Source organism: Paenibacillus sp. D9, assembly GCF_001188365.1.
Classification (GTDB): domain Bacteria; phylum Bacillota; class Bacilli; order Paenibacillales; family Paenibacillaceae; genus Paenibacillus_O; species Paenibacillus_O humicus.
This window is the reverse complement of record NZ_JZEJ01000001.1, coordinates 5,227,331-5,272,309: the sequence shown is the minus strand read 5'-3', so window position 1 is coordinate 5,272,309 and position 44,979 is coordinate 5,227,331. Positions and strand designations below refer to the sequence as shown.

The 44,979-nt window shown below is 56.7% G+C and carries 42 protein-coding genes, 16 tRNA genes and 1 rRNA gene (1 of these 59 running past the window's edge); 8 read left to right on the top strand and 51 right to left on the bottom strand.

Going from position 1 to position 44,979, the window contains the following annotated elements:
• Together VE23_RS26155 and lipA are read right to left on the bottom strand one after the other, a co-directional pair.
• Window positions 1–575: YutD family protein (locus VE23_RS26155; RefSeq protein ID WP_157054102.1), on the bottom strand; the 575-nt coding region annotated here is incomplete at its 3' end.
• A 34-nt stretch (window positions 576–609) separates the two neighbouring features.
• On the bottom strand, window positions 610–1,506 hold the full coding sequence (gene lipA, locus VE23_RS23595; RefSeq protein ID WP_048745058.1) for a lipoyl synthase: 897 nt from the start codon (window positions 1,504–1,506) through the stop codon (window positions 610–612).
• Window positions 1,507–1,669: 163 nt separating this feature from the next.
• Between lipA and VE23_RS23590 the strand changes: the two genes are divergently transcribed.
• Window positions 1,670–2,692 carry a M23 family metallopeptidase gene (locus VE23_RS23590; RefSeq protein ID WP_373864550.1) on the top strand — a complete coding sequence of 341 codons (1,023 nt, stop codon included), beginning with the start codon at window positions 1,670–1,672 and terminating at the stop codon, window positions 2,690–2,692.
• Between the two features lie 131 nt (window positions 2,693–2,823).
• Here the strand turns inward: VE23_RS23590 and yunB are convergent, their stop codons facing one another.
• The 3 genes from yunB to VE23_RS23575 form a co-directional block, all read right to left on the bottom strand.
• Window positions 2,824–3,750, bottom strand: a complete 927-nt coding sequence (yunB, locus tag VE23_RS23585; protein WP_157054039.1) for a sporulation protein YunB — start codon at window positions 3,748–3,750, stop codon at window positions 2,824–2,826.
• Between the two features lie 194 nt (window positions 3,751–3,944).
• A complete protein-coding gene (locus tag VE23_RS23580; protein WP_048745060.1) occupies window positions 3,945–4,310 on the bottom strand; it encodes a hypothetical protein in 366 nt (121 codons plus the stop codon).
• A gap of 80 nt (window positions 4,311–4,390) precedes the next feature.
• Window positions 4,391–4,825, bottom strand: a complete 435-nt coding sequence (locus VE23_RS23575) for an RrF2 family transcriptional regulator (RefSeq protein ID WP_048745061.1) — start codon at window positions 4,823–4,825, stop codon at window positions 4,391–4,393.
• Between the two features lie 447 nt (window positions 4,826–5,272).
• Between VE23_RS23575 and VE23_RS26150 the strand changes: the two genes are divergently transcribed.
• On the top strand, window positions 5,273–7,096 hold the full coding sequence (locus VE23_RS26150) for a galactose-binding domain-containing protein (RefSeq protein ID WP_049869332.1): 1,824 nt from the start codon (window positions 5,273–5,275) through the stop codon (window positions 7,094–7,096).
• Window positions 7,097–7,291: 195 nt separating this feature from the next.
• Window positions 7,292–8,143: an SDR family oxidoreductase gene (locus tag VE23_RS23565; protein ID WP_049869331.1), complete on the top strand. Its 852-nt coding sequence runs from the start codon at window positions 7,292–7,294 to the stop codon at window positions 8,141–8,143.
• A gap of 81 nt (window positions 8,144–8,224) precedes the next feature.
• Here VE23_RS23565 and VE23_RS23560 read toward each other — a convergent pair whose 3' ends face one another.
• The 16 genes from VE23_RS23560 to VE23_RS23480 form a co-directional block, all read right to left on the bottom strand.
• A complete protein-coding gene (locus VE23_RS23560; protein WP_049869329.1) occupies window positions 8,225–8,632 on the bottom strand; it encodes an RDD family protein in 408 nt (135 codons plus the stop codon).
• A gap of 678 nt (window positions 8,633–9,310) precedes the next feature.
• A complete protein-coding gene (locus VE23_RS23550) occupies window positions 9,311–10,132 on the bottom strand; it encodes an alpha/beta hydrolase (RefSeq protein ID WP_084781641.1) in 822 nt (273 codons plus the stop codon).
• 112 nt (window positions 10,133–10,244) lie between these two features.
• On the bottom strand, window positions 10,245–11,210 hold the full coding sequence (locus VE23_RS23545; RefSeq protein ID WP_048745084.1) for an acetylxylan esterase: 966 nt from the start codon (window positions 11,208–11,210) through the stop codon (window positions 10,245–10,247).
• Between the two features lie 200 nt (window positions 11,211–11,410).
• Window positions 11,411–12,376 (bottom strand): ABC transporter ATP-binding protein, encoded by a 966-nt coding sequence (locus VE23_RS23540; RefSeq protein ID WP_048745063.1) that lies wholly within the window; start codon window positions 12,374–12,376, stop codon window positions 11,411–11,413.
• Complete coding sequence (locus VE23_RS23535) at window positions 12,369–13,355, bottom strand: ABC transporter ATP-binding protein (protein ID WP_048745085.1); 987 nt, start codon at window positions 13,353–13,355, stop codon at window positions 12,369–12,371. The genes VE23_RS23540 and VE23_RS23535 overlap by 8 nt, the downstream gene beginning before the upstream one ends.
• A gap of 9 nt (window positions 13,356–13,364) precedes the next feature.
• Entirely contained in the window at window positions 13,365–14,300 is a 936-nt protein-coding gene (opp4C, locus tag VE23_RS23530; protein WP_049869326.1) for an oligopeptide ABC transporter permease, read from the bottom strand.
• Window positions 14,301–14,317: 17 nt separating this feature from the next.
• Window positions 14,318–15,271, bottom strand: a complete 954-nt coding sequence (locus VE23_RS23525) for an ABC transporter permease (RefSeq protein WP_049869325.1) — start codon at window positions 15,269–15,271, stop codon at window positions 14,318–14,320.
• A 75-nt stretch (window positions 15,272–15,346) separates the two neighbouring features.
• Window positions 15,347–17,116: an ABC transporter substrate-binding protein gene (locus VE23_RS23520; protein ID WP_048745065.1), complete on the bottom strand. Its 1,770-nt coding sequence runs from the start codon at window positions 17,114–17,116 to the stop codon at window positions 15,347–15,349.
• Between the two features lie 203 nt (window positions 17,117–17,319).
• A complete protein-coding gene (locus tag VE23_RS23515) occupies window positions 17,320–18,225 on the bottom strand; it encodes an ArsR/SmtB family transcription factor (protein ID WP_049869324.1) in 906 nt (301 codons plus the stop codon).
• A 93-nt stretch (window positions 18,226–18,318) separates the two neighbouring features.
• Window positions 18,319–19,023 carry an ABC transporter ATP-binding protein gene (locus tag VE23_RS23510; RefSeq protein ID WP_049869323.1) on the bottom strand — a complete coding sequence of 235 codons (705 nt, stop codon included), beginning with the start codon at window positions 19,021–19,023 and terminating at the stop codon, window positions 18,319–18,321.
• Window positions 19,020–19,805 (bottom strand): ABC transporter ATP-binding protein, encoded by a 786-nt coding sequence (locus tag VE23_RS23505; RefSeq protein ID WP_049869322.1) that lies wholly within the window; start codon window positions 19,803–19,805, stop codon window positions 19,020–19,022. The genes VE23_RS23510 and VE23_RS23505 overlap by 4 nt, the downstream gene beginning before the upstream one ends.
• Window positions 19,806–19,829: 24 nt before the next feature.
• On the bottom strand, window positions 19,830–21,110 hold the full coding sequence (locus VE23_RS23500; RefSeq protein ID WP_049869838.1) for a branched-chain amino acid ABC transporter permease: 1,281 nt from the start codon (window positions 21,108–21,110) through the stop codon (window positions 19,830–19,832).
• 9 nt (window positions 21,111–21,119) lie between these two features.
• Window positions 21,120–22,103, bottom strand: a complete 984-nt coding sequence (locus VE23_RS23495; RefSeq protein ID WP_048745067.1) for a branched-chain amino acid ABC transporter permease — start codon at window positions 22,101–22,103, stop codon at window positions 21,120–21,122.
• 85 nt (window positions 22,104–22,188) lie between these two features.
• Entirely contained in the window at window positions 22,189–23,397 is a 1,209-nt protein-coding gene (locus VE23_RS23490) for a branched-chain amino acid ABC transporter substrate-binding protein (protein ID WP_048745068.1), read from the bottom strand.
• A gap of 354 nt (window positions 23,398–23,751) precedes the next feature.
• Entirely contained in the window at window positions 23,752–25,515 is a 1,764-nt protein-coding gene (locus tag VE23_RS23485) for a glycoside hydrolase family 13 protein (protein ID WP_084781640.1), read from the bottom strand.
• A 125-nt stretch (window positions 25,516–25,640) separates the two neighbouring features.
• Window positions 25,641–26,537 (bottom strand): LysR family transcriptional regulator, encoded by an 897-nt coding sequence (locus tag VE23_RS23480; protein ID WP_049869321.1) that lies wholly within the window; start codon window positions 26,535–26,537, stop codon window positions 25,641–25,643.
• A 130-nt stretch (window positions 26,538–26,667) separates the two neighbouring features.
• Between VE23_RS23480 and VE23_RS23475 the strand changes: the two genes are divergently transcribed.
• Complete coding sequence (locus VE23_RS23475; protein ID WP_049869320.1) at window positions 26,668–27,414, top strand: SDR family NAD(P)-dependent oxidoreductase; 747 nt, start codon at window positions 26,668–26,670, stop codon at window positions 27,412–27,414.
• Window positions 27,415–27,543: 129 nt separating this feature from the next.
• Here VE23_RS23475 and VE23_RS23470 read toward each other — a convergent pair whose 3' ends face one another.
• From VE23_RS23470 to VE23_RS23460, 3 genes are all read right to left on the bottom strand, one after another.
• A complete protein-coding gene (locus VE23_RS23470) occupies window positions 27,544–27,999 on the bottom strand; it encodes a DinB family protein (protein ID WP_049869318.1) in 456 nt (151 codons plus the stop codon).
• 256 nt (window positions 28,000–28,255) lie between these two features.
• Window positions 28,256–29,059, bottom strand: coding sequence for a TrmH family RNA methyltransferase (locus VE23_RS23465; RefSeq protein ID WP_049869316.1), 804 nt, complete (start codon window positions 29,057–29,059; stop codon window positions 28,256–28,258).
• Window positions 29,056–29,739: a potassium channel family protein gene (locus VE23_RS23460; RefSeq protein WP_048745071.1), complete on the bottom strand. Its 684-nt coding sequence runs from the start codon at window positions 29,737–29,739 to the stop codon at window positions 29,056–29,058. The genes VE23_RS23465 and VE23_RS23460 overlap by 4 nt, the downstream gene beginning before the upstream one ends.
• Window positions 29,740–29,889: 150 nt before the next feature.
• Here VE23_RS23460 and sspI point away from each other — a divergent pair, with 150 nt between their 5' ends.
• Window positions 29,890–30,102 carry a small acid-soluble spore protein SspI gene (sspI, locus tag VE23_RS23455; RefSeq protein WP_021879181.1) on the top strand — a complete coding sequence of 71 codons (213 nt, stop codon included), beginning with the start codon at window positions 29,890–29,892 and terminating at the stop codon, window positions 30,100–30,102.
• 51 nt (window positions 30,103–30,153) lie between these two features.
• Here sspI and VE23_RS23450 read toward each other — a convergent pair whose 3' ends face one another.
• The 4 genes from VE23_RS23450 to VE23_RS23435 form a co-directional block, all read right to left on the bottom strand.
• Window positions 30,154–31,737: a peptide chain release factor 3 gene (locus VE23_RS23450; RefSeq protein WP_048745072.1), complete on the bottom strand. Its 1,584-nt coding sequence runs from the start codon at window positions 31,735–31,737 to the stop codon at window positions 30,154–30,156.
• 101 nt (window positions 31,738–31,838) lie between these two features.
• On the bottom strand, window positions 31,839–32,465 hold the full coding sequence (locus VE23_RS23445) for a cyclase family protein (protein ID WP_049869315.1): 627 nt from the start codon (window positions 32,463–32,465) through the stop codon (window positions 31,839–31,841).
• A 320-nt stretch (window positions 32,466–32,785) separates the two neighbouring features.
• Window positions 32,786–34,342: a glucose-6-phosphate dehydrogenase gene (zwf, locus tag VE23_RS23440; RefSeq protein WP_021879184.1), complete on the bottom strand. Its 1,557-nt coding sequence runs from the start codon at window positions 34,340–34,342 to the stop codon at window positions 32,786–32,788.
• 111 nt (window positions 34,343–34,453) lie between these two features.
• On the bottom strand, window positions 34,454–35,311 hold the full coding sequence (locus VE23_RS23435) for a hypothetical protein (RefSeq protein WP_157054038.1): 858 nt from the start codon (window positions 35,309–35,311) through the stop codon (window positions 34,454–34,456).
• Between the two features lie 118 nt (window positions 35,312–35,429).
• On the opposite strand from VE23_RS23435, the gene VE23_RS23430 reads away from it, so the two are divergent.
• Together VE23_RS23430 and VE23_RS23425 are read left to right on the top strand one after the other, a co-directional pair.
• Entirely contained in the window at window positions 35,430–35,834 is a 405-nt protein-coding gene (locus VE23_RS23430; RefSeq protein ID WP_157054037.1) for a hypothetical protein, read from the top strand.
• 121 nt (window positions 35,835–35,955) lie between these two features.
• Window positions 35,956–36,636, top strand: coding sequence for a hypothetical protein (locus tag VE23_RS23425; protein ID WP_157054036.1), 681 nt, complete (start codon window positions 35,956–35,958; stop codon window positions 36,634–36,636).
• 27 nt (window positions 36,637–36,663) lie between these two features.
• On the opposite strand, the gene VE23_RS23420 is transcribed toward VE23_RS23425, so the two are convergent.
• From VE23_RS23420 to VE23_RS23395, 6 genes are all read right to left on the bottom strand, one after another.
• Window positions 36,664–37,317 (bottom strand): response regulator, encoded by a 654-nt coding sequence (locus VE23_RS23420; protein WP_373864551.1) that lies wholly within the window; start codon window positions 37,315–37,317, stop codon window positions 36,664–36,666.
• A 38-nt stretch (window positions 37,318–37,355) separates the two neighbouring features.
• Window positions 37,356–38,348, bottom strand: a complete 993-nt coding sequence (locus tag VE23_RS23415; RefSeq protein WP_049869311.1) for a sensor histidine kinase — start codon at window positions 38,346–38,348, stop codon at window positions 37,356–37,358.
• Window positions 38,349–38,487: 139 nt separating this feature from the next.
• Window positions 38,488–39,201 carry a PspA/IM30 family protein gene (locus tag VE23_RS23410; RefSeq protein ID WP_048745076.1) on the bottom strand — a complete coding sequence of 238 codons (714 nt, stop codon included), beginning with the start codon at window positions 39,199–39,201 and terminating at the stop codon, window positions 38,488–38,490.
• Window positions 39,202–39,205: 4 nt separating this feature from the next.
• Window positions 39,206–39,694, bottom strand: a complete 489-nt coding sequence (locus VE23_RS23405; protein ID WP_049869309.1) for a PspC domain-containing protein — start codon at window positions 39,692–39,694, stop codon at window positions 39,206–39,208.
• A 4-nt stretch (window positions 39,695–39,698) separates the two neighbouring features.
• Window positions 39,699–40,379 (bottom strand): PspA/IM30 family protein, encoded by a 681-nt coding sequence (locus VE23_RS23400; RefSeq protein WP_049869307.1) that lies wholly within the window; start codon window positions 40,377–40,379, stop codon window positions 39,699–39,701.
• 67 nt (window positions 40,380–40,446) lie between these two features.
• Window positions 40,447–40,743, bottom strand: a complete 297-nt coding sequence (locus tag VE23_RS23395) for a LiaF transmembrane domain-containing protein (protein ID WP_021879193.1) — start codon at window positions 40,741–40,743, stop codon at window positions 40,447–40,449.
• Window positions 40,744–40,971: 228 nt separating this feature from the next.
• Between VE23_RS23395 and VE23_RS23390 the strand changes: the two genes are divergently transcribed.
• Window positions 40,972–41,946 (top strand): alpha/beta fold hydrolase, encoded by a 975-nt coding sequence (locus VE23_RS23390; protein WP_049869305.1) that lies wholly within the window; start codon window positions 40,972–40,974, stop codon window positions 41,944–41,946.
• A gap of 71 nt (window positions 41,947–42,017) precedes the next feature.
• Here the strand turns inward: VE23_RS23390 and VE23_RS23385 are convergent.
• From VE23_RS23385 to VE23_RS23305, 17 genes are all read right to left on the bottom strand, one after another.
• A tRNA-Leu gene (locus tag VE23_RS23385) sits at window positions 42,018–42,100 on the bottom strand.
• 74 nt (window positions 42,101–42,174) lie between these two features.
• A tRNA-Arg gene (locus tag VE23_RS23380) sits at window positions 42,175–42,251 on the bottom strand.
• A 13-nt stretch (window positions 42,252–42,264) separates the two neighbouring features.
• Window positions 42,265–42,338, bottom strand: a tRNA-Cys gene (locus VE23_RS23375).
• 7 nt (window positions 42,339–42,345) lie between these two features.
• Window positions 42,346–42,420, bottom strand: a tRNA-Gly gene (locus VE23_RS23370).
• A gap of 7 nt (window positions 42,421–42,427) precedes the next feature.
• Window positions 42,428–42,502: transfer RNA gene (locus VE23_RS23365), tRNA-Gln, on the bottom strand.
• A gap of 8 nt (window positions 42,503–42,510) precedes the next feature.
• A tRNA-His gene (locus VE23_RS23360) sits at window positions 42,511–42,586 on the bottom strand.
• Between the two features lie 5 nt (window positions 42,587–42,591).
• Window positions 42,592–42,665 (bottom strand) — tRNA-Trp (locus VE23_RS23355).
• A gap of 6 nt (window positions 42,666–42,671) precedes the next feature.
• Window positions 42,672–42,757 (bottom strand) — tRNA-Tyr (locus VE23_RS23350).
• Between the two features lie 7 nt (window positions 42,758–42,764).
• Window positions 42,765–42,840 (bottom strand) — tRNA-Thr (locus VE23_RS23345).
• Between the two features lie 21 nt (window positions 42,841–42,861).
• Window positions 42,862–42,937: transfer RNA gene (locus VE23_RS23340), tRNA-Phe, on the bottom strand.
• Between the two features lie 22 nt (window positions 42,938–42,959).
• A tRNA-Asp gene (locus VE23_RS23335) sits at window positions 42,960–43,036 on the bottom strand.
• 4 nt (window positions 43,037–43,040) lie between these two features.
• Window positions 43,041–43,117 (bottom strand) — tRNA-Met (locus VE23_RS23330).
• 9 nt (window positions 43,118–43,126) lie between these two features.
• A tRNA-Val gene (locus VE23_RS23325) sits at window positions 43,127–43,202 on the bottom strand.
• Between the two features lie 66 nt (window positions 43,203–43,268).
• Window positions 43,269–43,343: transfer RNA gene (locus VE23_RS23320), tRNA-Glu, on the bottom strand.
• Between the two features lie 5 nt (window positions 43,344–43,348).
• Window positions 43,349–43,439, bottom strand: a tRNA-Ser gene (locus tag VE23_RS23315).
• Window positions 43,440–43,442: 3 nt separating this feature from the next.
• Window positions 43,443–43,518 (bottom strand) — tRNA-Asn (locus VE23_RS23310).
• Between the two features lie 169 nt (window positions 43,519–43,687).
• Window positions 43,688–44,979 (bottom strand): 23S ribosomal RNA (locus VE23_RS23305) (it continues 1,637 nt past the right edge of the window).

The window sequence follows — 44,979 nt, the reverse complement described above, 5'->3', positions numbered from 1 at the left end:
CCGCCCGGGCGCTTGCCGCCGCCTGAGCGGCCGCCCTGCGAGCCCTGGCGCGAGCCGCGCCGATCGGTGGCGGCTGCGGCTTCCCCGCCGCCGCCGGCTTCCGCAGCGGCCTCGCCTTGTTTCGCGTCGGTTCCGTCGGCTTGATCGCTGCCGCGCTTGCCGGAGGAGCGGTCGCCGCGGCCGCGCCGATCGGCTGCCGGCGGACGGCTGTAGCTGTCCTCTTCGAATCGGCGCACGCCAGGCACGATCACAATGTCGTCCGGACCCGGCTCCTCCGGAGGGGCATCCGGATCGGCGCTGAGCGGCTCCTTCAGCTCCATGATGAAGTAAGCGCACCCGAAATTGCAATATTCATTGACATATTCCATGATAGCGGAAAAAGCCGTATCCCGGTTCGCTTTGGGGCTATCGTCCCGATAGAAGCCCTTGAGCCTGAGCTGGCTGTAGCCCCAGTCGCCGAGAATATAATCGTAGCGCTCCAGGATGTCGCTGTAGCGATCGCGGAACACCTCCGCATTCCAGGCGGCTTTGTGCTCATGGATAAGCTCGTACTTTCTCGTGCCGACGAATATCAAGTCCGTACCCTCCTCGCGGGCAGGCAGCTGCTGCTTAGACGCCTGCAGCCGCTCCAGTTGCGGATTTCACCTGTTCATGCGCATGGTAGGAGCTGCGCACCATAGGACCGGATTCCACGTGGCTGAAGCCGCGCGCCATTCCTTCTTCCTTGAGCTGCTTGAACTCGTCCGGATGGACGTAGCGCTCGACAGCCAAATGGTTCGGGGACGGCTGCAGATACTGGCCCAGTGTCAGAATATTGCAGTCCACGGCGCGCAGATCGTCCATTGAAGCCAGAATTTCTTCGTATTTCTCTCCGACGCCCAGCATGATGCTGGATTTGGTCGGAATGTCGGGATTCATTTCCTTGGCGCGCTTCAGAAGCTCCAGCGAGCGGGCATATTTGGCGCGGGCCCGGACTCGGTCGGACATGCGCTCGACCGTTTCGATGTTGTGGTTGAGGATGTCCGGCTTGGCGTCCATGACAATCTGCAGCGATTCCCGCTTCCCGAGAAAATCGGGAATGAGAACTTCGACGCTGCACAGCGGAAGCCGCTTGCGGATGGCTTTGATCGTCTCGGCGAAAATCATCGCGCCGCCGTCGGAGAGGTCGTCGCGTGCAACGGAGGTGACGACGCAGTGGCGCAGTCCCATCTGCTCCGCAGCTTCGGCCACGCGCTCGGGCTCCTGGAGATCGAGCTCCGTCGGCAGGCCCGTCTTGACCGCGCAGAAGCGGCAGGCCCGCGTGCAGATATCGCCCAGAATCATGAAGGTTGCCGTGCGGTTGGCCCAGCATTCGTAAATATTGGGGCAGCGAGCTTCCTCGCATACCGTATGCAGCGTCTTGGAACGCATCATATCTTTAAGCTCGGCATAGTTGCCGTCCGTCGACAGCTTGATCTTCAGCCATTCCGGCTTCGGGAGCTTCGGCTTGGGAGCTCTCGTGCTCATGAAATCCCCTGCTTTCCTGTAAATCGCTCATAAATCGCGTATAAGGTACGATAGCGTCAAACTGTCATCTATTATAACATGTTTCGGATAAAAACCAATCGCCATGCAGAACCTAGGGCAAAGCTTCATTTTGCCGTGGAGGTGGAATACCGTGTTGAAAAGAATGATGTTCGCGGCGGCCTCGATTTTGCTGCTGTCCGCAGGCTGCGGAGCCGCATCCGCCGCGGCCGTGCCGGAATCCGCCGGACAGGAGCAGGCTCTGGAAGCGTCGTCCAAGGAAGAGCGCAAGCCGGTATACGCCCGGATGGCGCTTCTTACCGGGCTGTCCTGGGAGCAGGTCGCCGCCCTCGACCAATACGAGCGGACCCTCGGCAAAGCCCGTCCCAAATCAAGGCCGAAACTCGGGAAATGGGCTGGCTTATATGTGACCCCGGAACAATGGACCGGCGCTCTCAACCCCGATGCCGACGACCGCAATCCCGATTCCATCCTCGTCTTCGGCGGGATAGGCAAGGACGGCGACGGTGACGGGAAGGCCGATCCGGCCAGCGACCTCGATCTGCTGTACTCCCAATCGGCCGCGGTCGCCAAATATGGAACGGCGCCGGACGATTTCGTCATCGGCGTGTGGGAATACTACCATAATATCCGGGCCGTCCAGCGGGTGAGCCAATTCGCCCAGCTGTACAAGACCTACGGACGGGTCGATCTGTCCGGAAGCGCGTTCCCCGTCCCCGTTGGAACCAACTACTCCTATCGCAGCACCTGGGGCACCGCGCGCGGCTGGGGAGGCCATCGGACGCACGAGGGAACGGATATTTTCGCGGACTACGGCCTTCCTGTGCGGAGCACCTGCTACGGCATCGTCGAGAACATGGGCTGGAACAACTACGGAGGGTGGAGAATCGGAATTCGCGACGCCGAGAACCGCTACCACTATTACGCCCATCTGTCCGGCTTCGACAAATCGCTGAAAACCGGACAAGCCGTCACGCCCGGCCAGACGCTCGGCTGGGTCGGCAGCTCCGGATACGGCAAGCCCGGCACATCGGGAAAATTCCCGCCCCATTTGCATTACGGCATTTATCGCGACCGGGGCATGGTGGAGTGGGCTTTCGATCCTTATCCGCTGCTGAAGCAGTGGGAGCGGCAGGAGCTCAAAGCCAAGAAGGCGAAAGGGAAATGATTCCGCAAATAAAGCAGGCGGAAGGCTCGCGGCCTTCGCCTGCTTTATTGCTTGTCTGTTGATAAATCAAGGCTCGCCGCTCGCCTGAACCAGCGCATCGGAGTTATCCTGGAGGCTGTGTCCCCTCTCGCTCAATGCTGCCCGGAGCCGCCGCCGGCCGTTTCCGGAGTCGTCGGGACGGGAGGCAGGGCGAGAGCAGGCGCGCTGGCTTTCGCGTCACCGACCGGATTGCCTTTGCCATCGTAATAATAGCTCGGAACATCGCCGACCACCATCAGATAAGAGACCGGTATTTCCGTCTCCAGCGACTGGGAGCTGGAATCGAAAGGAATGATGACGGCCAGCTCGGTTTTGATCCGGATATAGACCTCAACCAGAACCATGTTGATGCCGGCATCGCTTTTGCGCGTGCCCAGCTCCACCTGAGCGTCTCCGAGCGGCTCGAAGCGGACCGGAATGCGGGGACCGAAGGAAGACAGCAGCGCGCTTCCGAAAGCCTGGCCGATCGGAATGCCCTCCTTGAACTTGTCGCTGTCCTTCAGCGTGCTTTGCACCGTCTGGACCGTTTGCGCGGTTATTTTCATATGCTCGTTGTAATTCATCATGAAAGCGGCTATCTTGCCATTGTCGCCTGTCTTCCAATCGATCAGGTTCTGCAGATCCGTCCCGGAAGCCACCTGTTCCGTAATCGCCTTGTTGATCGCTTCGGTCATGATCTGCTTCACCTTGATCTGCGCCACCCTCATCAAAGGGGGCTGAAGCTTTCTTTCGACGAACACGTATGCGTTCACCGTGCCGGCCAGAACGAGAAGGGCCAGAAACAGCAGCCACCACCGCTTGCGGATTTTCCGCGGGCGCGGAAAGGATGGAGGCGTCCGCCCTTGAACTCGAACAGCGCTCATTCTTCGCGAGGCCGTTCGGGCCGACGGCCTCCACTGCGCGGGCGGCTTGGAAGCTCCGGGCCTCCAGCCTCCGGAAGCACGCGGCTTGGCCATGCGCATTCGTTTGGCCGGAGCAACCGGCAGCTTCCATCTGACTCGCCTTCCCCATCGGGCCACTGGCCATCCCTCCCGGCTTCAATCGCTTTTGCTACAGCCTATGCGTACAAGGCCGCAATCAGAAGGACAATGCCGGGATTTAAGCTATGACCCGCTCCTGCGAAAAAGCCCCTGCCTGCAAGCTGCAGACAGGGGCTTGCCGGAATCATCGCCGCCCGCGTGAGCAGTTGGCGTGCCATTTGCGGCTGCCGTACTCATTCATAGACAGCGAAGCGATGCACGGGACCCCCGTTAGCCGGGCTGGAAGCCGCATTTTCGTCGACGCCGGAAAGACGGGCTGCAAGCTCCTTGAACCAGTCCTCGTCCTTGGTCATCAGCGCCAGCTCGATCAGGCTTCTCAGTTCCGCATCTGCGGCAGGCTTATGGACATCCAGCTTGCGCACCTTCGATGTTCTCGCTCCGACCTTTTTGCCTACGATGCGTTCGCGGTCGCTCTGGGTAACGTGGATCCGGCAGGTGTCGGAGTCGACCGAATCGATAAAACCGATGAAGCGTTCATCCATGACTGTAGTCCCGCTGACCCAGTCCCCCATGCCGATAAGGTAATCTACTGAACTCATTTTCCCATGCCTCCCCAGAATCTATATTCAAAAAAGTGACAGTTAGCTCGTAAAACGTCTCCGCACCAACGCTCGGCAGCCTATCCGAGCGCTGCGGTCCGGGCGGACTTGATGCGCTCCAGCACGTCGCGGATCGTCATGCTTTCCAGATGCTGAAGCAGCTTCTCCTCGGTTTCCATGAAGATGACATCCATGACGTTCGCCATATTGCAGGCGACAAGACAATCTCCCTCTTCGGTACCGGAGCACCACGAAGGCTTCATCGTTCCGATGGAGGTCGCTCGGTAAATCTCGGCCAGCGTCACGCTCTCCGGGCTGCAATGAAGAATATAGCCCCCGCCCAGCCCTTCCTTGGTCACAACGTAATTCCGCTTTTTCAAGCAGCTCATCACTTTGCGGACTCGAGAGGGATGCGTATTCACGTTGTTCGCAATCGCTTCGCTCGTCGCCATCCGATCAGGGCGGTATGCCAAATAGACGAGGCTATGCACGGCAATCGTGAATTCACTGTTCATGATATCCTCTCCCCTCTGCAAGCTTACTGTTATTCTATCGGTAACAGTTGTCGAAGTCAACTGAACCTGGAATGACGATTGAACGGCCTACTCGCCACTGCCGGCGCTCACCGGAGCGTGCAAGCCGCGCCGTCATCCAATGCCTAACCGGCACAATGGAAGGAGTATGGGTGCCAGCACTCATTTACTCGAATATAAGCGGCTTTAAATTCTTTTAAATTAAACAAAATTAAATTGTTGCAAAAGTTTTATTCGAATCCTATACTATTGTTGAATTATGGAAACGCATTCATTTATTCTGAAGGAGGTGACCGTCGCTTATCGAATCGCCTTGAGGCGCAGTCGCCGGCTTCCTATGGAAAGCAGCTGCTGCCGATTTTGCTCCAAGCAGCATGAGTCGGCACCAAGGTAAGGCTTGGCCCATCAACCTTCAGGAGGTTTTGTAACGTGTCCATTTCCCGCCCCGCCTGGCTGTGCGCTATTGCGCTGATTCTGGTCTCGATTGCGCTCGGAGCCGTCCACTCCCCTTCCGCCGAGGCCGCAACGGTCAACCTGGCGCTAGGCAAGCCGGTAACGGTCTCCTCGGTCCAAAGCTCCGAATATGGCGGCTCCCACGCCGCCGACGGCAATACATCCACCCGCTGGTCGTCCAATACGAGCGATCAGCAGTATATCATCGTCGATCTGGGCGCAGCCCGCTCCATCTCCAGCGTTGTGCTGCGCTGGGAGGCCGCTTATGCCAAAGGCTTCCAGATTCAAACGTCGAACGACAATTCGACCTGGACAACCGTCTATTCCAATTACAGCGGCACAGGCGGCACCAACACGATCACCTTCACCGCCAGCGCCCGCTATGTGAAAATGTACGCCTTCACGCGCGCGACCGCCTACGGCTACTCCCTTTACGAATTCGAAATTTACGGCGACGATGGCGGCAGCTCTTCTACCGGAAATCTGGCTCTCGGCAAGCCTGTCACCGTCTCCTCCACCGAGGATTCCACGACTCCGGCATCTAATGCGGTCGACGGCAATGGTTCCACTCGCTGGAGCTCATCCTATGCCGACCAGCAGTACATCTATGTCGATCTCGGGTCCCCGCAAAGCATCGCCAAGGTCGTGCTGAAATGGGAAGCGGCCTACGCCAAGCAGTTCCAGGTGCAGACCTCGACCGACAACAGCACCTGGACGACCGTTTATTCCAATTACAGCGGCACCGGCGGCACCACATCGATCACCTTCTCTCCCGCGTCAGCACGCTATGTCAAGGTATATCTGATCCAGCGCGCTACGAGCTACGGCTTCTCTCTCTATGAATTCGAGGTCTACAACAGCGCCGGGGGCGGAAGCGGCACCGGCGTCGCGGCCGTCAAGCAGCGCGTTCTGGATTACCTGAACGGAATTTCCGGCAACCATACGATCGTCGGCATCGAGAACAAAAACGCCGGTACGCCGACAAGCGACAGCAACACTGTCGCCTCCATCGCCGGACGCACGCCCTCCTTGTGGGGCGGCGACTTTGGCTTCGGCAGCGGAGCTGTCGACAAGCGCCAGACGATGATCAACGAAGCCAAAAACCAGTTCAACAAAGGCGCGCTCGTCACGCTGATGTATCATGCCTGCGCTCCGAACCGGGATGAATACTGCAGCTGGGACGATATCGGCGGAGCCAATCCGGCCAAGCTGACCGATGCCCAATTCACCCAGCTCACGACGCCGGGAACGAGCCTGTACAACGCTTGGATCGGCCGCCTCGACACGCTGTCCACGTATTTGCAGGACCTGGAGAACAACAATGTCGTCGTCCTGTTCCGCCCCTTCCACGAGATGAACCAATGCGTCTTCTGGTGGTCCTGCCACAAAGGGTCGAACGGAACCGCCAAGCTGTACCAGATCACGCATGATTATTTGACGAATGCAAAAGGACTGGAGAACATCATTTGGGTCTGGAACATCCAGGACTTCTCCAATCTCAGTACGGAAATCGACGCCTACAATCCGGGTGCTTCCTACTTCGATATCGCTTCGCTGGACGTCTATAACACGGGATACACCACGACGAATTACAATACGATGCAACGAGTGTCGGGCGGGAAGCCGATTGCGATCGGCGAATGCCAGTTCATGCCTTCCTCCTCGCTGCTCGCCAGCCAGAACAAATGGATTTACGCGATGCTTTGGCCGGACTTCATCGAGGACAATCGAAGCGCGCTCCCGGGCATTTACGCTGCCGCCAACGTGTTGACGCTCGATGAAATGCCGGGCTGGAAATAGTCAGGAGCATCGCCTTTCCAGCCATGGATGGACAAAAAACGTCCGGCACAGACTTCTCCTCGCCTTCAGGTCCGCATGATGCGGGCCTGTTCGGCTTGAACTTCATGTTCGCGTCAGCTTGACCCTGGCATGGTCCCGCTATATGGTTTAGTTATGAAAGAATGGATCGCAACGAAATCGCAGGAGGAATGCCCAATGTCAAAAGCAGCAGCCATTACCGGAGCCTCGTCCGGAATCGGCCTCGCATCGGCTCTGAAGCTTGCCTCGGAAGGCGTCCGGGTTTATGCCGGCACGCGTAATCTGGAGCGTGATTCCATGCGTCATGCCGGAACGGCCAATCTTACTTTTCTGGAAATGGAGGTTACCGATCCCGCTTCTCTGGAGCGCGCCTTTCGGACGATTGAAGAAGAGCAGGGCCGGCTCGATCTGCTGTTCTGCAACGCCGGATTCGGCTGCTTGCGAGCGCTCGGACAAGCGGAGATGGCTGATATCGAGCGTGTATTCGATACCAATGTGTATGGGGTGATGAATACGATCCGGGCCGCTCTTCCGCTGCTTCGGCGTTCCGGGCAAGGATATATCATGACGACTTCAAGCGTCGGCGGACTCGTCGGGCAGCCTTTCAATGAAATTTACTGCGCAAGCAAGTTCGCGGTGGAGGGACTGATGGAAAGTCTCGCTACCTATTACAAGCCTGCCTTCAACATCGATATCACGCTGCTGGAGCCGGGTGCGATCGCGACCGAATTCACCGGTACGGTCATGAATCATCTGCAGCAGACCGGTGGGATTCTGGAAGACGAGTACAAGCCGATCCTCACCCGGTATATGGACAATTTCGCTGCCCGCACCTCGGTGCCGCAAACCTCCGAATCCGTGGCCGAAGTCGTCTGGAGTCTCGTGCAGGCGGCGGACAAGCCGCTTCGCATCCGCACTTCGGAGGCAGCGGAAGCCTTTGCCCGATTCAAGACGGAGCAGGATCCGACCGGTCTTATCGGTCTGAAGAATACGCGCAAGCTTCATTTGAATATAGACGAGGAACAATAACAAATTCCAGTCAAAACAACCCGTGGCCAAGGGAACGCTGACGTTCACTTAACCGCGGGTTGTTTGTCTTATTCGCGAGCTTTAATCCTTTATGACCTCGGTACCGGCAATAAAATCATGAATAGATCGTTTGTCCTCTCGAACGCCGACCATAATTGCGCTCGCAATGGCTCCGACGCCAAATGAGATGGCGTAGATAAGGCCCGCTACCAACGTACGCAGCAGCATGGTACCGATACCTGGCGGCTGTCCGTCGCTGACCTTCACGATTCGTATGCGGCATATCCGTTTCCCAACGGTGTACCCGTGCCAAAAAACAGGCACAAGCAAGGAATACAGAAACATCAATAAATTCGAAAAAAAATCATCTCCAAAATCCCTTCCTGTGAAAAGCATGAAGAAAAGGGAAATCGGCAGTGCAACAATAAGAGAGTCAAGAAGGCTCGCGCCCAGCCGAATCCAAAAACCGGCATTTTCATTTCCGCTCATCTCTGTCCTCTCCTCCCAGCAGCCTTCCCGTTCCAAATGAAATGTCCGGAAATGCGCTTTTATTTTTACAGAATAGACGATCAAATTTCCATGATCTATTTCATTCCATCCATGATTCATAAAATTCTTCCGCATTCCAGAAGAGATGGAATCCGAAAAGCAATATAATGATTTTTAAATTAAACATCAACTTGATCCCAATTATAAATAACATAAAAAAGTTGAAATAAAAATACGAAAAAATATATCATGTTTGTTACGAAACATAATTTAAGTCTTTTTAATTTAATCAAGTATTCATTCTCTTCCATCCTCCCCATATCCAATTTCTTTTTAATACTCTTGCGTAATTTAAACAGGATACGAAACTCAATTATCCCCATTAAGCCCCATAACAAGGTGAAGACTAAAAATAATGCATTTGCTAGCGACAAAAGCATCCCAATTCCTACATCAGATGTTCTACTAAATCTAAAACATAAATTAGCCATTACTGTTAATCCGAATAATATAAATCCAATATAGCTCAAAATGGGTCTACTATAGTCCTTCATTCGAATTCCTCAATTCAGTCAGAGTCTGGTGATCCGTCAGCCCTTGGTGGGCTTGCATTCCTTTCCCTTAAGAACATCGGGCTGATCCTGACTGCTAAATCAATCGAACAATTCGCTCATCTCCCTACAAACCATCCTCCAGCCGTCCAAACCCTTGCTGCTGGAGCCAAAGCCCGCAGACGGCGTGCCAGTTCGCGACATGGGGATCCTCATCCGCGAGGCCCATGCCGTGCCTTCCCTTCTCATAGACATGCAGGTCGAACGGTACGCCGGCGCGGCTGAGAGCGGCTGCAAGCATCAGGCTGTTCTCTACCGGGACGGCGCCGTCGTCCGATGTATGCCAGAGAAACACGGGCGGAGTGTCTGCGTTTACGTGAAGATTCGGACTCAGCCGTTCCACCAGCGCCGGATCGGGATCAAGGCCGAGCAGATTGATGCGGGACCCTTCATGGGTATAGGCGAGGTCCATCGAGATGACCGGGTAGCAGAGGATGGCCGCGTTCGGCCGGCTCGATATCCGGTCCTCCGGATCCTGGGCATCCGGCCGGCCGTCATCGTACAGCGTCGCCGCAGTCGCGGCGAGATGCCCGCCTGCAGAGAAGCCGAGCACGCCGATTCGATCCGGATCGAGGCCCCATTCCAGCGCATGATAGCGAACATGGCGTATGGCGCGCTGCACATCGTCCTGCGGGGACGGATACGTATAAGGCGCGACTCTATAACGCAACACAAAAGCAGAGATTCCGAGGCCGTTCAACCACAGCGCGACCGGTTCTCCTTCATGCTCGGCCCGCATCCCATAACCGCCGCCAGGGCATACGACGACGGCGCTTACGGCGCCTTCAACCAGGTAAGCCTCCAGCGCCGGACGGTCCTCCTCTCCGTCGCCCGCTGCCAGAGGTGCGCCGGAAGGCCATAATTCGATCATTTGGCGATTGTCGCTCATGACATGCCATCTCCTTTTTCCATTTCGTTCCCCTGCAAGCCATGTCTCTGCTTAAGCGGAGACAATTGAAACCCGATCTTGCCTGAAGCTATTGCTTCGCGAATCCATCCCGCTACGCAAACCAACCCGGAAACTTCCGCTGCAAATAGGCCAACTTGGCCTCGGTCTGCCTCGACCCGCCGCCCTCGTGGCCATTGAACGGATAAATGTTCATCTCCTTCTCCGTCCGGATCCGGTTATAGGTCGCGAAATACATCTGCGGCGGACAGACCTCATCCTTGAGGGCGACCGAAGCGAGCACCGGACAATGGATGCGGTCGGCCATGTTCATCGTGTCGAAGTAGCTCAGATTGTCCAAAACGAGATCCGTCTGCTCCGGATGCCGCTTCAAATATTCCGTGACGCCGCCGAAAGCGCCGTGGCAGCCCTCGACGCGGGCCTCGAGATTGCTGTTGCTCGGCACGTCGACCAGGACGGCGGCGGGACGGTCGTCCAGAGCCGAAACTGCCATCCCGAGCGCCCCGCCCTGGCTGACGCCTTCGATGACGATGCGGGTCGGATCGATCTCCGCCTGGGCGCAGGCGAAGTCGATCGCCTTGAGACAGTCCATATAGGCATACCGATAATAGTACTCCATCTTGTCATGAACGCCTTTGACGGCGACGTTCCCGACAAAGCCATGCGTGTAGGAAGCGCTGTTCCCGGTCGGTCCGCCCTGGTCGCGGCAGTCGACGGAGAGCACGGCAAGGCCCATCATCGCCCAATGCATATGATCCGACGGCTCGCCTCTGCTTCCCGAGAAGCCATGATAATGGATGAGGCAGGGATAGCTTTCCTTCTTCAAAAAATGCGGAACGATCAGCCATCCCCGGATGGAGGTCTCGTCCATTCCGTTATAAGCGATATCGTAGACGCCGACATGCCGGCTCGGATAGTCGATCTCCGTCCGCTGCGGCTGCAGAGGCACCTTCTTGGCCTGATTCAAAGTAAGCTCCCAAAAGGCCTCAAAATCCTCCTTTTTAGTCAGCCCGGGCAAATAACCGTAGAGATCCTTCGTTGCCTTCTCGATATATCCCATTCCCGCTTGATGCTCCCTTCTGATCGACTCGAAAAACCAATCCATGCTTTCAACATTCGACTATAACGCCTGTAGTCCTCCCTTGAGGCAATCTCCTTTTGCTTTCGGTCCGCTGTGCACGGCATTGTGCGCTCGTACAAAAAATCGCCTTCCCGGCCTCGTCTCGAGGGGAAAGGCGATTCTGGATTTCAAGCAAGCCGTCAAGCCAAATGACAGGCCACATAATGCTCTCCGCCCATATGGCGGAACTCTGGAACCTCCAGCCTGCAGCGCTCCACGGCCAGCGGGCAGCGCGTATGGAACTTGCAGCCGGATGGCGGGTTGGCGGGATTCGGGATATCCCCCCGCAGCACGATCCGCTCCCGCTTCAGCTTCGGAATCGGCACCGGCACCGCCGACAGCAGCGCCTTCGTATACGGATGGAGCGGCGTGAGGAACAGCTCGTCCCGCGTGCCCGTCTCCATCATGGACCCGAGGTACATGACCCCGATCCGGTTGCACAGATGCTCCACCACGCTGAGATCGTGAGAGATGAACAGATAGGAAAGATTCCGGGTCTCCTGCAGATTGCGGAACAGGTTGATGATCTGCGCCTGGATGGAAACGTCGAGCGCCGACACCGGCTCGTCCGCGATGATCAGATCCGGATTCAGCGCAAGCGCGCGGGCGATGCCGATCCGCTGGCGCTGTCCGCCGCTGAATTCATGGGGCAGACGGTCGATATGGTAAGCCGACAGCCCGCAGGAAGCCAGAACCTCCTGCACCCGCTCCCGGATCTCTTCCTTCGGTACCAGCCCGTGGTCCAGGAGCGCCTCGCCGATGGCATCGCCGATCCGCACGCGGGGATTGAGAGAGCTGTAAGGATCCTGGAAGATCAGCTGCAGCTCGGGACGCAGCTTGCGCAGTTCTTCGGAAGGAAGATGATACAGATCCTTTCCTTTGAAGCGGACTTCGCCTTCCGTTTTTTCCGTCAGCCGCACGATCGTTTTGCCGACGGTGCTCTTGCCGCTGCCGGACTCGCCGACAAGCCCGAACGTTTCGCCCGGACGAATCGTCAGGCTGATGTCGTCTACCGCTTTGACATGTCCGACGGTGCGGTTCAGCACCCCGGCCTTGATCGGAAAGTATTTCTTCAGATGCCGCACTTCCAGCAAAGCCTCAGACATGGGCCAGCGCCTCCTCTTCATACAGCCAGCAAGCCGTTTTCTGGCCTTGCCCGACATCCTTCAGCTTCGGCTCCCGGGTCCGGCAGATCTCCATGCAATGCTGACAGCGATCGTGGAAGTAGCAGGATTCCGTCAGCTCAAGCGGATTCGGCACTTGTCCGGGAATGGAATACAGCGTGTCCTTGCGCTGGTTGATGATCGGCTTGGACTTCAGCAGCCCTTGCGTATACGGATGCTTCGGATTGTTGAACAGCTCCACGACTTCGCCTTCCTCGACGACCTTGCCGGAATACATGACCACGACGTAGTCGGCCATCTCCGCGACGACGCCGAGATCATGCGTGATGAGCAGGATCGACATCCCGCCTTCATCCTTGAGGCTGCGCAGCAGGTCCAGAATCTGAGCCTGGATCGTGACGTCGAGAGCGGTCGTCGGCTCGTCGGCGATGAGCAGCTTCGGATTGCAGGACACCGCGATCGCGATCATGACGCGCTGCAGCATGCCGCCGCTCAGCTCATGCGGATACGAGTCCATGATCTGCTCCGGCCGCGAGATTCCGACGAGAGTAATCAGGTCGATCGCCCGCGCCCGCGCCTCCTTCCGGCTCAGCTTGCGATGCTCCATCAGCGGCTCGACAATCTGCTCGCCGATCTTGAGCACCGGATTCAGCGACGACATCGGCTCCTGAAAGATCATGGCAATGTCGTTGCCGCGCACGGTCCGCAGCTCGTTCGCCTTCATGGCAAGCAGATCGCGGCCGTCGAACTCGATGGCGCCTCCGACGACTTTGCCGGACGGGCCTTCCACCAGCCCCATGACCGACATCGCCGTAATGCTTTTGCCGCAGCCGGATTCCCCGACGATGCACACCGTTTCGCCGGCCCGCACATGCAGGCTCACTCCGTCGACGGCCCGCACCGTGCCGGCTTCCGTGCTGAAATGCGTTTTCAGTTGCTCAATATGCAGCAAGTCTTTCACGACCCGCACCTACCTTCCCTTTTTCGGGTCCAGAACGTCCCTCAGACCGTCGCCGAAAATATTGATGGCGACTACCGTCACGAAGATGGAGAGACCCGGCGGAATCCACAGCCAAGGACGCTTCTCGAAATCGATCATGTTGTTGGCCGCGTCGATCATGTTGCCCCAGGTCGGAGTCGGCGGCGTGACGCCGAGGCCGAAGAAGCTGAGTACGGACTCGCTGAGAATCGCGCCGCCGATATTCAGCGTGGCGATGACGATCAGCAGCGGCACCAGATTGGGAAACAGATGGTTGAACAGCTTGCGGCGGCTGCGCAGGCCGAGCACCGTCGTCGCCTGCATGAACTCGCGTTCCCGGAGGCTGAGAATCTGGCCCCGGACCATGCGGGCCAGTCCCGGCCAGCCGACGATCGCCAGCATGATCATGACGATGTACATCCGGTAGTCGGGAGGAACCTTCCATTCCGAGAGGAGCGCGCCTGCGATGAAGAGCAGGGGAAGGCTGGGAATGGTCAGCAGCAGATCCGCCACTCGCATGATGATCTGATCGGCTACGCCGCGGTAATAGCCGGCGATGATGCCGAGCAGGCCGCCCAGCAAGACGGACAGCACCATGGATGCCAGTCCTACCGTGAGCGAGATGCGGCCCGCCTGGAGCACGCGGGTCAGCACATCCCTGCCGAGCGCATCGTTGCCCAGCCAGTGCTTGGCGCTTGGGGCTTTGTTCATCAGCGCCATATTGATCTTGTTGTCCGCGTACGGAGAGAACATGGGGCCGAGGAAGCAGACCGCAAACATGAAGACGACGACGGCAAAGCCGAATACGGCCAGCTTGTTCTTCAGCAGCCTGCGGAGAGAATCGCTCCAGAGCGAGGACTTCGCCGCCGCTTTCGCTTTCGCGCCGGCCTTGCCCGGTCCGGCGAGCTCGCCTTTTGCTAGTGACATGAATGACAGCCTCCTTCCTAGAGTTTGACGCGCGGATCCGCCACGCGGTACAGAATGTCGGACAGCAGCGTGCCGATGACGGTCAGAACGGCCAGGAACATTGTGAAGCCCATGAGCAGCGGATAATCGCGCAAGCCGAACGACTTCATGTACAGCTGGCCGATGCCCGGCCAGTTGAAGATGCTCTCGATGATAAGCGAGCCTCCGAACAGAGCCGGCAGCTCAAAGCCGACGAGCGTAATCGCCGGCAGCAGGGCGTTGCGCAGCGCGTGGGTGAACAGCACCTTGCGCTCGGTCAGCCCTTTGGCCCGCGCCGTGCGGATATAGTCCTGCTTGAGGACATCGATCATATTGCTGCGGAAGTATCTCGTCAGAGAGCCGAGGCCGAGCAGCGTCATGACGGCGACCGGCAGCGTCATATGGCGGATGACTTCAAGAGCATAAGCCCAGCCGGTCGCATTGCTGCCTGTCGTCGTCATGCCTCCCGGCGGAAGCCAGTGGAAATCGACCGCGAAAATCTTGATCAGGAACAGGCCGATGAAGAAAGAAGGAATCGACATCGCTCCGAATATGACCAGCATGACGATCGTGTCGAACCAGGAATACTGCTTGTACGCCGCGATGACGCCAATGACGACGGCGATGAACCAGGTGAGGAAGGTAGACACGACGGCGAGCAGGAATGAATTCCAGATGTACTCGTTGAAAATCGTCAGCACCGGCTTCTGCTGCGCGAGCGAGTAGCCGAAGTCGCCGTGCAGGGCGTTGCCCATCCAGGTGAGGTACCGTTCCATCAGCGGCTTGCTGAGGCCGTAAATCTCGCGCAGCTCTGCCTTCCGCTCCGGCGTCAGCTTGATGTTCCCGCTGATGAAGTCGCCCGGCGTCAAGGCATACAGCGAGAAGATCAGGAAGGAGGCTGCCAGCAGGATCAGAATCATATAGCTCAGGCGGCGGATCAAATATGTGCTCATATCGGCTCCTTAACAGGTCATCCCCTGCCGCGCTCAGCCCGGCAGGGGATGGATTCTTTTATCGCAGCGAAACGATTACTGGACGTCCTTGAGCGACCATTGCGGCAGGCTCGCCGCCAGGCCGTAGAACGGGCTCACAGCCAGATTCTCGATCCTGGCGTTGTACGCGTACACGCTCTTCTTGTAGCTCGTGAAGATGACCGGAAGCTCGTCGTTCAGCAGCTGGTAGATTTCCTTGTAGATCGCTTTGCGCTGCTCGATGTCGGTCGTCTCCAGACCTTTTTTGTACAGCTCGGTGAATTTCGGGTTGCTGTAGCCTTTGACCTCTCCATCCACGAACTGCATCAGGCCGTCCGAAGGATCCGTAAGCATCGGAGTCGAGAAGGAGACGAGATCGTAATCCCCGCCTTCCACCTTGGAGACGAGAGAGTTGAAGTCGGCAAAGATTTCCGGCTGGAATTCCACGCCCAGCGCCTGATAGTTCTCTTTGGCTACGGCGATGAAGATATCCGTGTTCTTGCTCTTGGAGCCGAGATAGTGGATCGTCAGCTTCTTGCCGTCCTTCTCGCGGATGCCGCCAGCGCCTTCTTTCCAGCCGGCTTCGTCCAGCAGCGACTTCGCTTTGTCCAGGTCGTACTTGTACGGGTTGATGCCTTCTTCCGTGTACGCCCACGAGATCGGGGACGAAGGAATGTTGGCGATGCTGCCCGCTCCCTGCGCCGCATCCACGTAGATGCTTTGACGGTCGAGGCCGTAGGTCAGCGCCTGGCGCACCTTTTTGTCCTTGAGCGCTTCATGCTCCAGGTTCACCTGCAGGTAACCGTATGTGCTCGGCGTATACGGAACGATATTCACGAATCCGAGAGACTTCAGCTTGTCGATGTTTTCCTGGGTGGCGCTGAAGGAGGCGTAGTCGACCTCTCCGGTCTCCAGGTACTGCCAAGTGTCGCCTTCGGATGTTTTGTAGATGAAATTCGGCGTTTTCGGCTTGTCGCCATAATAGTTCTCGTTGGCTGCGAAGCGCACTTCCTGCCCAGGCGTGAACTTGACCAGCTTATAAGGCCCGGTGCCGACCGGAGTGGTGCTCAGCGACTTCATGTATCCCGTGTCGCCTTGTTTGTAGTCCTTGCCGTAGTATGCCTTGGACAGCACATCGCCGCCGAGCGTCGTCAGCGCGGCTGCATTGGCCTTCTCCAGCGTCACGCTGATCGTCTGCGGATCCGCGATCTTGATGCCTTCGATGGAAGCGGCCTTGCCTTCTTTATAAGCGTCGGAGCCTTTGATGCCGAGAGTGTTCACCTGCGAGTCGCCGTCATAGGACTTGTCGTTCAGAATCGTCCAGGTGAAGGCGACATCCTCGGCCGTAAGCGGCGAGCCGTCGCTGAACTTCAGTCCCTGGCGCAGATGGAACGTATACGTCCGTCCATCCTCGGAGGCTTCCCATTTCTCGGCCAGACCCGGGATCGGCTCCGCCTTGTCGTTCACGAGAACGAGCGGGGTGTACAGAAGGGAGGATACGTTGCCGTCATAACCGCTTTGCTGGAAGTAAGGCGTAAAGGCGCCGCTCGGATCCGTCAGGCCGACGATGATCGTGTCGGTGCGCTGCTTGGCTGCCGCCGGAAGCTTGGATAGGTCGGCTGCCTGGATCGCTCCCGCAGCTCCGTCCGTCGAGGCGCCGCCTGCATTGTCCGCGCCTGCGTTCACGGCTGTGTTCGTGGATCCCGTTGCTCCGCCCGAATTGGCGGCGCTGTTTCCGTTGCCGCTGTTGTCCGAGCATGCGGACAGCAGCAGCGTTCCTGCCAGCAAGATGGAAATGGATGCAGAGACTGTCGTTCTTTTTTTCATAAGACCCTCCCGCTCAATCGAATAGTAGTGTATAATTCCGATTGATTAAGTATGAATTACTGAATTATCCCCATTATAGGAGCCTTGTTCGGTTCTGTAAAGAGAGAACTTTAAATATTTTCTCCATACAAAGAATCTACGAGGCCACAAAAAGAACCATTCCAGTCGATCGTGACATCGAATCTAAAATGGTTGGGTTCGGCTCAGCCTTCGATATAGGCTTTCAAAGCCGCCTGCATCCTCTCCAGAGTCCCTTGCCGCAGGCTGTACACGGTCAGCGTCTCCCCTTCGAAATGGGCGTGGATGAGCCCGGCGCTCCGCAGCTTGCCGACATGGTCATGCGTAATCCCCTTGGACAGCTGCAGATGTCTGACGATCTCGATGAAGCTGCGCGGTCCTCCATGCAGGTAACGGAGAATTTTGAGCCGGCTCTTCTCGCCGAGGGTTCGGATGACGCGGAAATCATGGGCGGAGAGGAAGTCCTCCTCGCTCATATCGATTCTGGCGGAATAGTAGCAGATCGTAAGCCGGCGGAAATGGCTGATGATATTGACCGGCTGGAAATGCATCTGGGGGATAAGCACCAGATCCTCCAGTCCCGGCACCGTCTCGAACACGAGACCGTTGGTCGTCTCATCGACGAAAGCCTTCTCCTCCGACCCGGGCAGGACCGCGTTCCGCTCCTTCTCTACTTGCCTCAGCCTTTCCAGGACCGCCGGATCGGCCGAGTGGAAATATTGCTCCTGCCAGCGGGAGAAGACGGAAGCCGTCAGCTCCCTGAACGCCGCCATATCCTCCGGGAACTGGCTGCTGTAGGGCGCCATCATTTCGTACATGTCTCCTGCGCTCAGCCCGCGGAGCCAAGCGACGAAGCCCGCGGCGTCATCCGCGGGACACAGGTGGATCAGCAAAAAGGTGAACTTCCAGTTGGCGTCGATCGCCAGCTCGTCCAGCAGCGCGGCGAATTCCGGCGTGAGCCGATCTCTGACCTCCGCCGCCCATGAGGACGGAAGATCGAGCTTTTTATGGGACTTGCGGCATATATAAGCGTGCAGACTGCTCATCGCTTCATGCAGCGGCTTGAACATGATGTGGACTTGATAGGTCATAATGGCACGCCCTTTTTGCGCTATCCTTAAAGATACCAGTTTGGGCGTATTCTACACGAAAAACCGTTTGTTCTGCAAGCCAAAAATCAAGCCTCAGGCCAAGTAGCTTTCTTTGACCTGCTCATCGGCGATGAGCGAGGACGCCTTGCCCTGCATCGTAATTTCCCCGGTCTGGATGACATAGCCCCGATCCGCGATTTGCAGCGCGTGGTAGGCGTTCTGCTCCACGAGCAAAATCGTCATGCCGGACGCGTTGAGCTCCTGGATGATTTCGAAAATCTGATCGACAAGCACAGGCGCCAGCCCCATCGACGGCTCGTCGAGCAGCAGGATATCCGGCTTCATCATCAGTCCGCGGGCGATCGCCAGCATCTGCTGCTCCCCTCCGCTCATCGTGCCGCCCGCCTGCCGGTATCTTTCCTTGAGCCTGGGGAAATAAGCAAATGCCTGCTCGATTCTTTCCTTGACGAGAGCTTTGTCCTTGACGGAAAAAGCCCCCATCTCCAGATTCTCCTTGACCGTAAGCTTTGGAAAAATCCTTCTGCCTTCCGGGACGTGGGCGATGCCGGAGGCCGCGATCTGATGGGGCAGCCAGGAGGAGATCGCCTCCCCTTTGAAGCGGATTTCTCCCGAGGTTTTGACCTGTCCGCATATCGACTTGAGCGTGGTGGACTTGCCGGCTCCGTTGGATCCGATCAAGGTGACGATCTCGCCTTCGCCGACGGTCAGCGATATTCCCTTCAGCGCTTCGATTCCTCCGTAATAAGCCTGCACCCGGTTCAGCTCCAGCAAGCTCATGCCATCACCCCCTCTTCCACGGCGTTTTTGCCCAAATAGGCTTCAATGACCTTCGGATTGTTGCGGATGGCGGCCGGGCCTCCTTCCGCGATCTTCTCCCCATGATCGAGCACGAGGATATGCTCGGCCAGCTGCATGACCAGCTTCATGTCGTGCTCGATCAGGATGATCGTCAGCTCGAGCTCCCGCTGCATCCTGCGGATCAGCACAGTCAGCTCGGCCGTCTCGCGCGGATTCATCCCCGCCGCCGGCTCGTCCAGCAGCAGCACCTTCGGCTGGACGGCAAGAGCCCGGGCGACCTCCAGCTTCCTTTGCGCGCCGTAGGGCAAGCTGGACGCCTCCTCGTTGAAGTGCCTTTCAAGGCCTACATACTGGAGCAGCCGGTAAGCCTCCCGCCTCGCTTCCTGCTCCTCGTGGCGCACTTTGCCCCATCCAAGAATAGTGCCGGGCGTCCCCGACTTGAGATGGATATGCATGCCGACCATGACGTTTTCCAGGACGCTCATGCTTCCGAACAGACGGATGTTCTGGAACGTCCGCGCGATGCCGAGCTTTGCGATCACATGCGGCTTGACCCGTACCAAGGATTTCCCGCCCAGCTCGATGCGGCCCCCGTCCGGAACATAGATGCCGGTGATCAGATTGAAAAAGGTCGTTTTCCCTGCCCCGTTTGGACCGATGACCGCAGATATTTCTCCACTGGGGAAGCTGTAATCAACTCCATTGACGGCAACGAGGCCGCCGAAGCGCTTTTTGAGACTTGCAACCGTCAGTATCGCCATGAGGCACCTCCCCTATCGAACTCTTCATTTGCGGATGGCCGCCCTGCCGGCAGGCGCCGGATAGACGCCGCTTCCCGCGACGGATTCCAGACTGACTTTGCGGTTGCGCGCCCGGATCAGGCCGTTCGGCCGGAATATCGCGAACAGGATCAGGATCAGCCCGAAAATCAGCCGCTGCATTTTGGAAGGAGACAACGCCGTAGGGATCCCGATGTAGCCGTTGTTGGATAGGGCGTTCAGCGCGCTCGTCAGTTCGGTCAGCACCTGCAGATTCAGGATCGTAACGAGGCTCGCTCCCAATATCACCCCCGGCACGCTGCCCATTCCGCCCAGCACGACCATGACGAGAATGGTCGTGGATTCCACGAGCGTGAAGCTCGTCGGATCGATGAAGGTCTGCTTGGCTGCGAATACGACGCCCATCATGCCGGAGAAGGACGCTCCGATCGCGAAGGCGGTCAGCTTGGTCCGAATCAAAGGGATGCCCATCGACTGCGCGGCGATCTCGTTCTCGCGGACGGCCTTCCACGATCGACCGAGCCGGGAATGCTCCAACCTGCGCACCGCGAAGATGACAACGGCAAGAATCCCGATCACGATAAAGTAAAATTGATGGGGAAACGTGAACTTGAAGCCGAACAAATCCGGCGGCTGGATGGAGGAGAGGCCCATGGCGCCGTTGGTGATATTGATCGGCTTCTCCATATTGTTGAAGATGATCCGGATGATTTCCCCGAATCCAAGCGTGACGATGGCCAGATAGTCGCCTTTGACGCGAAGCACGGGCAGACCGAGCAGAATGCCGAAGATGCCGGCCATGAAGCCGCCCAGCAGGATGAAGATCCAGAAGCTGCCGCCCGGGAGCGGGAACAGGCTGCCGGGAATGAAATTGTTCGCCTGCGCTGTGGCGAAGATGCCGTACGTGTACGCTCCGACCGCGAAAAAGGCGACGAAGCCCATATCCAGAAGGCCGGCAAAGCCGACGACGATGTTGAGGCCGAGCGCCATGGCGACATAAATGCCGCATTGAGCCGCGACTTCCATATAAGCCTCGTGCGACGATCCCCCGGAGGCCGCGAAGGGAATGACCAGCAGCAGCAGGATGCCGGCAGACGCCCACTTGATGCCGTTTGAAAAGCCGGTGTAATACAGCAGCAGCAGCGAGCCGAGCAGCAGCAGGAATGCGAGGACGGACTTGTCCATCAGATAGACGGCACCGGATGTCACGACGACAAAAGCGGCCAGAAGCCCGGCCTGCAGGGACTTGCTGCCGGCAAGCCTCTCGCGGGTTGAATTGATTTCCATATCCGCCACCTACACTTTCTCTTTGACGGCTCTGCCGAACAAGCCCTCGGGTTTGAAGATCAGGACGATGATGAGAATGGAGAAGGCGAAGACGTCCTTGTATTCGGCTCCGAAGCTGCCGCCGGTCAGCGTCCCGAGGTTCGAGGAGGCGAACATCTCCAGAATGCCGATGACGAAGCCGCCGAACATCGCGCCGCGGATGTTGCCGATACCTCCCAGAACGGCTGCCGTGAACGCTTTCATGCCGAGAATGAAGCCGATATAGGGATCGATTGTTCCGTACTGCTGGGCGAACAGCACGCCGGTAGCTCCGCCGAGCGCAGAGCCGATGAAGAACGTCAGGACGATGACCTTGTTCACATTGATCGACATGAGGGATGCCGTCTCGCGGTCTTGGGCAACGGCTCTCATCGCAACTCCCCATTTGCTCCGGTTGACGAACCGGTCCAGGGCGACCATGAGCAGCAGGGCCGCGCCGAGAATAATGAGGGTGTTGGTTTTGACGGTCGCATCGCCGAATAGGCTGCTGATGGAGGAGGCGGGCAGGCTCATCCGCTCCCCGTAAAGGGAGCTGCTGCTCACGATATAATTGCCTGTCCGCAGCTCTGCGATGAAGCGGACGACGTCCTGGAGAACGAAGGAGACGCCGAAAGCGGCAATGAGAGAGATCAGCTTCGGAGCCTTGCGCAGCGGGCGGTAAGCCACCCGCTCGATGCCCACCCCGAGCGCGCCGGTGAACATCATCGCGATTAGCATGATGAGCAGATAGAACAGCCACGGCGGCAGGCTGGCGGCGAGTCCCGTTCCTTGGGCAGCGAGCAGCACAGCCGTGCCGACGAAAGCGCCCGTCATGAAAATTTCTCCGTGCGCAAAATTGATCAGCTCAAGAATTCCATATACCATCGTGTAGCCCAGCGCTACAACCGCGTAAATGGCTCCTAGCGCCAAGCCGTCGATCAGCACCTGGGGAAGCGTATGCAGGATGTCGTTCATCTTATGGGCTCCTCTCCGATTCAAAAAGCAGGCGCGGAACGGTTCCTTGCGGGAATCGCGCACGCCTGCACGGCTTGTCCGGCTGCTACTGGCTGACTTCCGAAATCATGCTGCCCGGATAGGAAGCTCCTTCGAATTTGTAGATGAACACCTTGGCATACTTATTGTCGCCTTTGTCGTCGAAGCTCACTTTGGTCGCTACGCCTTCAAAGTCCTTCGTCGCCCGCACCGCATCCCGGATCTTCTCGCGGGCAGGCAGCTTGCCCCCGTTGTCCTCGATGCTCTTCTTGACGGCGGCAAGCATGACCGACATCGAATCATAGGCATAAACCGAGTAGCCTTCCGGTCCTTTGCTGAATTTCGCCTGGTAGCTGTCCGCCCACTCTTTGTTGGACTTCGTTATGTCCCCTGCGACGGAGCTGTACAAGGTGCCGGCGACATCCGGTCCGGCGATGTCCGCCATGCCGGAGGAATCCAGCGCGTCGCCGCCCATGAGCGGGGCCGTGATCCCTTTGTCCTTCGCCTGTTTCACAAGCAGGGCGCCTTCGGCGTACATTCCTCCGAAGAAGATGAGATCCGGCTTCTTGCTCTGGACGGTCGTCAGCACGCCGTTGAAATCCTTCTCACCGACCGTTATGCCCTCATACCCGACGATGGATGCTCCCGCTTCCTTGGCCGCATCCCGGAAAGCTTCGGCCAGTCCCTGGCCGTAAGCCGTCTTGTCCTGAATGACGAAGATGTTTTTGGCATTCAGCGTCTTCACTGCGTATTGGGCTCCGGCAGGGCCCTGGAAGTCGTCGCGCGCGACGACGCGGTTGGCCACCTTGAGCTTGCGGTCGGTGAACTCCGTCGCCGTGCTGGCGGGCGAGATCATCGGCAGATTGTATTTTTCATAGACGACAGAGGAGGGAATGGAAACGCCGGAATTCAGATGGCCGATGACGCCCACGACGGCCTGGTCGGCGCCGATCTGCTCGGCGTTGGCGACACCCTTTTTGGCATCGCTCTGGTCGTCATACGGGACCAGCTCAAGCGTAAAGCCCAGCTTGGAGAACTCGTCCTTGTGGTCGTCGAGCGACAGCTGGGCTCCGAGCTTGATCGCCTCTCCCTGAATCGAGCTTCCGCCCGACAGCGGAGACTGCGAAGCGATCTTGATGACCTGTCCGCCGCTTTTGGCCCCGCTCTCTTGATTCGATGACGAATTGCCGTTTCCGGAGCCGCATCCGGCTGCCAATGCCATCACCAGAACAATCGCGGCAAGCCCTTTTCCTTTTCCAATCCCCTTTGATTTCATTCATTGCCCTCCCGTTTCGTGTAATATTACTTGACGCATATGTGACGAACGCAAGGTTAGTATACCTACGAAGATGACGTTCAGCAATCCGGTGTAACCTATCCTTTTACAGTTTGTAAAAATATAATTCCCATAAATAGGGAACGGGATATTAACAGGAAGAGTTATCCATCTCATTTATGGAATGAAATTTCAAATTATTATTGAAACGAAGATTATTTATATCATTAATCCGATTTTGCCAACAAATTCTGCTGGGCCATGGAATGGTTTCAACGCAAATAAAGACCCTCGCCGTCTTCCGACTAAATCGGGGACGATGAAGGTCTTTCGTTGTCGAAGGCTGTTTAGGAACTAAACCGTTTCGGTGATGGACGATTGGCCATCCGCTGCAGCAGGAGGCTTCATTCCGGCTGCAAAGCCTGCGCTCCCCTGCACGCCGACCAGCTTGTACACTCTGGACTCGTAAGGTTTCAGCGCGATTTCGGCGATATTCTCTTCGGCATCCGTCAGGTAATTGGCAAGCAGCAGCTCGGAAGGGCGGAAGGCATATTCCTCAGAAAGCTGTGCGGTCGCCTCGACAGGGAACAGATTGCAGAGAACGAGCAGCTTCTCGTCTCCATAGGTTCTCGTATAGGCGTATATTTGCGGATGGTCGGCCAGAATCAGGTCGTAAGTCCCGTATACGGCGGCGAGATTTTCCGCACGCAGCCGAATCAGGCGCTTGTAATGATGGTAGATGGAATCCGGATCCTCCATCGCCTGCTCGACGTTGATCTCCGAATAATTCGGATTGACCTTGAGCCATGGCGTTCCGGCCGTGAAGCCGCCGTTCTCTTCCCGGCTCCACTGCATCGGCGTGCGGGAGTTGTCGCGTCCGGTTTTCCAGATGATCCGCATGATTTCGTCATGGCTCATGCCGTTTTCCGTTTCGAACCGGTACAGGTTCTTGATGGCTACGTCATTGTAATCATCGATGGAAGGGAACTGGACATTCGTCATGCCGATCTCCTGGCCCTGATAGATGAACGGCGTTCCCTGCATCAGGAAATACATCGTCGCCAGAGACTTGGACGATTCCTTCCAATAGACGCTGTCGTCGCCCCAGGTGGATACGGAACGCGGCTGGTCGTGGTTTTCCAGGAACAAAGCGTTCCATCCCATTCCTTCTAGCCCTTTTTGCCAGCGGGTAAGCGTGGACTTCAGCTGCGCCAGATCGATGCCTCCGGCAACGCTTTTGTTCCATAGGCCCAGATGCTCGAATTGAAAAATCATGTTGAAAGCGCCGTTGTCCTCGCCCACCCATACCTCGGCATCCTGAACCTTGACGCCGTTGGCTTCGCCGACGGTGACGATATCGTATTTCGCGAACGTCTCTTGCTTCAGCTCTTTCAGAAACTCATGGATTCCCTCGCGATTCATGTGCCCGTCGAAGGAAGGGACATACTTCAGATTGTCGGGATTCGGCATATCCGTAAGTCCCGGAATCTTCTTGATATGCGAGATGGCGTCCACACGGAAGCCGTCGATGCCCTTGTCCAGCCACCAGTTGACCATTCCGTACAGCTCTTTGCGAACCTCGGGATTTTCCCAGTTCAGATCCGGCTGGCGGCGGGAGAAGATATGCATGAAATATTGTCCGCTCTTCTCGTCGAATTCCCATGCCGGGCCGCTGAAGATGCTCTCCCAGTTGTTCGGCTCGCTGCCGTCTGCCGCAGGATCACGCCAAATGTAGTAGTCCCGCTTCGGATTCTCCTTGCCGGAGCGCGACTCGATAAACCATGGATGCTCGTCGGAGGTGTGGTTGATGACCAGGTCGAGAATAAGCTTCATCCCTCTGGCATGCACTTCTTCCAGCAGGAGATCGAAATCCTCCATCGTGCCGAACTCGGCCATGATATCCTGATAGTCGGAAATATCGTAGCCGTTGTCGTCATTCGGGGATTTGAAGACGGGGCAGATCCAAATGATGCCGATGCCCAGCCCCTTGAGATAATCGAGCTTGGAGATGATGCCCTGCAGATCTCCAATTCCGTCTCCGTTGCTGTCCATGAAGGAACGCGGGTAAATCTGATAGGCCACGGCTTCTTTCCACCATTGAATGGATGCGGTTTGCATGGTGCTTGTCTCCTCTTATATAGACCGGAATTTTCTTTGTACAAACGTTTGCATAAAAGCAATTATAGCATAATTCAAAGGAGTGGAAAAAGCCTCATTTTCATGATTGACGCCGGTCGCGCCGCCTATTCCTGCATGCGCTTCTTCAGCAGTCTGCGAAGCCTTCCCGCCAGCAGGCGGACCGCTTGGGACGGCTTGCGGTCGCGCGGCCTGACCAGCCATAGGCTTAGATCCGAGTCCGTCTGGATCGACAGCGGCACCGCGATGATATCCGAACCGGCTTCTTCCTGGATGCCGCGGAAGGAGTAATCCGTCCCGAGGGTGGCGGCCATATTCCTTCGCACGGCCAGCAGGAGCGCATCGCGGTTGTTTGTGCGGAACAGCACCTTGGCCGCCGGTCCCAATGCGGCAATGATCGCTTCAAGATGTTTGTCCGGATAGATGACCAGGGGCAGCTGCTCCAAATCCTTCATGGTTACGGAAGCACGCGACACCAGGGGATGCTCCCTGCCGACTCCAAGCGCCATCTGGCCGTCGGCGATTTTCTCCAGCCTTATATCCGGGTATTTCGCATCGGCTTCGGACACGATGAGGCCGATATCCGCCTTGCCTTGACGAATATCCTCAATGACCTCCTGAGTGCCCTTTTCCCCGATCTCCAGCTCCAGCGAAGGAATATCCTCTCTAAGCTCAAGCAAAGCATGGACGAGCAGCCAGGTAGGAGCCGGGACAGTGGAAATGCGCACTTTCGCATTGACCAGCTTTTGGCATCTCCCCGCCTCGGCAAGCAGCTCTTCCGCCTCGCCCAGAATCCGCTCCGCCAGTCTGACGATCCGGCGCCCTTCCTCCGTTATGGCGGCTCCCGTGCGCGAGCGCACGAACAGCTGCACGCCCAGCTCCTGCTCCAGCCTCGTAATGGCGCGGCTGATGGCGGCTGCGCTGAGATGAAGCTGAGCGGCAGCCTCCGACACCGTTCCCGTTCTCGCAACTTCAGTTATCATTTCCAGCTGATCGAAATTCATGTTGAAACCCCTTCGTTAACCCCAGGTTAAGGCAGCTTGACCAATAGGAAGTATACGCTTTCCGGAGACAGAGATACAATGGAGCAGAAATGGAACGGCATCGATTCAGAACATACAGGAGGCTGTTATCATGTCCAAACGCACAGCGGTTATTACAGGCGGAGCCAGCGGCATCGGCAGGGCGGCCGCGCTCAAATTCGCATCCAAGGGTGATCAGGTCATCGTGGCGGACTTCAACGAAGCCGGCGGCAGCGAAACGGTCGAGCTCATCCGCGACGGCGGCGGCGAAGCGGCTTTTGTCCAGGTCGATGTTTCCTCTCAGGAAAGCGTGAAAAATCTGGTGGAAACAGCTGTCGCCACTTACGGCAGCCTGGAAGTCATGTTCAACAACGCCGGCATCGGCGGCGCAGGTCCGGTTTTGGACCAGAACATGGACCTTTATCATAAAACGATTGCCGTCAACCAGCACGGCGTCGCCTACGGCATCATCGAGGCCGGCCGCAAGATGAAGGAGCTGGGCGTCAAAGGCGCCATCATCAATACGGCTTCCGTATTCGGCTTCCTCGCTTCCCCCGGAACCTTCGCGTACCATGCGACAAAAGGCGCCGTCATCATGATGAGCAAATCGGCCGCTCTCGAGCTTGCCCCGCACGGTATCCGCGTCATCGCCGTCGCTCCCGGAGCGGTCGACACGCCGATTATCCAAGGCTACAAAAGATCCGGCCTGCTCGACAGCATGAAAGCCAAGGTCATGGGGGGCGAGCTGACCAAGCCGGAGAGCGTCGCAAGCTCGGTGTACCTGCTGTCGCTTGAGGAAGCTGACGCCATCAATGGCAGTGTCGTCATGGTCGATCAAGGATACGCATCGTTCAAATAAACGCATAAGCGTTAAAAGGTCAGAAAAGCGCGCATTCCGGCAACTGCCAGTTTGCGGGCTTTCCTTTTCGCGTGCACCAGCTGCTGGAGTACAGTGTTGTCATCGCTTGCCTATTATTGTTCGGCTCTGTTAAAGCTTCGCGAACAGGATGTAATCGACCGGGACAGGCTCTGCCGATTCGATCCGAAGTGCCCGGTTGATCTGTCCCCGATGATATTGCCCGTGCAGGAGAACCTGCAGCAGGATGTCCCGGACGGATGCCCGGTATGAAACCCCGCTCTGGTTCGCATAGTCGATCACCCCGTCCAACTCGGATTCCTTAAGCTCATCGATATAGACGCGGTATTGCACGGCGTTTTCTTGGAACATCGTCCGAATGGCCGACAGGTTTTCCTCAACCTCCCACAACGTATAGTGCGCGCTGCCCTTGCCTTGCAGCCGGGACAGCCAGACTTGTTCCGCGACCGCGATGTGCCGAACCAGCTTCAGAAGGTCCTTGTTGTTCGTCCCGCTCTCCTCGAGCGCGTCCAGGATTCGTCCGTCCGCCCAGTACAGATGGTCCATCATGCTCTTAATCGTCTTCATTCGGGTTCCCCCTCGTCTTTGATTCCTTGAATGGCGTAGGTTTCAAGCGTCCCATATTTGAATTTATTTGAATTTATTTGACTAATGAGAACTCTGTCCATTCATTCGAGTCATAGAAGATGAAAAAAGTCCTGATAAATCAAGAGATTCTTGATCATCAGGACTGACAAAAGGTGCCCGGCTCGCCTTGCAAATCGACATTATGACAAGCCCCAAGCTGGTGTCAAACGAATTGCAGCTTGCACACCAACGATGGCTACTTGCCGGCTGCATGCTCCCGCTGGCGCAGCGCCTCATACAGCACCACGGTCGCCGCCATCGCGACGTTGAGCGATTCGCTTCGGCCCTTCATCGGGATAATGATGCCGAGATCAAGCTGGTTCAACGTCTGCGGGGACAGGCCTTCGGCTTCATTGCCGAAGAGCAGCCATACCGGCCCGGTGAAGTCGCATTCATAACAGCTTCTTGCCGCCTGCAGGCTCGTTCCGGCCAGCAGCATGCCCCGCTCCCGAGCCTTCGGCAGCGCCTCGGCGAGATCCATCTCCAGCACCGGAAGATGGAACAGGCTGCCCATCGTCGAGCGGACGGTCTTGGGGTTGTAGAGATCGACGCAGCCGCGGCCGAGAATGACGGCATCGGCTCCGGCCGCATCCGCGCTGCGAATGATTGTGCCCGCATTGCCGGGATCGCGGACGGCATCGAGCACAACGACAAGCGCGTCCGGCTTGTGCAGCGCCGCTTCGTCGTGGGACGGCTTGTCGACGACGGCGAACACCGGCGGCGGCGAATCCGTTCCGGTGCATTTGGCCATGACCGCTGCCGAAGCAGGGACAAGCTCCGCCGACGAATCGCGAAGCAGGGGCTCCAGCTCGGCAGGCATGCCTCGCCCGGCATCGTACACGATCGTGCCGACAGAGGCTCCGCATAGAAGCGCTTCTTTGACCATATGGACGCCTTCAGCCAGGAATTGGCCGCTGCGCTTGCGGCCCTTGGCATCCAGCAAGGCCGTCCATGCTTTTACGCGGGAATTGGAGGTTGAGGTCAACGGTTCGCTAATCACTTCCGGTTCAATTCCTCCTCGACGGAATAAGCGACCTCGAGGCCGGTCAGATCGCGGTTCGCTCCGACGACGACAAGCACTTCATCCGCTTCGATGACATGATCCGGCATCGGGGATATATCCAGCTTTCCATGCGTTTTGATGGCCATGACGTTGCAGCGATGCCTGGCCCGTATATCCAGCTGCTTGAGCGTGCGCCCGACCATGGCTGGCGGAGCCTGGATCTCGATGATGCCGTAATCCGGGGACAGCTCGATGAAGTCCAGCACATTGGGCGAGATGAGGTGATGCGCCACGCGCAGGCCCATGTCCCTCTCCGGGAAGACGACACGGTCCGCTCCGATTTTGCTGAGCACTTTGCCGTGCAGCTCGTTTTGGGCTTTGACAATCAAATAGGGGACTCCCAGATCCTTCAGAATCAGCGTGGTCAGAATGCTGGCCTGAATGTCCTCTCCAATGGCGACGACGACGACGTCGAAGTTGCGGACGCCGAGTGCGCGCAGAGCTTCTTCATCCGTCGTGTCCGCCGTGACCGCATGGGTGACGACGGGAGAGATCTCCTGGATCCGCTGCTCGTCGCTGTCGATGGCAAGCACTTCGAATCCCATCTCGGACAGGGACTGGGCTACGCTGGAGCCGAAACGGCCCATGCCGATCACGGTATATTGTTTTTTGCGCATGAATAGTTCTCCGCCTTTCTTAAGGGCTGCATACCGTTCAGTATACCATATCCAGCTCCTTTCTTTCCCTCATGCGGACCGCATTCTTTACATGAACGAATCCGATGGGGGCATGCTATGGAGGAAATGACTCAAGGGGGAAATGCGTCCATGAATGAGTTCGACCTTCGCCAAGCCATCGCCCAGATCGTCAAGGACAAGTCGGAGAATGAGCTCGGCGATATCATCCGTGAATCCATCGACGGCGACGAAAAAGCTCTTCCCGGTCTCGGCGTCTTGTTCGAGATGATCTGGAAAGACAGCGGCGGCCAGGAACAGCAGCAATTGATCGGCAAGCTGTACGGGCATCTCCATTCATCGTAAAGGAACAGCCCCTGCCGCATTTTCGCGGCAGGGGCTGTTTTCATTCCGTGGTTATGGAGCCGTCTCCAGAAATTTGGAGGTCGGATTCTTGTCGACAGCGGTGCGCATCGCATACTCGTTCTCGAACAAGGCGACGTAATTGTCCTTTTTGTCCTTGACGAGCGTCGAGTTGATCCGGAACTTGGTCGGATCGATCTTGTCGTCCACGATCCAGCGCGCGAACTGGAAAGGCATCCTTTGGAGGATGACGTCCACCCCGTATTCAGCCTTCATCCGATATTCGAAAACCTCGAACTGCAGCTGGCCGACGACGCCTAGAATCGTATCCTCGAAGCCGCTGGCGGACTGGAACACCTGGATAGTGCCTTCCTCCGTCAGCTGGTCGATTCCTTTTTCGTATTGCTTTTTCTTCAAGGCGTTCTTGATCGAGACCTTGGCGAAAATTTCCGGCGAGAACGTCGGCAGCTCGTCGAACACGATCGAGCTGCCCTGCGAGAGAGAATCGCCGATGCGGAAAATCCCCGGATCGAACAGCCCGATAATATCTCCCGGATAGGCCGCTTCGACGATGTCCCGGTCCTGCGCGAGGAACTGCTGCGGCTGGGCCAGCTTGATGTCCTTCCCGATCCGCACATGCTTGACGCTCATGCCGCGCTCGAACCGCCCGGAGCAAATGCGCAGAAAAGCGATGCGGTCTCGGTGGGCCGGGTTCATATTCGCTTGGATCTTGAACACGTATCCGGAGAACTTCTCGCTCGTCGGCTCGACCGGGCCTTCCGTGCTGTTCCGGGGCTCGGGCTTAGGAGCGAGCTGCAGGAAGTTTTCGAGGAAGGTCTGCACGCCGAAGTTGTTGACGGCGCTGCCGAAGAACACCGGAGTCAGCTCGCCAGCGCGTACCTTCTCGAAGTCGAACTGGTCGCCGGCTACATCCAGCAGCTCCAGATCCTGCTCGAGCTGATCGGCGAGATAATCGCCTGCCATCTCCCGAATGACGGGGTCCTTGTAATCTCCGACCTTGCGCACCTCGATGGTGGAATGGTCATTGCCCTGGAACAGCTCGACCTGATTCTTCATCCGGTCGTAGACGCCGCACAGCTCCCGTCCCATGCCGATCGGCCAGTTCATCGGAACGGAACGGATGCCGAGCACCCGCTCCAGCTCCTCCATCAGATCGAACGGGCTTTGGCCCTCGCGGTCCAGCTTGTTGATGAACGTGAAGATCGGGATGCCGCGTCTTCGGCAAACCTGGAACAGCTTGATCGTCTGGGCTTCGACGCCTTTGGCCACGTCGATCAGCATGACAGCGCTGTCGGCCGCGGTCAGCGTCCGATACGTATCCTCGCTGAAGTCCTGGTGACCAGGCGTATCCAGGATATTGACGCGGTGTCCCTTATAGTCGAACTGCATGACGGAAGAGGTTACCGAGATTCCACGCTGCTTCTCGATCTCCATCCAGTCGGAGGTGGCGTGCTTGTTGGCTTTGCGGGCTTTGACCGAGCCGGCCTCGCGGATGGCGCCGCCGAACAGCAGCAGCTTTTCCGTCAGCGTCGTTTTCCCCGCATCCGGGTGAGAAATGATGGCGAATGTACGCCGTTTGTCTACTTCTTGCTTGATTTCGTCGAGCAGTTTAGTCATGGTATTCCCCTTATATCGCGCTTTATTATTCATGAATCAGGCTAGCGGGCCGCATATCCATTCGCTGCCTGCAGGATTAAATCGGTTGCATGCTGTCGCTCCTACGGCCTGCCGATGAGGATCGCCCGGGCCGGCGACGCCTCGACTCCGCTCAGCTTGAGCGGGGCTACGACCATGAAGTAGGTTCCGGCCGACACATCCGCCAGCCTCAGTCCCTCCACGATAACGATATTATTGCGGAAGAGCGGGCGATGGGTCGGATAGTCAGGCTGCGAACGCTCGATTCCGATACCGTCCGTACCGATGCCGCGAACCCCTACTTCAATTAAATACCGTGCGCCGTCTTCGCGCAAGTAAATAAAATCATCCTCGAACCGGCTGCTGAACGAATTGGCCGTCTTGAAAAGGACCCAATCGCCTCGCACAAGCCCAAGAGGCTCCAAGTCCGCCCTCGTGATGGAATCGGATACATGGGTAAGATCGACGACGCGGGCCGTTCCCGCCAGCTCTTCCAGCCCTATTGTCTCGATTCCCGCTCCATCCTCGAGCATATGCATCGGCGCATCCACATGCGTGCCGGTATGCAGATTCATCCGCAGCTCCGATTCATACACGCCTCCCTGGGCGAATGGCGCAATATTGCGGATCTCCGGCTTTTTGGCCTCGACATTGGCCCATACCGCCATATCTGAATGAATGGGCATGGAAATATCGTAGATTTTGAACATGCTTCATTCCGTCCTCTCGTCAAATAACGCTTCAATCCTGTCCGTAGCCGGACAGGATTGATGTTGAAGCTTATAGGTTCCATACTTAGTTAATTTTCCAGGCGGTTAAGTCGACGCTCGAGTGGCGCATGCATCGGCACGCCCTCAAGAGGCGCAAGCTTGATTGCAATCCTCCTCGGAGAGAAGCAGATTTGATCGAGTCCGCCTCTGAGAGAAGCAAGTATTGATCGAATTCCCACTCTGGGAGATGCAAGCATTGATCGCATCCCCCTTTGAGAGAAGCAAGCTTGATTGCATCCGCCTCTCTGGCAGACGCCCCCTTACTGCGCTCCGCCGCTGATCCAGATGACGTTGTCCTCCGCTTGGCCGTTGACCGGCCACCAGAAGAAGCCTTCTTTGTGAAGGAGCTCATCCGTAGCTTCCGGTCCCCAGGATCCCGCTGGATAGGAAAGCAGATCTTCTCCGGATTCTCTCCAGGCAGCCGCTATGCGGTCCACGAACGTCCACGCTGCCGCAACCTCATCCCAGCGGGTGAAGTACGTCGAATCTCCGCGCGCCGCATCGTAGATCAGCAGCTCATAAGCTTCCGGCGTGTTGATGCCGACCTGGCAGCTTTGGCAGAACTCCATGGCGACAGGCTGAACCTCGTTGTCCGCTCCCGGCTTCTTGGCGTTGATCTTCAGGTAGATGCCCTCCGTCGGATTGACGCGGATGACGAGCAGGTTCGGACCCAGCTTATGCCGCTTGGCGAACAGGACGTTGTCCGGAACGTTTTTGAACTCGATGACGATCTCGGTCGTCTTGACCGGCAGCCGCTTGCCCGTGCGGATGAAGAACGGAACTCCGGCCCAGCGGAAGTTGTCCACAAGCACTTTGGCGGCAAAATACGTCTCCGTCTTGGATTCCGGATTCACGCTGTCTTCCTGGCGGTAGCCCGGAAGCTCCTTGCCTTTGGATTGACCGGAGGAGTACTGCGCCCGCACGACATTATCACGGACTTCCTCGCTTGACGCATACTGGCGAAGGGAGCGCAGAACCTTGACCTTCTCGTCGCGGAGACTTTCCGGATGCAGCCGTCCCGGGGGCTCCATGGCAATCATCGTAATCATCTGCAGAATATGGTTCTGCCCCATATCCCGAAGCGCGCCGGAATTGTCGTAATAACCGCCCCGCTCCTCTACGCCGACCGTTTCGGACAGCGTAATCTGGACGTTGGCGATATGATCCTTGTTCCAGAGCGGTTCGAACAGCTGGTTGGCAAAACGCAGAACCTGGATGTTCTGGACCATTTCCTTGCCGAGGTAGTGATCGATCCGGTAGACCTCTTCTTCCTTGAACACTTGGCTGATCTGTCCGTTCAGCTCGCGGGCCGATTCCAGATCATAGCCGAACGGCTTCTCGATGACGAGCTTGTGCCATCCCTTGGATTCCAGCAGGCCTCCGTCGCGAAGGTTGAACGACACCGGACCGAACAGCTCCGGAGCGAGAGCAAGATAGAAAAGCCGGTTGCCTTCGATGCCGAACTTCTCGTCGAGCTCCGAGGAGAGCTGGTTCAGCTCCCGGAAGCCATCGACGTTATGGATATCGAGCGGCTTGTAGACGAAGTGGTCGGCAAACTTCTGCCATACCTCGACATCGGTCGGCTTGTACCGGCAAAACTCCATGATGGACTCGTATACGTCCTGGCGGAACTGCTCATTGTCCCGCGGACGGCGGGCGAGTCCGACAACCGCGAAATTCTCTGCCAGCTTGCCTTCTTTATATAAGGAGAACAGCGCCGGGAACAGCTTCCTCCGCGCCAGATCGCCCGTGGCTCCGAACAGATAATAGACCGCGCCTTCAGCGGCCGATGATTCCTGTTTGCTAGAGTAGTTCATGTTCCCTCATTCTTTCGTCATAAATTTTGGATGCATCAGCTTGATATGGTATGTAGTGTATCATAACGTTGCGGGAATCGCCATTCATGGCGGCCAATCTTCATGGGGCCTTCACGTTCCCTCTGCCCCGCTCTCCGAGAGGTCTCCCGTAATGAGCGGAATGCCGACCGTGATCTCCGCCGCGAAGTCCGCATCGCCTCCGCCATGCTCCGCCAGCTGGATATTGGCGGACCGGCTCCCTTCCTTGCCTTCTCCAAGCCGCATGGCTCCTGCAACTGCAGTGGAGCTGTACGTCCGGACAATCGTTCGGGAATCCTTATACTCATCCAGAACGACTCCTGCCGCCTTTTGCGCGATGCGGCCAGCGGCGCCGACCCGAATAGCCTTGCCGTAAAGCTTGATGCTCATCATCCGCTTGCCGCCCGTGCCCGTCTCGGTCAGAGCGGCATTGACCTCGATCATTTCATTCAAGATAGCTTGAAGCTCCGCTGCAGGCGGAGCGTGGTAGGTCATGACGGCTTGCCGCGCCGCATCCCTGTTCTTCTGAACCGTGCCGAGCAGCTGCATTTTAAGCGTGCCGTACGCAGTGGTACGCACCGCTTCCCATAGGATGCCCCCGCTGGTTTTGTTTTCATCCTTCCCGCCGGCAAGGTCTTTCGCGTCAGCGGTCATGCCTAGCGCTTCCGCGGTCTTGGCCGCTTGATCCGACGTCACTCCTTCCACGCTCCAGCGCAAATGCCAGGAGGCCGCCCTGGAGCCGCCTCCCAGCTCGCCGTCGGCCCAGTTCCACAGCTTCTCCATATCCTCGCCGGTTGCAGAAGACATCTGAACGTCCGGCTTTTTCGATGCCGGCACGCTCCAGCCGATGGAGCCTTTGCCCCCGGCTGTATAAATTGTAACGAGAACGGCCAGCGCAAGGAAGGCCAGCATAACGCCTGCGCTTTGTTTGGATCGCGGATTGCTCATCATAGTCCCTCCATTCCCTTGGCCCGTTGACTGGGTATTTGACCATACGCATCAGCCCGTAGGTGAATATAATGCATCATTCCATCCATCAAGGAAAACCAGAAAGGATGAACAACAGAAAATGGAACCTATTCGGCCCTTGCACGAAGAACATGTCCAGCGTTTCTGCGGAATGCCGGTGTGCGCCATTCTCAAGGACGGTACACGCCATATGGGTATTCTCACCGCTTGCCATGGCGGGCGGATTTATCTGAACGGCGGCGAAGAGCATCATAAGCGCCAGCAGCAAGGAATCGGGATTTTAGGGAAGCCGGCAAAGGGCAAAGCGAAAAAATCCAAAGCATCCAAACCCGTGCAGGAGCAAGTTATGGAGCAGGAAGCCCATACTCAGGCTTATCCATACGGCCCCGGAGCAGGTCCTTACGGCCCTGGGTTCTATGGCGGCAGAGGTCCATATGGATACGGGTACGGCGCTGCGGTCGGCGTTGACCTCGCTTTCCTCGCCTTTCTGCTGCTGCTGATCTGACCATCCGGCGATAGTTGAACAGCCCGCCGACGTTTCCGGGACAGGAAGCTTCGGCAGGCTGTTTCTCTATGCACCTTATAGGGGTAATGGATTTCAATTCCAGCCTGAGGGAGGCTTCCTGATGATAGGTCCTTTGCGTCGAATGAACCGCATCTTCCATGTGGAAAAAGTAGCGCCGACCGTCCCCGTTGCCCCAGCCGCTCGAGAGCGGGTAGATTCCGGCCTGCCCGACTATGGCATGGATGGCATGACAACCCGGTTCGTCTCCGACTTTCGCCTGACTGCATCCTGGCTCCAGGCTGCGAGCCGGCTGCGTCCGCTTATCCAGGACATGCGCCGCCGGCGCCAGCAGCTGCTGAGCGACGGAACGGCAGGTATTGATCTCTCGGGACTGGCCGATACCGTATACGAGCTCGCAGAACGATGGAACGATCTGGAGCTGCTTTATTTCCGCTGCAGACCTGGCCTCAATCCTTCCATCGAGACCGACCTGCGCTCCATGCGATCCCATCCTGCCGCACGTCAAGCCGGATTGGACATGAACAGGCAAGGGGAATGGAGGGTCAACCCCGTCGCCCTCAACCAGCAGCTTGAGAACCGCCCCGATGCGGTGCTTCGAGCCTTGTTCTCGTCGGAAGGACTGCTTCCTTACGCCGATCAGCTGCTCGCCTCATTCGAAGCGCAGCCTGCGGCATCCCTTATCGATTATGCCCATCTGCCTTCGGCGGGAACCTATAACGAGGACGGGGTTCTCGATGATATGATTCATCGTCAGGTGTCTTCATTCAGCTGCTTGGCTTGAATCTCTTCCGTGCTTCGCGCTGAATTCTCAATCCACGGCCAAATCATGCTTGTGCGCATATATAGCCGCCTGCGTGCGGTCCTCTACGCCGAGCTTGTTGAGCACATTGGTCACATGGAATTTGACCGTCTTGATGCTGATGAACAGCTTGTCGGCAATATCCTGGTTGGACAAGCCCTGCGCGACCAGCATGAGCACGTCCATTTCCCGCTCGGTAAGATCTTCATGAGGCGGTTTCTGGACCGGCTGCTTGGGTTGACGGAGCCTGCTCATCATTTTGGCTGCCACCTGGGATTCCAGCACGGATTGTCCTCTTGCCGCAGCGCGAATCGCTTCGGCGATTTCGCTTGCCCGGGAAGTTTTGAGCAGGTAGCTGAACGCTCCCGCTTCAATGACGGGGTACATCTTGCTGTCATCGAGATAGCTTGTAAGCACGATGACCTTGCATTCCGGCATGATCTCCATCAGCCTCCGGGTCGTTTCGACTCCGTCCATTTCTTCCATGACCAGATCCATCAGCACGACATCCGGGGCATAGGCGGTAGCCAGCCTGATTCCTTCGGCACCGTTGCCGGCCTCTCCCACAACCTCGATGCCTTCCTCCGTATCGAGAACCGCTGCAAGACCGATCCGAACCATCTCATGGTCGTCTACAAGCAGCACCTTGATGGGCCTTGCCATTCCGCTGTCGCGCTCCATTCGTTCCGGCATGCTCATGGTTAGAATCCGCCCTTTCCGTCTTCCAGGGGAAGCCACATTTCAATGGCCGTTCCTTCGCCCGGAGCCGTATGAATTTGTATGTTGCCGCCAAGCTCATGAATCCGTTCTTCCATCGTCAGCAAACCATAGGAGGCCTGTTTCTTTTCTTCCAGATCGAAGCCGACGCCATTATCGGCAAAGCTCAGCTTGGCTTTGGCTCCATCCCGCTCCAGCCTCATGACCATCTTGCTGGCCTTGGCATGGCGCAGGGCGTTGGACAACGCCTCTTGCGCAATCCGGAACAAATGGTCCTCGGCGCTGGGGCGGAACAGAATGGTCGAATCCACATCAACCGTGATGTCCATCGGGACTTTCACTTTCAGCTCTCCAACCAGCCGTTCGAGCGCCTGGGCCAAGTTTTTGCCATCCAAATGAACGGGACGCAAATGCAGCAGAAGCGCTCTCATTTCGGACTGGGCCACGGCCGCCATCTCCTCGATCAGCTGCACCTGCCTGCGTGCGCGCTCCCAATCCTTCTCGATCGTCCGGCTTACCGCCGTTGCGGTCATGGATATGGCGAACAGCTGCTGGCTCACGGCGTCATGGAGTTCGCGAGCCAGGCGCTGCCGCTCTTCGATGACAGCGGTGAACTTGACCTGCTCCCGCCACTCCTCCTGCTCCTCGGTTTCTTCCGGGCGTGCTCCCTCTCCTTCGGGAGAATGCGGAATCGTAATCGATTTGCGCCTGCTCTGCTGCTGGTTCAGCTTGCGGAGAGCTTCTCTAAGCTTGGACGTCTGGAGGTAGCTGTTCAGCACAGCCCCGGCGAGCGCAGCCGCGATGACCGCCAGCCCGTATAAGGCCCCTTTTCCTTGTATGGCAAAGAATTCGACATATCCGGTTCCTTGCAGCACGATGAGCAGCAGTCCAAGAATGATAAGCAGCCACAGTACCGTTTCAAGAACGTTTTTCTTTGTAGGTCCCTGACCCTTTCCTGGAGGCTTTTTGGCAGCCACAGCGATACTCCCCCTTCTTTCTCTCTCTACTTTACCTTTCCGGCGTCAACGGTTCAAGCGTTCCTCCGCCGCAAGCAAACAAGCCTCGGAACCCGGCGGCTGCGCCGCCATGTCCGAGGCTTGCGAAAGCAAAGCTTAATTAATTCGCTGCGTCTTCTTGTGCAGCAGCTGCCTGAGGAGGATTCAGCTTGTTTTTGAGCTGCTGCAGCTGTTCTTCTACCTTCAGCTGATTCTCCGGACGGATGGAGGCAGCTCCCTCCGCTTTATAGCCGCTTCCGTAAGGTCTGCGGAGAACATCGGCTTCGGCTTCCATCTGCATGATTTTCTCTTCCATGCGGCCGAATCCACGGGATGCAGTGCCTGTATCAAGGGAGCCGACATTGGCGGAAGCCTGAGACATCTGCTTTTTCGCCTTGGCCATTTGAGCACGGGCGGCCAGCTCGTTGCGTTTGTTGCGGAGCTGGTAATACTCGTCCTTCATGCCGTACAGCTGCTGCTTCAGCTCGTCGGCTTGGCTCTTCGCTTCCAGATGAAGCTGGCTGTATTCTTGCACCTTCTCCTCGAAATACAGCTTCTCTTCCAAAAGCTTGCGGGCAAGATCCTCTTGGCCGGAACGAAGCGCCGTTTCCGCTTTGCTGTCACGATCCGAGGCGCTTCTTGCCGCTTCGTCAAAGCGCTGCTGCATGCGGCGCTCGTTGGCCATTTGCTTGGCTACCGTAACCTCGGCCTGGTGGATTTCCTGCTCCATGTCGCGGAGGTACTGGTTCAGCATAACGACCGGATCTTCCATTTTATCCAGCGCCTCGTGCATTGAAGCTTTTGTAATATCTTTCAGGCGTTTGAAAATACCCATGTTGTTATTCTCCCTTCTCATACTTCGAAAGTTTGGCTTTCAGTTCTTCCAGCTCGTTGCGCAGAGCTTTCTTCTCCAGGTCATCCATCATCTTGTCCAAGTCTGCCTGGCGGTTGCTGTCGGACTGCCATCCTGCCGTTGTCGGACCTTCCTGGTATTGCGGAGGGTTGCGGTAAGGGCCGCCATGCTGGCCGCCTCCTGCGCCTTGGCCGAATCCGGGGCGGCCCGGATCGTTGTGTCCTCCGTAGAAGTCGCCGCCCCGTCCATTCTGATAAGACCCGAAGTTTCCTGGAGGAAACTGGTTATAGTCATGCTCCTTCGGAATGACCAGCGCCGCCAGGATATAGATGACAATGGCTGCGCCGCTAGTGCAGACGGCAAGGATGATCGTCAGAATACGAAGCAGATTGGCATCTACATTGAAGTAATCCGACAGCCCGCCGCATAATCCGAACAGAACTTTTTTGCGTCTGGAGCGATATAATTGCTTCATGATGTTAGGTTCCTCCTTGTCCCAGCTTTCTCTTCAGCTGTTCCAATTCCATTTCTACCGCCGATTGGTAGGAAGAGTTTCCACCATGACCTGCGGTACCTTCGCTGCGAAGATCCCTGAGGCTGCGGGCTTCGTGCTCCATATCCGTGATCCGGTCGTCAAGCCTGCGGAACATGCCGTCAGGTTTGCCGCCGGGCTGGCCGGATACGGCTCCTGTGTAACGGGCGTTCATACGCTGCTGCAGCTTCAAGGATTCCATACGGGCCGAATAGTACTCTCGCTTGTCATACACGATCTGGTACTCGCTTCTCATCTCCTGAAGATTTCTTTCCAGGTCTTCCACGCTCTGGCGGCCTTGCTCGTACAGATCGCGATACTGCCGGGCGCGTTCCTCTGCGGATGCTTTCTCATGAAGGGCTATGCGGGCCAGCTGCTCTTCACCGGCTTTGAGTGCGGTAACGGCTTGCTGCTCCCGCTTTTCCTTCTGCTGCTCAGCGGTGAGCCATTGCATTTTCAATTGCTGGTTATGGGAAGAATACTGCTGATACAGACGCTCCGATTGAATGATCTCTTCCCGTGTCGACCACAGGAACTGATCGATCAGCCGTACCGGATCTTCCGCTTTCTCCAGGTGCTCGTTCAGCGTTGCGATCGTTATGTCTCTGACCCTTCGGATAATACTCATATTTGTCCTCCTCTAGCCGGTTGCTCTCTTTCTTTCGTTTTTCTTTCGTTCGTTTTTCTTTCTTTCGTTAATGAAGCCTTTTTCCTTTAAAGAGGGAGACTCCCCATACGATCAGTCCCACTGCGAACAGCAGCATGATCAGAGGCGTTAATTTTCCAAGCAGCCAGATGGCTCCTACGAAGAGAAGAACTCCGCCGACGATCCGGTTGCCGTTCCTCCAGCCGATGACTCCAAGTCCCAGAACAATAAGAGGGAAGATCAAGGATACGGCCCAGCTGATCAAATGACCTAAACCGAGAAATTTCATGGCCAGCAATGCGCCCGCCACAACCAAAATGATGCCTACCGTTGAATTGCGTTTCATCTCTGATTGCCACCGCCTTTCGATTCGCGAATATGCTCTCTTGCTTATGTCCTTATTTTAGGCCATCCCGGCAAAGTTCAAAACGGACTTGCGAACGTTTCTGTACCTGGACTCAGGTCGGGGAGGGTCTCCGTCCTGGAATTGGGAAGGATTGCGACCTGCTTAAGACAAGCCTGAAACGGTCGAATTCAGAGGTCCATATTTGAGGGATACAGGTATATACTAGTAATGAAGAAGGGCTATATCCAGGCAAGGGGTGCAGCTATGGAGTCCACCGTCGAGCATGATTCCTATTTCATTGATTCCGCAACAAAACCCAAACGGCTCCATGTAATGGAATGGCGCCCGTCCGGGACAGCTAGAGGCATCATTCAATTAAGCCATGGCATGGCCGAACACGTCGGAAGGTATGGCTCTTTTGCAAGGGAGATGGCCCATGACGGATACATCCTTATCGGCCATGACCACATCGGACATGGTCGGTCTGCAGCAGCAGGCGGGTTAGGCCATATGCCGGCCTCGGGAGGATGGCAGGAGGCATCCATGGACCTTCAGCGAATAGCGCTTCATGCGAAGGATCGGTTTCCGGAACTGCAACTCCTATTATTCGGTCATAGCATGGGCTCTTTTCTTGCGAGAACCTGCCTGATCGATGCTCCGGACTTATGGCAGGCTTGCATTTTGAGCGGGACAGCCTGGAATCCTGCTTTTGCGTTGGCGGCAGGCCAAACCTTGATTCGGCTTGAGATGATGCTGAGAGGTGAGCATGCCCACTCCGAGCTGTTGAACAAAATCATTTTCGGTTCCTACAACAAGAAATTCAAGCCCAATCGAACCCGTCATGACTGGCTTTCGGTAGATGAAGGCAATGTTGACCGTTATATGGCGGACCCGTATTGCGGATTCATCCCTTCCGTCGGGTTTTTCAGCAGCTTGATTGCAACCGGAATTCCCTACATCCAAAATCAAAAGCATCTGGCTAAAATGAACAAAACGATGCCTGTATACTTCTTTTCCGGCGCCGATGATCCGGTCGGCCAGTATGGCAAAGGCGTTGAACGTACGTTCCAAGCTTTTTTGGATGCCGGGATGAGAAACGTCACAATGAAGCTTTACCCCGATGTCCGTCATGAGGCTATACAAGAATGGAATCGGAAAGAAATTCGGGAAGATCTCCGGCTTTGGCTGAGTTCCAACCTTTAATGCTTCTTTTCATGGATGCGAAAGAAAAAGGCTTGCAGAACCGCATAAGCGATTCTACAAGCCTTTTGGAATGCTGGTGAAGGGACTCGAACCCCCACTCCGTCTCCGGAAGCGGATTTTGAGTCCGCCGCGTCTGCCATTCCGCCACACCAGCACATATAAAATTTCCTCTTCACTCTATATATTCAAGAGGCAGAGGAATCAAACTTCTTTTAAATGGAGATAAAATGGCGTGCCCTAAGAGATTCGAACTCCTGACCTTTTGATTCGTAGTCAAATGCTCTATCCAGCTGAGCTAAGGGCACACGTTAGATAAGATGGAGGCGCCACCCAGACTCGAACTGGGGGTAGAGCTTTTGCAGAGCTCTGCCTTACCACTTGGCTATGGCGCCACAAAATTGGAGCGGAAGACGGGAATCGAACCCGCGACCCTCGCCTTGGCAAGGCGATGCTCTACCGCTGAGCCACTTCCGCAAATAAATGGCTGGGGATTCAGGGATCGAACCTGAGAATGACGGAGTCAAAGTCCGTTGCCTTACCGCTTGGCTAATCCCCAACAAAACATGGGGCGATCGAGGGGAATTGAACCCCCGAATGCCGGAACCACAATCCGGTGCGTTAACCACTTCGCCACGATCGCCATACTGGCAGGGGCAGCAGGAATTGAACCCACACTAACGGTTTTGGAGACCGCTGTTCTACCTTTAAACTATGCCCCTAAAAACTGGTGGAGGATGATGGATTCGAACCACCGAACTCGTCAGAGAACAGATTTACAGTCTGCTGCGTTTGGCCACTTCGCTAATCCTCCAAAAAAATGGTGCCGCCGAGAGGACTTGAACCCCCAACCTACTGATTACAAGTCAGTTGCTCTACCAGTTGAGCTACAGCGGCATATTCAATTATCAAAAAACATGGTGGCTCGGGACGGAATCGAACCGACGACACAAGGATTTTCAGTCCTTTGCTCTACCAACTGAGCTACCGAGCCCGAATGCTTATTGAAAATAAAATGGCGGAGCTGACGGGATTCGAACCCGCGGTCTCCTGCGTGACAGGCAGGCATGTTAGGCCTCTACACCACAGCTCCATATTGGTTGCGGGGACAGGATTTGAACCTGTGACCTTCGGGTTATGAGCCCGACGAGCTACCGGACTGCTCCACCCCGCGTCAGTTGAATGGTGGAAGCTGAGGGGATCGAACCCCCGACCCTCTGCTTGTAAGGCAGATGCTCTCCCAGCTGAGCTAAGCTTCCATATAAAGAACAACATGTTATTTACTATAACTTATCAAGGCTATGTAATCAAGCCAGATAAGAAAGTGGTGACCCGTAGGGGATTCGAACCCCTGTTACCTCCGTGAAAGGGAGGTGTCTTAACCCCTTGACCAACGGGCCATATCTGGCGGAGAGCGAGGGATTCGAACCCTCGATACGCGATTAACGTATACACGATTTCCAATCGTGCTCCTTCGACCACTCGGACAGCTCTCCAGATGGCTCCCCGAACAGGACTCGAACCTGTGACAACTCGATTAACAGTCGAGTGCTCTACCAACTGAGCTATCAGGGAATATGTGGTGCATTCAAGGCTTGCGCCTTGAAAACTGGATCGAATCAATATGTTGGATGCTGAGTCCATTCGTGCTTCTTACATGGCTAGCGAATCGTATTTCGGATTCATCTCGCCATGTCTCGCCAACGTTCATCGTCTTGCGACGATATTCCGTAGGCTTGATCCATAGGATAAGCCCTCGACCGATTAGTATTCGTCAGCTGCACGCATTGCTGCGCTTCCACCCCGAACCTATCAACCTGGTCGTCTACCAGGGGTCTTACATACTGGGAAATCTCATCTTGAGGGGGGCTTCGCGCTTAGATGCTTTCAGCGCTTATCCCGTCCGTACGTAGCTACCCAGCGGTGCTCCTGGCGGAACAACTGGTACACCAGCGGTACGTCCATCCCGGTCCTCTCGTACTAAGGACAGCTCCTCTCAAATTTCCTGCGCCCACGACAGATAGGGACCGAACTGTCTCACGACGTTCTGAACCCAGCTCGCGTACCGCTTTAATGGGCGAACAGCCCAACCCTTGGGACCTACTTCAGCCCCAGGATGCGATGAGCCGACATCGAGGTGCCAAACCTCCCCGTCGATGTGGACTCTTGGGGGAGATAAGCCTGTTATCCCCAGGGTAGCTTTTATCCGTTGAGCGATGGCCCTTCCATTCGGTACCACCGGATCACTAAGCCCGACTTTCGTCCCTGCTCGACTTGTAGGTCTCGCAGTCAAGCTCCCTTATGCCTTTGCACGCTGCGAATGATTTCCAACCATTCTGAGGGAACCTTTGGGCGCCTCCGTTACATTTTAGGAGGCGACCGCCCCAGTCAAACTGCCCGCCTGACACGGTCCCTGTACCGGATCACGGTACCAGGTTAGAACTCCGATACGATCAGGGTGGTATCCCAACGGTGCCTCCACCGAAGCTGGCGCTCCGGCTTCCCAGGCTCCCACCTATCCTGTACAGATCGTACCAAAGTCCAATATCAAGCTGCAGTAAAGCTCCATGGGGTCTTTCCGTCTTGTCGCGGGTAACCTGCATCTTCACAGGTATTAAAATTTCACCGGATCTCTCGTTGAGACAGCGCCCAAGTCGTTACGCCATTCGTGCGGGTCAGAATTTACCTGACAAGGAATTTCGCTACCTTAGGACCGTTATAGTTACGGCCGCCGTTTACTGGGGCTTCGGTTCACAGCTTCGGGTTGCCCCTAACCGCTCCCCTTAACCTTCCAGCACCGGGCAGGCGTCAGCCCGTATACTTCGCCTTACGGCTTCGCACAGACCTGTGTTTTTGCTAAACAGTCGCTTGGGCCTTTTCACTGCGGCCCCCTCGGGCTATTCACCCTACCGAGGCACCCCTTCTCCCGAAGTTACGGGGTCATGTTGCCGAGTTCCTTAACGAGAGTTACTCCGCGCGCCTTAGCATGCTCTGCTCGCCTACCTGTGTCGGTTTGCGGTACGGGCACCTTCGCCT

Excerpts from the sequence above, each read along its gene's own strand:
- VE23_RS23560 (WP_049869329.1), bottom strand. The coding sequence starts at position 8,632 with ATGAGCGGAAATGAAAATGCCGGTTTTTGGATTCGGCTGGGCGCGAGC.
- sspI (WP_021879181.1), top strand. The coding sequence starts at position 29,890 with ATGAATGAGTTCGACCTTCGCCAAGCCATCGCCCAGATCGTCAAGGAC.
- VE23_RS23520 (WP_048745065.1), bottom strand. The coding sequence starts at position 17,116 with ATGAAAAAAAGAACGACAGTCTCTGCATCCATTTCCATCTTGCTGGCA.
- VE23_RS23450 (WP_048745072.1), bottom strand. The coding sequence starts at position 31,737 with ATGACTAAACTGCTCGACGAAATCAAGCAAGAAGTAGACAAACGGCGT.
- VE23_RS23545 (WP_048745084.1), bottom strand. The coding sequence starts at position 11,210 with ATGGGATATATCGAGAAGGCAACGAAGGATCTCTACGGTTATTTGCCC.
- VE23_RS23435 (WP_157054038.1), bottom strand. The coding sequence starts at position 35,311 with ATGATGAGCAATCCGCGATCCAAACAAAGCGCAGGCGTTATGCTGGCC.
- VE23_RS23580 (WP_048745060.1), bottom strand. The coding sequence starts at position 4,310 with ATGAGTTCAGTAGATTACCTTATCGGCATGGGGGACTGGGTCAGCGGG.
- VE23_RS23400 (WP_049869307.1), bottom strand. The coding sequence starts at position 40,379 with ATGAGTATTATCCGAAGGGTCAGAGACATAACGATCGCAACGCTGAAC.
- VE23_RS23475 (WP_049869320.1), top strand. The coding sequence starts at position 26,668 with ATGTCCAAACGCACAGCGGTTATTACAGGCGGAGCCAGCGGCATCGGC.
- VE23_RS23445 (WP_049869315.1), bottom strand. The coding sequence starts at position 32,465 with ATGTTCAAAATCTACGATATTTCCATGCCCATTCATTCAGATATGGCG.
- VE23_RS23505 (WP_049869322.1), bottom strand. The coding sequence starts at position 19,805 with ATGGCGATACTGACGGTTGCAAGTCTCAAAAAGCGCTTCGGCGGCCTC.
- VE23_RS23510 (WP_049869323.1), bottom strand. The coding sequence starts at position 19,023 with ATGAGCTTGCTGGAGCTGAACCGGGTGCAGGCTTATTACGGAGGAATC.
- VE23_RS23425 (WP_157054036.1), top strand. The coding sequence starts at position 35,956 with ATGATAGGTCCTTTGCGTCGAATGAACCGCATCTTCCATGTGGAAAAA.
- VE23_RS23525 (WP_049869325.1), bottom strand. The coding sequence starts at position 15,271 with ATGAGCACATATTTGATCCGCCGCCTGAGCTATATGATTCTGATCCTG.
- VE23_RS23495 (WP_048745067.1), bottom strand. The coding sequence starts at position 22,103 with ATGAACGACATCCTGCATACGCTTCCCCAGGTGCTGATCGACGGCTTG.
- VE23_RS23550 (WP_084781641.1), bottom strand. The coding sequence starts at position 10,132 with ATGAGCGACAATCGCCAAATGATCGAATTATGGCCTTCCGGCGCACCT.
- opp4C (WP_049869326.1), bottom strand. The coding sequence starts at position 14,300 with ATGTCACTAGCAAAAGGCGAGCTCGCCGGACCGGGCAAGGCCGGCGCG.
- VE23_RS23500 (WP_049869838.1), bottom strand. The coding sequence starts at position 21,110 with ATGGAAATCAATTCAACCCGCGAGAGGCTTGCCGGCAGCAAGTCCCTG.
- VE23_RS23515 (WP_049869324.1), bottom strand. The coding sequence starts at position 18,225 with ATGACCTATCAAGTCCACATCATGTTCAAGCCGCTGCATGAAGCGATG.
- VE23_RS23420 (WP_373864551.1), bottom strand. The coding sequence starts at position 37,317 with ATGGCAAGGCCCATCAAGGTGCTGCTTGTAGACGACCATGAGATGGTT.
- VE23_RS23470 (WP_049869318.1), bottom strand. The coding sequence starts at position 27,999 with ATGAAGACGATTAAGAGCATGATGGACCATCTGTACTGGGCGGACGGA.
- VE23_RS23575 (WP_048745061.1), bottom strand. The coding sequence starts at position 4,825 with ATGAACAGTGAATTCACGATTGCCGTGCATAGCCTCGTCTATTTGGCA.
- VE23_RS23540 (WP_048745063.1), bottom strand. The coding sequence starts at position 12,376 with ATGTCTGAGGCTTTGCTGGAAGTGCGGCATCTGAAGAAATACTTTCCG.
- VE23_RS23590 (WP_373864550.1), top strand. The coding sequence starts at position 1,670 with ATGATGTTCGCGGCGGCCTCGATTTTGCTGCTGTCCGCAGGCTGCGGA.
- VE23_RS23410 (WP_048745076.1), bottom strand. The coding sequence starts at position 39,201 with ATGGGTATTTTCAAACGCCTGAAAGATATTACAAAAGCTTCAATGCAC.
- VE23_RS23480 (WP_049869321.1), bottom strand. The coding sequence starts at position 26,537 with ATGAATTTCGATCAGCTGGAAATGATAACTGAAGTTGCGAGAACGGGA.
- zwf (WP_021879184.1), bottom strand. The coding sequence starts at position 34,342 with ATGAACTACTCTAGCAAACAGGAATCATCGGCCGCTGAAGGCGCGGTC.
- VE23_RS23485 (WP_084781640.1), bottom strand. The coding sequence starts at position 25,515 with ATGCAAACCGCATCCATTCAATGGTGGAAAGAAGCCGTGGCCTATCAG.
- lipA (WP_048745058.1), bottom strand. The coding sequence starts at position 1,506 with ATGAGCACGAGAGCTCCCAAGCCGAAGCTCCCGAAGCCGGAATGGCTG.
- VE23_RS23405 (WP_049869309.1), bottom strand. The coding sequence starts at position 39,694 with ATGAAGCAATTATATCGCTCCAGACGCAAAAAAGTTCTGTTCGGATTA.
- VE23_RS23395 (WP_021879193.1), bottom strand. The coding sequence starts at position 40,743 with ATGAAACGCAATTCAACGGTAGGCATCATTTTGGTTGTGGCGGGCGCA.
- VE23_RS23490 (WP_048745068.1), bottom strand. The coding sequence starts at position 23,397 with ATGAAATCAAAGGGGATTGGAAAAGGAAAAGGGCTTGCCGCGATTGTT.
- VE23_RS23565 (WP_049869331.1), top strand. The coding sequence starts at position 7,292 with ATGTCAAAAGCAGCAGCCATTACCGGAGCCTCGTCCGGAATCGGCCTC.
- VE23_RS23390 (WP_049869305.1), top strand. The coding sequence starts at position 40,972 with ATGAAGAAGGGCTATATCCAGGCAAGGGGTGCAGCTATGGAGTCCACC.
- VE23_RS23460 (WP_048745071.1), bottom strand. The coding sequence starts at position 29,739 with ATGCGCAAAAAACAATATACCGTGATCGGCATGGGCCGTTTCGGCTCC.
- VE23_RS23430 (WP_157054037.1), top strand. The coding sequence starts at position 35,430 with ATGGAACCTATTCGGCCCTTGCACGAAGAACATGTCCAGCGTTTCTGC.